Below are 56,716 nucleotides of genomic sequence, written 5' to 3'. Positions count from 1 at the left end.
CCGCGATCTGCGACGTGCTCGGTATCGACCCGTTCCACCTCGCCTGCGAAGGCACTCTCGTCGCCGTCGTCGCCCCCGACGCGGCCGACGACGTGCTCACCGCGATGCGCGCCCGGCCCGAAGGCCGAGGCGCCCATCGGATCGGCGTCGTGACGAACACGCACGTCGGCCGCGTCACCGCGCGGACCGCCCTCGGCGCCACCCGCATCGTCGACATGCCCCTGGGCGAGCAACTGCCCAGGATCTGCTGAACGGAGGCGGCACCATGCTCTTCGACCACCCGCCACCCGAGGTCATCGACCGCGCCGGCCTCGACCAGCTCGTCAAACTGCTGCGCGCCGACGGCTACACCGTCATCGGACCCACCGTGCGGGGCGACGCTATCGTCCTCGCCGAACTCGCCAATGGAGCGGACCTCCCCGACGGGATCGGCGTCGACACCGACGCCGGACGCTACCGGCTCCGCCGGCGCGGCGACCGCGCCGTCTTCAACCACTCGGCCGGACCGCAGTCGTGGAAGCAGTTCGTCCATCCGCCGCGCCAGCGCCTGGACGGCCCCGAGACCGTCCACCGCTACGCCTTCCTGGGCACGCGACCCTGCGACCTCGCCGCCCTCGCGGTTCTGGACGGCGTCCTCGGCGCCGCGCCGCACCCGGACGAGCGCTACCTCGCCCGCCGCGACGAGATCTTCGTGGTCGCCGTCAACTGCGTCGAACCCGGCTCGACCTGCTTCTGCGCGTCAATGGGCATCGGGCCGAAGGCCGACCGCGGCTACGACCTGGTCCTCACCGAGCGCACCGGCCACGAGCACCGCTTCCTCATCAGCGCCGGATCGGTCGCCGGCGAGGAGATGATGGACCGCCTCAGCCACCGCCGCGCCAGCGGCGGCGAGATCGCCGCGGGACTCCAAGCGCTCGACGACGCGGCCGACTCGATGGGGCGCACCATGCCCGAGGTCGACTTGCGCGGGCTGCTGGTCCGGGCCCGCAGGTCCGATCACTGGGAGGAGGTCGCGAACCGCTGCCTGGCGTGCGCCAACTGCACCATGGTGTGCCCCACCTGCTTCTGCACCACCGTCGAGGACACCACGGATCTCGAGGGCGACCACGCCGAGCGCTGGCAGCGGTGGGGCTCGTGCTTCGACCCCGACTTCTCGTTCGTCCACGGCGGACCGGTCCGCGAGACGGTCGGTTCGCGGTACCGGCAGTGGATGAGCCACAAACTCTCGACCTGGTACGACCAGTTCGGGACATCCGGTTGCGTCGGCTGCGGGCGCTGCATCGCGTGGTGCCCAGCCGGCATCGACCTCACCGCCGAGGCCGCCGCGCTCGCGGAGAAGGAGGAAGCGCCATGATCCCGGCGGCCCTCGACCCGAAGCGGACGGTACGGGCGACGGCCATGGCGCCGGTCCCGTACACGGTGTTCGACCACCGCCGCGAAACCCGCGACACTGTCACGTTGACCCTCCTGCCTTCGGGCCGCGAGGCCGTGCCGCCCTTCGCGCCGGGCCAGTTCACGATGCTCTCCGTCGCGGGCATCGGTGAGATCCCGGTGTCGGTCAGCGGCGACGCCGACCGGCGCGACGGCCGGATCGTCCAGACGATCCGCGCCGTCGGCGCGGTCTCGGCGGCGCTCTGCGGCGCCGAGGCCGGGCGGCGGATCGGCGTACGAGGGCCCTTCGGGAAGGGATGGTGCCTGCCCGCCGCCGGCGGCGACCTGCTCGTCGTCGCCGGCGGCATCGGGCTGGCGCCGCTGCGCCCGCTCGTCCTGGCCGCTCTGGCCCGCCGCGACCGCTTTCGCGGATTCCACCTGCTAGTGGGCGCGCGCACGCACGCGGACCTGCTGTACCCCTATCTGATCGATGCCTGGGCCCGCCGCGGCGACATGACGGTGGCGGCGACACTCGACCGTCCCGCCGACACGTGGGACGGCCGGGTCGGGCTGATCACCGGCCCGCTGGAGGAGACCGCGATCGCCCCCGAGCGGACCACCGCGTTCCTCTGCGGGCCCGAGATCATGATCCGCGTCTGCGCCGGGGCGCTGGTCGAACGCGGCGTGCCCGCCGAGTCGATCCAGGTCTCGCTGGAACGCAACATGCAGTGCGGCGTGGGCTGGTGCGGCCACTGCCAGCTCGGCCCGTACCTGCTGTGTCGCCAGGGGCCGGTGCGCCGCTGGGACCACGTGGCCGACCTGCTCGACGTCGAGGAGCTGTGATGAACCGTCCGACACTGGCCGTTTGGAAGTTCACCTCCTGCGACGGGTGCCAGTTGACGCTCCTCGACTGCGAGGACGAGCTGCTGGCCGTCGCCGAGGCCGTTGAGATCAGGCACTTCCCGGAGGCGACGCGGAAGGACCTTCCGGGTCCCTTCGACGTCTCCCTGGTCGAGGGTTCGATCTCGACCCCGCGCGAGGTCGAGCGCATCAAGCGCATCCGGGAGGAGTCCGGGCTCCTCGTGGCCATCGGCGCGTGCGCCACGAGCGGCGGCATCCAGGCCCTGCGCAACTTCGCCGACCTGCGCGAGTTCCAGCGGATCGTCTACCCCCACCCGGAGTTCCTGGCATCGCTGGAGCACGTCACCCCCATCGCCACGCACGTCGACGTGGACTACGAGCTGCGCGGCTGCCCGATCGACAAGCGGCAGCTGGTCGGCCTGCTCTCCGCGCTCCTGAAGGGACGGAGACCCGACCTGCCGAAAGGGTCGGTCTGCAACGACTGCAAGCGCCGAGGCGTGACCTGCCTGCTCGTGGAGGGGAGGGAGCCCTGCCTGGGCCCGATCACCCAGGCCGGGTGCGGTGCGATCTGCCCCTCGTACGGGCGCGGCTGCTACGGCTGCTTCGGACCGAGCGGGTCGACCCGGCCCGAGGCGCTCATCCCGGTGCTGCGCGGCGCAGGGCTGGACGACCCGGGCATCGTGCGCATGCTGCGCACCTACAATGCCGCCGCGCCGCAGACGGCGGCGGTGTCGACCGAGCTGGAAGGAGCGGGCGATGACGCATAAAGGGTCGGGCGACCGGCTGGTCGCCGTGGACGAATTGGCCCGGGTCGAGGGCGAAGGCGCGCTGCGCCTGCGCGTCTCGGACGGGGCGGTGGTCGAGGCCGAGCTGAACATCTACGAGCCGCCCCGCTACTTCGAATCATTCCTGGTGGGCCGCAACTACTCCGAGCCGCCGGACATCACCGCCCGGATTTGCGGTATCTGCCCTGTCGCCTACCAGATGAGCAGTTGCCAGGCGATCGAGGACGCCTGCGGTGTGCAGGTCCCCGAACCGATCTGGGCGCTGCGGCGCCTCCTGTACTGCGGCGAGTGGATCGAGAGCCACGCGCTGCACATCTACCTCCTCCACGCCCCGGACTTCCTGGGCCTGCCCGACGCGATCGAACTGGCCAAGATCGACCGCGCGCTGGTCGAGGCCGGCCTGGCGCTCAAGAAGGCTGGCAACGAGCTCATGGAGATCATCGGGGGCCGGGCGATCCACCCCGTCAACGTCCGCCTGGGCGGCTTCTACCGGCTGCCGACCCCGGACGAGCTCCAGCATCTGCGTCAGCTCCTGGAGCCCGCCCTCGACCAGGCGCTGCGGACCGTGGAATGGACCTCGACCCTCGAATTCCCCGACTACGAGTGCGAACACGAGCTCTTGGCCATGTCGGCGCCCGGGACCTACCCGATCGAGCGGGGGCACCTGGTCACCGGAGCCGGGAGGGAGTTCCCGCCGGCGGCCTGGAACGACTTCGTCGAGCAGGAACAGATGCCGCACTCGACGGCGCTGCACGCACGCCTCCTCGGCCTCCGGTATCTGACCGGCCCGCTGGCGCGGTACTCGCTCAACCAAGCGAAGCTCTCGCCGCTGGCCCGGGAGGCGGCCCGCGCGGGCGGGCTGGGCGAGCGGTGCGTCAACCCGTTCCAGAGCATCGTCGTCCGGGCGGTCGAGATGGTCTACGCGATCGACGAGGCGCTCAGGATCGTGAGGCGGTACGAACCTCCCGCGCGGCCCGCGGTCGAGGTCCCGCCGCGCGCCGGCGTCGGCCACGGCGTGACCGAGGCTCCGCGCGGCATCCTCTACCACCGCTACGCCATAGGGGACGACGGCCTGATCCGGCAGGCCCAGATCGTGTCCCCGACCTCGCAGATCCAGCCGGCGATCGAGGAGGACCTGCGTCTGCTCGCCGGAGGATGGCTCCACCTGGACGACGCGGCGCTGACGGCCGAATGCGAACGGGCGATCCGCAACTACGACCCGTGCATCTCCTGCTCGGCGCACTTCCTGAACCTACGACGGGAGCGTCGGTGAGGTTTCAGGAGCTGCGTCAGCGCCCGGCTCCGGGGAGGGCGGACGGGGCCCTGCCCTCTTCACTCTCGGCGATGGCGACGATCCGGCGGGCCATGCCGGAGAAGACCAGGCCGTGGAACGGCATCACCGCCAGCCAGTAGAGCCTCCCGGAGAGGCCGCGCGGGAAGAAGACCGCCCTCTGGCGGTATCGCGTCCGCGTACCCGCCTCGCACGACAGGTCCAGCCAGGCGAGACCGGGGAGCCGCATCTCGGCCCGCAACCGCAGCAGGCGCCCGGGCTCGCACACCTCCACCCGCCAGAAGTCGATCACGTCGCCGACGCGAACGGTCGAGCGGCTCCGGCGCCCGCGCTTGAGCCCCACGCCGCCGAACACGCGATCGGCCCAGCCTCGGACCGCCCACAGCAGCGGCGTCGAGTACCACCCGTTCTCACCGCCGATACCCGTGATCACCCGCCACAGGGCCTCCGGGCTCGCAGTCGTCGCGATCGTGCGCGCATCGGTGTAGACCACCCGCCCGGCCCATTCGGGGTCGCTCGGCAGCGGATCGCTCGGTGACTGCGCCACCGTGGCGTCGACCCAACTCGTCTCGACCCGATCCACTTCGATCCGGCCGAGTGCGAGCCGCAGCGCGGCGTCATACGAGAGTAGGCCGCAGGGCGGCGCTGTGATGAACTCGTCGACGCGGTGATCGCGCATCACGCAGTCGTGCTGGAGCGACTCCACGAGCGGCCGCGCGAGGTTGCGCGGCACCGGCGTCACGAGCCCGACCCAGTGCGAGGCGAGCCGGGGCGTGAGCACCGGCAGCGCCAGGATCCGGCGGCGCGGCAACCCCGCGAGCCGCGCGTAGCCGTTCATCATCTCGTCGTAGCGCAGCACGTCGGGCCCGCCGATGTCGAAAGCGCCGCTGACATCGTCGCCGAGTTTCAACGCGTAGAGCAGATAGTGCAGCACGTCGCGGATCGCGATGGGCTGGATGCGGTTGCGGACCCAGCGCGGCGCGGTCATCACCGGCAGCACCTCGGTCAGGTGCCGGATCATCTCGAACGACGCCGACCCCGACCCGATGACGACCCCCGCCTGGAACATCAGCACCGGCACCCCGGACCGCTCGAGGATCTCGCCGACCTCGCGCCGCGACGCCAGATGGGCGGAGAGCTTCCCGGTGCGCGGCGCGAGGCCCCCGAGGTACACCAGGCGCCGCACCCCCGCGGCCGCAGCCGCGTCGGCGACATTGTGCGCGATCACGCGATCGAGGCGCCGGAAGTCACGGCCGTCGGTCATCGAGTGGACCAGGTGATAGACGAACCGGACGCCGTCCATCGCCCGACGCACCGCGTCCGGGTCGGCGGCGTCGCCCCTGAAGACCTCGACCGCCTCGGACGCCGCGAAGCCGCGCGCCCGTTCCGGTCGCCTGGTGAACACCCGGACCCGGTAACCGGCGTTCAGGAGCCGCGGCAGCAGCCGCCCGCCGATGTATCCGGTGGCGCCCAGCAGCAGCACGAGCGGGGCGGCCTCCCCCTCGCACGTCGGTGACCAGCGAAACGGCGGCTCGGCGCCGCTCGGTGCCGTGATGTCGGGTCGCGACCCGTTCATCCTCGCCCTCCATCATCGGCTCATGGCGCCGGCAGAACGCTCGGGTGATGCCGAAGCGACCCTCAGGCCGGAGCCGACTGCGATTCCCGCTCTTGTACGAGCCTCGCACGAGGGTCGGGCGCGAGCACTGGAAACCTGCGAAGACGACGGGTGAACGACGCCCCGCAGCCCGGCCCTGCGAACCAGGTGCGGCCCTCGAGCCCCGCGTTCGCCTCCGCCTGCCCGCGTCGGCTCGGCGAATTCGCGCTCGTTCCGTCGGCCTCGGTGCGCGAGGATGGGCCGACGCAGGTGGAACCGCTAGCGCTTCGGACCGGAGAAGGTGCGGACCGCGGCAGCGATCGCCGCCAGTGCGGTGCGGGCGTCGGCGAAGAGCATCCCGGTCTTGGGGTCGGCGAACAGCTCGTTGTCCATCCCGGCGTAGCCGTGGCCCATGGAGCGTTTGACCACGACGATCTGCCGGGCGGCGTCCACGTCGAGGATCGGCATCCCCGACAGGGCGTTGCCGGGCCGCCTCGCCGCCGGGTTGGTCACGTCGTTGGCGCCGACGACGAGTGCGACGTCCGCCTGCTGCAACACCGCATTGGCCTCCTCGAGCTCCTTCATCCGCGGATACGGCACGTCGACCTCGGCGAGCAGCACGTTCATGTGCCCGGGCATGCGCCCGGCGACCGGGTGGATCGCGAAGTCGACCGCGACGCCCCGCTCCTCCAGGAGCCGCGTCAACTGGGCCAGCTCCTGCTGCCCGCGCGCGGCGGCGAGACCGTAGCCGGGAACGACGATCACCCGCGAGGCGTAGGCCAACTGGATCGCCACGTCCTCGGCGGTCACCGATCGCACCGGACCGGCAGGGCCGGCCAGAACCGGTTCGTCGCCGGTTCCGAAGCCCCCGAGAATGATCGACATGATCGACCGGTTCATGGCGTCGGCCATGAGCTTGGTCAGGATCGCGCCGGAGGCGCCGACGAGGGCCCCGGCGATGACGAGCGTCTGCTCGTCGAGCACGAACCCGGCCATGGCCACCGCGATCCCGGTGCAGGCGTTCAGCAGCGAGATGACCACGGGCATGTCGGCGCCGCCGATCGGCAGGACCACGGCGACGCCGAAGGCGAGTCCGGCGCCGAGGGCCAGCAGCAGCGGGGCCGGGTCGGCGGGTGCGGCCGACAGCCATAGGACGCCCGCGACGGCGGATCCGGCGCACAGCAGCGTCACCGCCCTGGCCCCCTTGAACACCAGTGGCCGCGAGGGCACGATGCCCTGGAGTTTGCCCGACGCGATGAGCGAGCCGGAGAAGGTGACCGCGCCGATGACGATGTCGAGGCCGCCTGGCAGGGCGGCGCGGACGCCGGCGTCGCCGTCGAGCAGGTGCCCGATCGCGAGGAGCACGGCCGCGCCGCCGCCGACTGCGTTGAACAGGCTCACCAGCTGCGGTACAGCGGTCATGCGGACCCGGCGGGCCAGGCGTAGTCCCGTGAACGCGCCGAGTGCGGCTCCTGTCGCGAGCACGATCCAGCCGGTCCCGGTGACGGTGCCGCGAGCGACGATGACCGTGAGCGTAGCGGCCACCGCGCCGGCCATGGCCCAGGCGGACAAGAGGTTCCCGCGCCGGGCCGTGGCGGGCGACTTCATGAGGTGAAGGCCGACGGCGAAACAGACGGCCGCCCCCAGTAGCGCGTACCTGGCGGCCTCTTCGATCACATTCACCGTTTCGCCTCTTCCTCTTCCCCGCGCGTCGGAGCGCGGAACATGTGGAGCATCCGGTCCGACACGGCGTAGCCGCCGACCACGTTGGCCGCCCCGAAGGCGACGGCCGCGAAGGCGATCGCGTACCCGAGCGCGTCGTCAGCGGACGAGGCCACGAGCATCGCGCCGATGAGGACGATGCCGTGAACGGCGTTGGTGGCCGACATCAAGGGCGTGTGGAGTGTGGCGGGGACCTTGCTGATGACCGCGAACCCGATCAGCAGGGCCAGCGCGAACACCGTTACGGCGGTGAGCATCGGCGTGTTCATGCGCCGGTCCTTTCCCTGGTGGGCGGTGCGGCGAGCCGGGCGAGGGTCCGATGGACGATCGCCCCGCCGTGGGTGATGAGGACGGCGGCTTGAATCTCGTCGTCGGGGTCGATGCGGAGCGCTCCCGCTGGCGCGAGGTGCTTGAGCAGCGCGCATACGTTGCGGGAGTATGCGGCCGACGCGGCCGGGGCCATGTCGGAGGCGAGGTTCGGGGCCCCGATGAGGGTGACGCCGCGTGCGGGTTCGACGGTGGCGTCCGGCACGGATCCGGCGATGTTGCCGCCGAGGGCGCCGGCGGCGAGGTCGACCAGGACGGCGCCGGGGCGCAGCCGGTCGATCGCAGTCTCGGTGACCAGCAGCGGCGGTTCGCCGCCGGGGACCTGGGCTGTGGCGATGACGATGTCGAAGCGGCCGATGACCGCGGCGAGCGTCTCCTGCTGGGCTCGGGTCTCGGTCTCGGTGAGGGCTCTGGCGTATCCCCCTTCGCCCGCGGCGTCGACGGCGAGGTCCAGGACGGCGGCGCCAAGCGACCGCGCCGCGGCGGCGGCCTCGGGCCGGACGTCATAGGCGGTCACGACCGCGCCGGCTCTTCGGGCGGCGCCGACCGCGGACAGTCCGGCGACACCGCAACCGAGAACGAGGACGGAGGCGGGCCTGACGGTGCCGGTCGCCGTGGTGAGCATCGGCATGAAGCCCCGGTAGGCGGCCGCCGCGACGAAGACGGCGCGGTAGCCGGCGAGATGGGTCTGGGAGGTGAGGGCGTCCATGGCCTGGGCCCGGGAGAGGGTGCGCGGCAGCATGTCGAGGCTGACGGTGGTGATGCCCTGGCGGGCCCAGGCCCGGACCCGGTGCGGCTGGTGCAGCGGTTGCAGCATGCCGATGAGGACCTGCCCGGCGTGCGGCGACAGGGGGCTCTCGACGATGGGCGGATCGACGCACAGCAGGATCGCGCAGTCACGGCGGATCGCCGCCGCCTCCTCCACCACTGCTCCGGCGTCGCGGTAGTCCTGGTCGGTGAACCAGGCGCGGTCCCCCGCGCCGTGCTCCACGCAGACGGCGAAGCCGGTCCGGGCCAGGGCGGCGACGTCGCCGGGAACGAGGGCGACGCGGCGTTCTCCTGGGGCGTGCTCCTTGAGGACGCCCACTGCGGTGTGGTTCATCAGGTCTCCTCCTCGATCATGGCGATGGCCCCGGCGGGGCATTCGGCGGCGCAGATGCCGCAGCCCTTGCAGTAGTCGAGGTCGATCGCGAACCCCTTGCCGGGGCCGAGCTTGACGATGGCGTTGTCGGGGCACATGCCGTAGCAGTTGTCGCATTCGAAGCAGTTGCCGCAGGACATGCAGCGGCGGGCCTCGAACAGGGCGGTCTCGGCGTCGAGGCCGCCGACGACCTCGTCGAAGGTGCCGATGCGCCGGGCGGTCTCGAGGCGGGGGCGCATCTGGTGCGGGGCTTCGGTGTAGTACCAGGTGTTGAGTCGTTCGATGTCGGCGATCGGCGGCTTGGGCCCGGAGGCTGGTTGGATGCCGGTGAGCCAGGCGTGGATGCGGCGTGCGGCGCGTTTGCCGTGGCCGACCGCGACGGTGCAGGTCCGTTCGGAAGGCACCATGTCGCCGCCGGCGAAGACGCCGGGGGTCGCGGTCATGAACGCCTCGTCGACGGCGACCGCCCCGTCGGTCTCCGGAAGGGCCGCGATGAGGGTGCGGTCGACGTCCTGACCGACGGCGAGGACGACGCTGTCGGCCGCGAGCGTCTCGAATTGGCCGGTCGGGCGCGGAAAGCCGGTGTCGTCGAGTTCCATGCGCTCCAGGACGATCGCCTCGCCGGCGGCGGCGCTGATCGTGGAGAGCCAGCGGATCTGGACGCCCTCGTCGAGGGCTTCCGCCACTTCGGACTCGTGTGCGGGCATGCGTTCGCGGGTGCGTCGGTACACCACGACGGCTTCGGTGGCGCCGAGGCGGCGGGCGGTGCGGGCGGCGTCCATGGCGGTGTTGCCGCCGCCGTAGACGACGACGCGGCGGCCGAGGCGGACCGGTTCGTCTTCGGCGACGGAGCGGAGCACGGCGAGCGCGTCGAGCAGCCGCGGGGACTCGCCCGCGGGGATGTAGGCGCGCTTGCCGATCTGGGCGCCGATGGCGAGGAAGACCGCGTCGTAGGCCTCGCGCTCGGCGTCGAGGTCGGTCACAGGGTGGCCGAGTTCGAAGGTGACGCCCATGCGCGCGACGCGGTCGATCTCGGCGTCGAGGACGTCGCGGGGCAGGCGGTAGGCCGGGATGCCGTAGCGCATCATGCCGCCGGGCCGTTCGGCCGCGTCGGCGACGGTGACCTCGTGTCCGAGCAGGCGCAGGTGGTAGGCGGCGGCGAGACCGGCAGGTCCGGCCCCGACGACGAGGACGCGGCGGCCGGTCGGTGCGGCTTCGACCGGCATGGTCCAGCCCTGCTTGATGGCCCGGTCGCCGAGGAAGCGCTCGACGGCGTTGATGCCGACGGCTTCATCGACCTGTCCGCGGTTGCAGGCGGTCTCGCACGGGTGGTAGCAGACTCGGCCCATGATCGCCGGGAAGGGGTTCTCGGCCATGAGGAGGCGCCAGGCGGCCTCGTATTCGCCCTCTTCGGCGCGGTAGAGCCAGCCTTGGACGTCCTCCTCCGCCGGGCAAGCGTCGCCGCACGGCGCTCGCAGGTTCCGGTAGACGGGCCGCTCGGTGCGCCAGGCGCCGGTGTGGTTGGCCAGGCTCGTGCCGGTCGCCAAGGTGACGGCGAACGGGAGCCGTCTGCGTTCGGCGGTCATGACCCCTCCTCGGGTGCCAGGCCGTATTCGGCGATGTTGGCGTCGGCGATCAGTTGGATGCGGTCGAGCGTCGCCGTGTCGATCCCGGGTTCGAACAGGTGCCGGTAGCGCTTCTGGGGCCGCAGGTACTGCTCGACGGGGACCGGTTGGCGGCGCAGGCGCGTGACGGCGGTGACCTCGCCGCCGCGGGCCTCGTAAAGCGGGAACAGGGCGGTGTCGACGGCGAGGCGCGCGAGCTTCACCGTCTCAGCGGAGGCGCTGCCCCAGCCGAGGGGGCAGGGCACGAGCACGTGGAGGTAGCGGGCGCCGTGCAGCGCCATGGCGGCGGCGACCTTGTCCTCAAGGTCGTGCAGGTCGGCGATCGTGGCCGTCGCGACGTAGGGGATGCGGTGGGCGGCGGCGATGCGGGGGGCGTCCTTACCCTGGCCGAACGGGTTACCGGGCGTGGGCCCGAGAGCGGGAGTGGTCGCGGTGCGGGCCGCGGGAGGGGTAGCTCCGGAACGCTGCACGCCGGTGTTCATGTAGCCCTGGTTGTCGTAGCAGACGAACAGGACGTCGTCGTTGCGTTCGAACATGCCTGAGAGCGAAGCGAATCCGATGTCGACGGTGCCGCCGTCGCCGCCCTGGCCGAGGACCCTGGTACGCGTGTCGCCTTTGGCGCGCAGCGCGTATGCGACTCCCGAGGCGACCGAGGGGGCGTTGCCGAACAGGGAGTGGATCCACGGGACCTGCCAGGCGGTTTCGGGGAACGGCGTGGAGAAGACCTCCAAGCAGCCGGTGGCGTTGACGCTGATGAGGCGGCCTTCGGCGGCGCGCGCGGCCGCATCCTGCACGAAGCGGGCGCCCAGGGCCTCGCCGCACCCGCGGCAGGCGCGGTGGCCGCTCGTGAGCGCGTTGGCCCGGTCGGGCCGTGCTTGGACGGTCCGCTGGTCGGGGGCGGCGAGGCGGTTGCCGACGGCGAAGCTGCCGACCTGGTAGAACTTGAGACGCTGCGTGGTCATGTCGCACTCCTTGCGGCTTCAACGAGCCCGGTGTCGAGGTCCATGAAGGACAGTTCGGGCAGTTCGCCGCGCTGCGCCGCTGTGATCACGGTCTTGAGAGAGGAGCGTGTGACGGGCCGTCCGCCGAGTCCGGCCACGACGGAGTGGACCGGCGGGCCGCCGGGGAGGGCCGATCGGACCTCGGCGCCGACCACGCCCGTACTGCCGGCGGGTTGGGCCCGCTCCAGCACGATCACGCGTGAGCGCCCGGCGGCCGCGGCCCGGATCGTCTCGAACGGAAAGGGGCGGTATGCGACCAGCCCGAGCGCGCCGACGTCGGCGCCGTCGTCGCGTAGTTCGTCCACGGCGTCCTTGAGGGTGCCGACGACCGAACCCATGGCGATCACCAGCATCTCGGCGTCCTCCGAGCGGTAGGAATCCACTATGGCCGGTACTGTGCGTCCGACGATGGCGGCGTAGTCCGCGGCGAGGACCGGCAGGCGGTCGAGGGCGCGCTTCGCGTTCTCGTGGGCCAGGAACCGGACCTCGGTGAACGCCTCCGGTCCGACCATCGCACCGATGGTGATCGGATCGTCCGGGTCGAGGACCTGGCGGGGCGCGAAAGGCGGCAGAAACGCGTCCACCTGGGCCTGCTCGGCCAGATCCACCGGCTCGACAGCGTGCGTCAGCACGAATCCGTCCACGCATACCATGACCGGCAGCGACACCTCTTCGGCCAGGCGGAAGGCGACCGGGTGGAGATCGGCGGCATGCTGGTTGTCCAAGGCGTACAGCTGGATCCAGCCCGAATCGCGCTGGGAGATCGAGTCGGAGTGGTCGTTCCAGATGTTGATCGGCGCGCCGATCGCCCGGTTCGCCACCGTCATGACGATCGGCAGGCCGAGGCCGGCCGCGTTGTAGAGGGCCTCGGCCATGTACAGCAGTCCCTGGCTGGCGGTGGCGGTGTAAGCGCGGGCGCCGGTCGCGGAGGCGCCGATGGCCACCGACAGGGCGGCCATCTCGCTCTCGACGTTGACAAACTGAGCCCGGCCGGGCCTTCCGGCGCGGACCATCGCGGCGAGGGCCTCGACGATGTGGGTCTGGGGTGAGATGGGGTAGGCGCACACCACGTCAGGACGGCAGGCCGCCACTACGCGCGCCATGGCCTGAGAACCCTCGATCTGCTCGCACATTTTCCATCGCTCCTCTGCCGGGACCGGTGTCTACGGGCGCGCTGTCTGGGCGCGCAGGACGCGGTGGCCCCGCAATTGCTCCCGCCCGTGCCGCTGGGCGGCCACCAGGCGATACGCCTCGAAGGCCGCGCGGACGTTGGCCTCAGCGACGGTGTCGTCAAACCTCTGCCGGAACGCCTCGGCAATGGAGTCGAGCGAAAGCACCCCGGAGAGTGCGGCGAAACCGCCGAGGAGTGCGGTGTTGGGCAGCGGCCGACCGAGGTGCGAGCGGGCGATCCGGCTGGCGTCCAACGAGGCGACGCGCGAGCGGCGGAGTCCTGCCAGGCGGTCGCCGATGCCGAGCTCTGCGAGCGGGCGGGCGGAGTTGACGAGGAGGTAGCCCCCCACAGGCATACCTTCGAAGACCTCGGGGAGGAACCGCAGCGTCGGGTCCTGGATGATCAGCGCGTCGGGACGGGCCACCGGTTCGCGTCCGCGCAGCATGCAGTCGGCGATGCGGCAGTAGGCGACGACGGGCGCGCCGGTCCGCTCGGAGCCGAAGCTCGGGACCGCCTGGGCGAACTTGCCTTCCAGGAACGCGGCCTGAGACAGCATCTCGGCGGCGGTGACCACTCCCTGGCCGCCTCGACCGTGGATTCTGATCGCGAACATGACGTCCCCCTTCCGATCTGGCTGATTCGAGTCAATCGCGGCAGCCCCGGCTGCGACAGGTGCCATACGGCCCCCGTCGAGAACCCGTTGGTCCCTGCGGCGCGACCGGTCCACCCGGAGCAGGACCAAGGTCGGTCCCGCTCGTGTCCTCTGGCCCGCGCGCGGCGGCGCCGTGCGCCATCCAATGGAGGGAGGTATCCGGAAGAAAGAGGGCAGTGCGATGGACAGCACGAAGCGACGGTATGTGTTCGCGTTCGCCGAAGGCGACAAGGACCACAAGGACCTGCTCGGGGGCAAGGGCGCGAACCTCGCCGAGATGACCAATCTCGGCCTCCCCGTCCCGCCCGGCTTCACCGTCTCCACCGAGGCGTGCCGCCGTTTCCTGGCCGACGGCCAGGAACCGCCGGGACTGGCCGAGGAGATCGGCGAGCACCTAGAACGCTTGGAGGCCGAGCGCGGCAAGCGGCTCGGCGCGGCCGAGGACCCCATGCTCGTCTCGGTCCGGTCGGGCGCGAAGTTCTCCATGCCGGGGATGATGGAGACCGTCCTCGACATCGGACTCAACGACATGTCGGTGCTCGGGCTCGCGGCGGCCTCGGGCAACGAGCGGTTCGCCTGGGACTCCTACCGGCGGCTCATCCAGATGTTCGGCGCGACCGTGCTCGGGATTGACGCGGCCGAGTTCGCGGCCGCGCTGGCAGAGGTCAAGCGGTTCCACGACGTCACCCGGGACGTCGACCTCGATGCGGCGGCACTGAGGGACGTCGTCGCGGTCTACAAGCGGATCGTCACCGAGGCGACCGGCCGCGACTTCCCCCAAGACCCACGCGAGCAGCTCGACATGGCCGTCCGAGCAGTGTTCTCCTCGTGGAACACCGAACGCGCCCGCGTCTACCGCGGCCGCGAGCGCATCCCCCACGACCTGGGCACCGCCGTCAACGTGATGGCGATGGTCTACGGCAACCTGGGACCGGACTCGGGCACCGGCGTCGCGTTCACCCGCGACCCCGCCACCGGGGCGCCGGGCGTCTACGGCGACTACCTCGCCGACGCCCAGGGCGAGGACGTCGTCGCCGGCATCCGGACCCCCGTGCCCCTCCAGGAACTCGAACGGATCGACCCCGTCTCCTTCGAGGAGCTCCTGGTCATCATGACGATCCTGGAGGACCACTTCCGAGACCTGTGCGACGTGGAGTTCACAATCGAGCGCGGCAAGCTGTGGATGCTCCAGACCCGGGTCGGCAAGCGCACCGCCGCGGCCGCCTTCCGGTTGGCGGTCCAGTTCCTCGACGACGAACTCATCGACGTCGGGGAGGCGCTGGGCCGGGTCACCGGCGAACAGCTCGCGCAACTGATGTTCCCCCAGTTCGATCCGGACAACGCGGCCGAGTCGATCGCCGAGGGCGTACCGGCGTCTCCCGGTGCCGCGGTCGGGACCGCGGTCTTCGACTCGGCCGCGGCCGTCCGCCATGGGGGCGCGGTGATCCTGATCCGCCGCGAGACCAGCCCCGACGACCTGCCCGGCATCATCGCGGCCAAGGGCGTCCTCACCAGCCGCGGCGGCAAGACCTCGCACGCCGCGGTCGTCGCACGGGGCATGGGCAAGACCTGCGTGGTCGGCGCCGACGCCCTCGAAGTCGACACCGAGCGGCGCCGGTTCACCGCCCCCGGCGGCGTCGTCGTCCGCGAAGGCGACCTGGTCTCGATCGACGGGACGACCGGCGCGGTCTACGCGGGCACGATCGACGTGGTGCCCTCGGCGGTCGTCGAGTACTTCGAGGGCCGGCTCACCGCAGAGGAGCGCCGCCGCGACCCTGTGGTCCAGGCGGTCGCCCGCATGATGGTCTATGCCGACCAGCACCGGCGCCTCGGCGTCCACGCCAACGCCGACACCCCCGCCGACGCGCGGCGGGCCCGCCGGTTCAGGGCCGACGGCATCGGCCTGTGCCGCACCGAGCACATGTTCCTGGGCGAGCGCCGCCACCACGTCGAGGAGCTCATCCTCGCCCAGTCGGCGGCGGAGCAGGACAAGGTGCTCGCCGAGCTGCTGCCGATGCAGCTGGGCGACTTCGTGGGCATCTTCGCCGCCATGGACGGACTGCCGGTGACCATCCGGCTCATCGACCCGCCGCTGCACGAGTTCCTTCCCGACTTCACCGAGCTGTCGGTGAAGGTCGCGTTGGCCGAAGCCCGCGGCGAGGTCGACGAGGAGGAAGTCCGCCTGCTCCAGGCGGTTCGCCGCCTCCACGAACAGAACCCCATGCTGGGGCTGCGCGGAGTGCGGCTGGGTCTGGTCGTCCCGGGCCTGGTGGCCATGCAGGTCCGCGCCATCGCCGAGGCCGCCGCGGCCCGGATCAGGGCCGGCGACGACCCGCGGCCGGAGATCATGGTGCCGCTCATCGGCGGTCCCGAGGAGTTCGAGCTGATGCGCGAGGAGATCCAGCGCGTGCTCGACGACGTCGCCGAAGCGGCCGGATTCCCGATCCGCGCCAAGATCGGCACGATGATCGAGCTGCCGCGGGCGGCGCTCACCGCTGGGCGCATCGCCGAGCACGCCGAGTTCTTCTCGTTCGGCACCAACGACCTCACCCAGACGACCTGGGGCTTCTCACGCGACGACGTCGAAGGCTCGTTCTTCCCCGTCTACCTCGACAAGGGCGTCTTCGCGGCCTCACCGTTCGAGTCCCTCGACGAGACTGGCGTCGGCCGTCTGGTGTCGATCGCGGTCGAGGAGGGCCGCGCCACTCGCGGCGACCTCGCCATCGGAGTCTGCGGTGAGCACGGCGGGGATCCCTCGTCGGTCCGCTTCTTCGACCGCATCGGCCTGGACTACGTCTCGTGCTCCCCGTTCCGGGTCCCCGTGGCCCGGCTCGAGGCCGGCAGATCGGCCGTGGCCGCCAAGACCGGCGGCACCGACACCCATTGAGCCGATCAGCGTTCCACGACCAGGGTTCCGAACTGGAACCCGAGCGGGGCCCGGCCTCCGGGCCGGGACCCGCAACCGCTCACCACCGCAGACCCGAGAGAGAGGCGATCAGAATGCGAGCCGCAGTGGTCTACGAATCGATGTTCGGCAACACACGGCAGGTGGCCAAGGCCGTCGCCGCGGAGCTTTCGCAGAGCATGGAGGTGGAAATGTTCGAAGTGGGCGAGGCTCCGAGTGTGATCGACAAGAGTATCGGCCTTGTGGTGGTCGGGGCGCCGACGCACGCGTTCTCACTCAGCCGCTCGTCCACACGCCGCGAGGCGGCGCTGACGGCCCCGCGGGGGCTGGTCTCCACACAGATCGGCGCCCGGGAATGGCTGGAGTCGGTCGAAGCCGTCCCAGGCACTCCGGCGATCGCCTTCGACACGCGCATGGATTCGCGATTCGCCGGTCACGCCGCGCGCGCCGCGACCCGGCGCCTGCGCAAGGCCGGCTTCTCCGTCCTCGCGAGCCCGGCCAGCTTCCTGGTCGAGCACTCGACCGGACCCCTGTCGACCGGCGAACTCGACCGCGCCCACGTCTGGGCGGCCGAGCTCGCCGCCGCGACCGCCGCTGTGACGAGTTGACGGCGCAAGAGGAAAGGGGCCGCGACCGAGGGTCGCGGCCTCTTTAATCGTCCGTGAACGGGTTGTTCTCCAGAGGCAGGGACGCCGCACAGACAAGCGCCAGCGCACCCGCGGCCATCCGTATCCTCTTGGCGAACCATGAGAGAGGCGACCGCCCCGACACCTGGAGGCGGTCGCCTGGAGTGACCGGCGCGACGGCCCGATGGTCACTCCCCCCATTGGATCGATGTCTTCGCCATCCCCCCTCAGGATCGGTGCCGTGGTCGCCATTGTCAGCGGCCCCGCCCTTCCATACCAGCACAGGGGCAGTGGCCCGAACAGTGACCAACCTCCCCGACTGTGGTGACGAGAGTCCCTAGATGCCGTCGCCCGCGCGGCGCGAGCTTCCGGACAAAACGAGGGGCATGGGGCCGCGTCGAAGGGGCCCGTTCCCTTCGACGCGGACGCCTATTCCTTCACGGTGGAGGCCAGGGTCTTGGACATGCCTTTCAGTCCCAGTTCCATGGTGTGCCAGGGCAGGCCGCCGTGGAAGGGCCGACCGGCCCGGAACTGCTGCGGCAGGTAGACGCCGAGCGCCTTCTTGCCCAGCCTCCACAGCGGAGAGACCCCGACCAGGTAGTCGTCGCGGGCGCCGAGGTCCACCCGCACCGGGGCGGACGGGTCGCCGGTGACCTCCAACGGCACCTGCGCGAAGGTGGCCTTGTCGAACATCTCCATGACGCACATGCTCGTCGGCGAGAAGCGGCGCGGGTGCGGGACGGCCGTCGGATCGATGCACGAAGCGATGTCGTCGGCGACCGCGTCGGCTTGGAGGAACGCCAGGAACGCCTGCTTGACAGGGAAGTCCCCGGCGTCACCGGGCGCGTAGACGTCGTCGGTGCCCTGGACGCGGCGGGTCTGCGACTCGGTCAGCAGGAACCCGCGGTCATCGGTGGGAAGGGTCGGGTAGTCGACCGCGGCGACATACGGGGGGAAGGCGATGAGCAGGTCGTAGGTGTGCGCGGTGCCGTTGGCGAAGTGGACCAGGCCGGCGTCCACGCTGGTGGCGGTGTGATGGGTGTAGCCGTTGATGCCGCGGTCGTGGAACTCCTCGGACACGACATGGTCGACCCCGGGCCCGAATGCCTGGATGAAGCTCGACTCGAAGGTCGTGAAGGTCAGGCAGACGCGGTCGCGCAGATGATGGCGGCGCAGCCAGGTCTCGAGCATGAACGCGATCTCGTAGAGCGGACCGGCGCACTTGTTCCCCGGCGGCACCAGGAACAGGACGTGCCGCGTCGCTCCGGCCTTAACCTCTGCACGCAGCCGCTCCAACGAGGTGCCGAGCTCGTGCATCCGCTCGGTGGTCCAGACCGTCTGAGCGTGCTCGGCGAGGCCCGGAATCTCCTTGGGACTCATGGCGGCGCCGGTAGCGAGAACCAGGTGGTCGTAGTGTTCGAGGGTGCCGTCGGCGAGTTCGACCTGCTTGCGGCGGGTATGGACGCGGGCGAGCGAACCGGCGAGCAGGATGATGCCGCGGCGTGAGGTCGGACGCGAGAGTGGAATGCGGAGCTTCTCCTCGTCGCCGCCGAACGGCAGGTAGATCGAGTTCGGCTTGAACAGGAAGTCGTGCTCGTCGGCGATCAGCAGCAGCTCGACCCGGTCCCCCAGATGCGAGTGGAGTGTGAAGGCCGTCTCCAGGCCGGCGAATCCGCCGCCGACGATGATGACTCTGGGTGTCGTGTGCATGGTCTCTCCCAAGGTGGTGATGGTGTACTCCCATTGCATGCCGTTTCGGCGCCGGCCGACAGTGACCAATCGCCGCGCCCGGAGGGACCTTGGCCATCCGCGCACCGGCGGCGCGAAGCCGCCGGCAGTCCTCGGCACGTTCGCCTCGGACCGCCGGCGGCTTCGCGGCTCGGCCGAACCTGCTTTCAGCGCAGTCGCCGGGCGACCGGGTCGGGTTCGTCGCCGATCCGGGCCAGCCTGAGTTTCAGATCCACCGCCTGGAGGCCGTAGCGCGCCGGCATGACCGGGTTCAGGTCGAGTTCGGCGATCTCGGGGAGGTCTTCCGCGAGGCGGCCGAGCCGGGCCAGCATGTCGGTGAGGGCGTTCAGGTCGATCGGCTCCGAACCGCGGTAGCCGGTGAGGAGCTTCGCGGTCTTGAGCGAGCGCCACATGGACTCGGTGTCGGTGTCGGTCAGCGGCAGCAGCCGGAACTGCTTGTCGCTCAACAGGTCGGTGGCGGTGCCGCCGAGGCCGAGCATGACGAGCGATCCGAACAGCGGGTCGTGGACGATCCCGGCGGCCAGTTCGAGGCCGGCCTCGACCATCGGCTGGACCACCACCGTGGCGCCCTCGTCCCCTTCGATGGCCTTCGCGACGGCCTCGAAGGCGTCCCGCACCTCATGCGGGTTGCCGAGGCCAAGGTGCACCCCGCCGGACTCGGTCTTGTGGATCAGGCGCGGGTCGTCGGCCTTGACGGTCACCGGGTAGCCCAGGGTGCGGGCGGCGGCGACCGCCTCCCGTTTGGAGGCGACGGGGACCGCGGGCGTCAGCTGGATGTCGTAGCAGCGCAGGATCGCGGCGGTGTCGGCCGCGGTCTGCCAGCCCTCACCGTTCTGGAGCAGGCGGTCGACGATCGCGCGGGCTCCGGCCCGGTCGATGCCGGGCAGGTCGGGCCGCGTGCCGAGCGGGCGGGTCCGCCAGGTGGCGTACGCGGCGGCTCTGCCGAGCGCGGCCACGGCGGATTCGGGGAACGCGAACACGGGGACGCGCCTGGCGCCCAGGGTGGACGGCGGATCGGCCAGGCCCATGACCACCGCTGCGGCGGGCAGTCCGGGCAGGGCGTCGAGCGCGTCGGCGATCGCGTCCAGGTTCCCCTCGACGTCGCTGGTACCGGTGGCGGCGAAGACGGCGACCAGGCTGTCGACCTCGCCGGAGGAGCCGAGCGTCGTGATCGCCTCGCCGAAGGCGTCGGGTCCGGCGGCGGCGCCCAGGTCCGTCGGGTTGTCGGCGCAGGCGGCCCCGGGGACCGCCTCGGCCAGTCGCACCCGGGCGTCGGAGCTGAGCGGCGGGACGTCGAATCCGGTTGCGGCTGCGGCGTCGGCCGCGAGCACTCCCACGCCGCCGGCGTTGCCGACCACGCCGAGGCGGCGGCCCTGCGGCAGCGGCTGGTCGACCAGGACGCGGGCGGTGTCGAGCATCTGCTCCAAGGTGTCGCAGCGGATGACGCCGGCTTGCGCGAAGAGGCTGTCGACGGCGGTGTCCGAGGTGGCCGCGGCGGCGGTGTGCGACAGGCCCGCCCGCCGGCCGCCTTCGCTGCGGCCGCCCTTGACGGCCAGGACCGGCTTGCGGCGGGCCACGGCGCGGGCGACGCGGGCGAACTTGCGCGGGTTTCCGAACGACTCCAGGTAGAGCGCGACGGCCTTGCACTCGGGGTCGTCGTACCAGTAGGCGAGGAGGTCGTTGCCTGACACGTCCGCTTTGTTGCCCAGCGAGACGAACGAGTGGACGCCCAGGCCGGTGCGGGTGGCCTCGGCGAGGGCGGCGATGCCGACGGCTCCCGACTGGGAGGCCATGCCGAGGCCGCCGCGAGTGGGCGGTTCGCACGCGAAGCTGGCCTGGAGGCGCACGGTCCGGTCGGTGTTGACGATGCCGAGGCAGTTGGGCCCCACCAGGCGCATGTCGTGGGCTCGGGCGATGCGCACGAGCTCCTCCTGCGCCGCCGTGTCGCCGATTTCGGCGAACCCGTCCGAGACGACCACGGCCGCGCGCACGCCCGCTTCGCCCGCCTGGCGCAGGACTCCGGCGACCGACCGGGCGGGGACCGCCACGATCACCAGGTCGACCGGCCCCGGGAGCGCGGCCAGTGAGGGTGCGGCGGCCAGCCCGGCCAGCTCTGTCGCTTCGGGGTGGACCGGGTGCACCTGTCCGGCGAAGTCGCCGTCCACGATGGATTTCAGGATCTCGGCTCCGACGCCCTTGCCCGACCTGCTGGCACCGACCACCGCCACTGAGGCGGGATCGAGCAGTGGGCGCAGCGACAGGTGCTCGGCGGCGCGCTCGCGCTTCGCCACGTCCTCGGCGAAGGAGCCGTCGATGTCGGCGGCAAGCACGACATCGAGCACGCCGTCGGCGTAGGGCATTCGGGTTCCCGGGGCCAGGCGCCTGGCGAGCCGCAGCATGCGGTGGTTGCCGCCCAGGACCTGGCCGGACAGCTCCTTCACTCCGGCGGCTGCCGCGATCAGCGCGAGGTGCTCGAGGAGCAGGGTGCCCACGCCGCGGTGCTGGTGGTCGGGGAGGACGAGGACGCCGAACTCGGCGCGGTCGGGCTGCTCGTCGTAGCGCTGGAAGGAGGCGGCACCGAGCATCGCGCCGTCGTCCTCGACGACGAGCGCGGCGCCCTTGCCGGTGCCGTTGAGGGCGGCGAGGCGGCGGGCCTCGATGGCGAGGATGCCGCGTCCGGTCCCGAAGAATCGGTAACGCAGGTCGGCGAGGGTGCAGCCTTCGTGCATGGTGATAAGCGCGTCGAGGTCGCCGTGTTCGACCGGGCGGATGCGGACGATCCTGCCGTCGATGTCGAGCGTGTCGGCGGGCGGGGGCAGGCGGAGGTTCATGTCGGCTCCTTGCGGCGGTGTCGGCGGGCGGGGCCACTCCCCGCTCACGATCCGATCGTCCGCCGCCGTGGCACCCGCCCGACAGAGCCGAACGCCCAGGGGGGCGAGGACATTGGTCCCGCGAGGGGCGTAGGGACGAAGGTCCCTTGCAAAATGGACCTCCGAGGAATGCCCTTGCGGCCGGACGCGCCCATACTCGAAGCATGGATACGGCGATGATCAAGGTGTTCCTGCTGGACGACCACGAAGTGGTCCGGCGAGGGTTGTGCGATCTGCTCGAACGCGACGGCGATGTCACAGTGGTCGGGGAGGCCTCGACGGTGGCCGAGGCGCTGCGCCGAGTGCCCGCGACGCGGCCCGATGTGGTGGTGGTCGATGCCCGGCTGCCCGACGGCGAAGGCATCGAGGTGTGCCGCAAGGTCCGGCAGGCCGACCCTTCAGTCGCGGTTCTCGTTCTCACCTCCTATGAGGACGATGAGGTGTTGTTTCAGGCGATCGAGGCCGGCGCGGCCGGGTTCTTGCTCAAGCAGGTTCGCGGCGACGAACTGGTCGACGCCGTCCGCAAGGTGGCCGCCGGCGACTCCCTGCTGGACTCGCGGGTCACCGGGGCGGTGCTGGAGCGGCTGCGAAAGGGACCGCCGAAGTCGCCCGAACTCGAAATGCTCTCCGATCAGGAGCAGCGCATCCTCGAACTCATCGGCCAGGGCCTGACGAACCGGCAGATCGGTGAGCAGATGCATTTGGCGGAGAAGACGGTCAAGAACTATGTGACCCGGGTGCTGGGCAAACTCAAGTTGGAACGACGCACGCAGGCGGCAGTGCTCGCCTCGCGCCTGTTCGGCTGAGTCGCTAGAGCGGCATCGTCCACTCCAGCCGCGTGCCCGAGGGTTCGGCCCCGCCGAAGGTGAACATCCCGCCGAGAGCCTCGGCACGCGAGGCCAGGTTCGCCAGGCCCCGGCGCGGCGCGGTGGCAGGAATCCCGCAGCCGTCGTCGGTCACCGTCATCGTCAGCACGCCCTGCTCCACTGCGACGGACACCGCCACTCGGGACGCCCCGGAATGCCGGGCGGCGTTGCTCAGCGCCTCGCGCAGCATCGCTATGACCTCGACCCGGACCGCTTCCGGCACCGCACTGTCGACCGGTCCGGTGAACGCCACTTCCGGGTCGAAGCCCAGCTGCTGCCTGACGACGCCGAGGAGACCCCGCACCGTCGCGGACAGGTGCTGTCCGGGGTCCTGGTGCATGCTGAAGATCGCCGCCCGCAAGTCCGCGATCCCGCCGTTGATCTCCTCCACGACCGAGCGGACGCGCTCGGCGGCGATCGGGGGCTCCACCAGGTGCACGACGCTCTGCAGTTGCAGGCCCGAGGCGAACAGCCGCTGGATCACCAGGTCGTGCAGGTCCCGCCCGATCCGATCACGGTCGCGGAAGATGAGCAACCGCTCCCGGTCGGCCTGGGAGGCTTCCAGCTCCCCGTAGAGCCGGGCGTTGTCGATCGCCACCCCGGCTGCGACCGCCAACGCTTTGATGAGGTCCTCGTCGTCTTGGGTGAACTGGACGCCTTCGCGCTTGTCGGTGAGGTAGAGGTTGCCCCAGGCCTTGTCCCGCACCGTGATCGGCACGCCGAGGAAGGTCCGCATCGGCGGATGGCCGGGCGGAAAGCCCACTGAGGCCGGGTGCGCGGCCAGGTCGGGCAACCGCAGCGGCTCGGGCGTGTCGATGATGTGGCCGAGAATCCCCCGCCCGGTAGGCAGGTCGCCGAGGGCGGCGATCTCGGCCTCGCTCATGCCGTGGGTGCGGAATTCGGACAGGCCCCCGGAGTCGTCCAGAACGCCGAGCGCGCCGTAGCGGGCATCGACCAGGGTGCAGGCGGCGGCGACGATGCGGTCGAGGATCGCGGCGAGCTCGAGGTCGGCGCCGATGCCGATGACCGCGTCGAGGAGGCCGCGGAGGCGCTCGCGCCCTGAGATGACCTCGCTCACCCGTGAGGCCAGCTCTTGGAGCAGCTCGTCGATGGGCAGGCTGGACACGGGGGTGAGGCCGTGACGGGGGTAAGGCGGCTTGTCGGCCATACCTTGATCGTAACGACTCCTCTCTGGAACACAAGAGGTCGGACACCGTTGGCCCCTGCGCCAAGGGACTTCGGTCCCTACCCCGAGCGGCCCGCCGACGGCGACGCTGGAATCGATCCGATGAACGACGAATTCGAGGACGCCATCATGGACAAGACCCTCCCCGCGCCGCTGACCGAAGCCCGACTGCGCCAGATCGACGCCTATTGGCGGGCCGCGAACTACCTCACGGTCGGCCAGATCTACCTGCTCGACAACCCGCTGCTGCGCGAGCCGCTGCGCCCCGAGCACGTCAAGCCGCGCCTGCTCGGCCACTGGGGCACCAGCCCGGCCCTCAACCTGGTCTACGCGCACCTCAACCGCTGCATCACCGAGCGCGGCGCCGACATGATCTACGTGACCGGCCCCGGCCACGGCGGGCCCGCACTGCTGGCCAACACCTGGCTGGAGGGCACCTACTCCGAACTCCACCCCTCGATCGGCCGTGACGAGGCCGGCATGGAGCGGCTGTTCCGCCAGTTCTCCTTCCCCGGCGGCGTCCCCAGTCACGTCGCACCCGAGGTCCCCGGTTCCATCCACGAAGGCGGAGAATTGGGCTACGCCCTCATGCACGCCTACGGGGCCGCGTTCGACAACCCCGACCTCACGGTCGCCTGCGTGATCGGCGACGGCGAGGCCGAGACCGGCCCGCTCGCGGCGTCCTGGCTCTCGAACGTGTTCCTCAACCCCGCACGCGACGGCGCGGTCCTGCCGATCCTCAACCTCAACGGCTACAAGATCGCCAACCCCACCGTGCTCGACCGCATCCCCCGCTCCGACCTCATGTCGATGATGCGCGGCTTCGGATACGAACCGCACCTGGTCGAAGGCGACGACCCCGACACCGTCCACCAGCAGCTTGCCGCCGTGCTCGACACCGCGTTCGACCGCATCGCCGCGATCCGGCACGAGGCCCGCTCCGGCGGCGCGGCCGAGCGCCCCCGCTGGCCCATGATCGTGCTGCGCACGCCCAAGGGCTGGACAGGCCCGGCCGAACTGGGCGGCAACCCGGTCGAAGGCACTTGGAGGGCGCACCAGGTGCCGCTTCCGGCCGTCCGCGAGCACCCCGAGCAGCTGCAGGCGCTCGAATCCTGGCTGCGGTCCTACCGGCCCGAGGAGCTGTTCGACGCCACCGGCGCACCGGCCGGCGAACTGCGGGCGTTTGCGCCCCGGGGCGAGCGGCGCATGAGCGCGAACCCGCACGCCAACGGCGGCCTGCTCCTGCGCGACCTCGTCCTGCCGGACTTCCGCGACTACGCCGTCAAGGCGCCCCGTCCCGGCGGTACCGACGCCGAGCCCACCCGAATGCTCGGCGAGTGGGTGCGCGACGTCATCGCGGCGAACCCGGACCGGTTCCGGCTCTTCGGCCCCGACGAGGTCGCCTCCAACCGGCTCGGCGCCGCCTTCGAGGTCACCGACCGCGCCTTCATGGCCCGGACCGAACCCGGCGACGACCACCTCGGACCCGACGGGCGCGTCATGGAGGTCCTGTCGGAGCACCTGTGCCAGGGCTGGCTGGAGGGCTACCTCCTCACCGGACGGCACGGCCTGTTCACCTCCTACGAGGCGTTCATCCACCTGGTCGACTCCATGTTCAACCAGCACGCCAAATGGCTCAAGACGACCAACGGCATCCCGTGGCGGCGCCCGATCGCCTCGCTCAACTACCTCCTGTCCAGCCACGTGTGGCGCCAGGACCACAACGGGTTCTCCCACCAGGATCCGGGCTTCATCGACCACGTCATGAACAAGAAGGCCGAAGTGGTCCGGGTGTACCTGCCGCCGGACGCCAACACACTCCTGTCCACCATGGACCATTGCCTGCGCTCGCGCCAGTACGTCAACGTGGTCGTCGCCGGGAAGCAGCCCGCGCCGAACTGGCTCACCATGGACGAGGCCGTGCGCCACTGCACGCGGGGCCTGGGCATCTGGGACTGGGCGTCCACCGACGGCGGCGCCGAACCGGACGTCGTGCTCGGCTGCGCCGGCGACGTCCCCACTTTGGAGACCGTCGCCGCGGCCGACCTGCTGCGCCGCCACCTGCCGCACCTGAAGGTCCGCGTCGTCAACGTCGTGGACCTCATGCGCCTCCAGCCCGACACCGAGCACCCGCACGGTCTGCCCGACCGCCAGTACGACGCGCTGTTCACCACCGACAAACCCGTGATCTTCGCGTACCACGGCTACCCGTGGCTCATCCACCGCCTCACCTACCGCCGGGCGGGCCACGCGAACCTCCACGTCCGCGGATATAAGGAGGAGGGCACCACGACCACCCCGTTCGACATGGTCATGCTCAACGACCTCGACCGGTTCACCCTCGTCGTCGACGTCATCGACCGGGTGCCGGGCCTCGGTCAGGCCGCCGCGGGCCTGCGCCAGGAGATGGTCGACGCCCGCCTGGCCGCCCGCGAGTACACCCGCACCCACGGCGTCGACCACCCGGCCATTGCCGACTGGCGGCCCGGGAAGCCACTGGTTCTGTAAGGAAGCGGAAGGGGCGGACCGAAAACGGGTCCGCCCCTTCGCCGTGCTCAGTTCGCTTCGACCGACACAGGATGGAGTCCCTCGCCGCCGGCGGCGAAGGCAGCCAGGTTCCCGATCGTCGTCGCCGCGATCGCCTCGATGGCCTCGGCGGTGAAGAACGCCTGATGGCCGGTGATGAGCACGTTCGGGAACGCGCTGAGCCGGTCGAACAGGTCGTCCCCGATCAGCTGGTCCGACAGGTCTTCGAAGAACAGCTCGGCCTCCTCCTCGTATACGTCCAGACCCAGGTATCCGATCCGACCCGACTTGAGCCCCTCGATCACCGCGGCCGTCTCCACCAGCGCCCCGCGGCTGGTGTTCACCAGCATCACGCCCGGCCGCATCAGAGCGATGCGCTCGCAGTCGATCAGGTGGTGCGTCTCCGGTGTGAGCGGGCAGTGCAGCGAGACGATGTCCGAGGCCGCGAGGAGCTCCTCTATCGACACGTACACTGCGCCGGCCGCGACGGCGGCCTCGCTCGGATACGGATCGTAGGCGAGGACGCGGCAGCCGAACCCGGCCATGATCCGGACGAAGCACTGCCCGATCTTTCCGGTCCCGACCACACCGACGGTCCGCCCGTGCAGGTCGAATCCGAGCAGCCCGCTCAAGGAGAAGTTGTGCTCCCGCACCCTGTTGTAGGCCCGGTGCGTCTTCCGGTTCAGCGCCAAGACCAGCGCCGCGCAGTGCTCGGCGACCGCGTACGGCGAATAATCGGGGACGCGCGCCACCGCGATCCCCAATTCAGCCGCCACGCGCAGATCGACGTGGTTGAACCCGGCCGAGCGGAGTGCGACGAACCGGACCCCGCGAGAGGCCAGCGCCGCGAGCGTCGCGGCGCCCAAATCGTCGTTGACGAACGCGCACACCGCTTCGCAGCCCTCGGCTAGTGCTGCGGTGTCGTGGTTCAGGCGCGGCTCCAAGAGCACCAGCTCGTGCGCGCCTCCGTTCGCCTTTTGCAGGGACGCCTCGTCGTAGGGCTTGGTGCTGAACACGGCCACTCGCATGATGTAACTCCATTCCAGAAGACACGAAAGCGGGGCGGCCGATGCCGCCCCGGGGTGAAGCACTGGTCATTCCGCGTTGCGGATGATCAGTACCGGGCAGGGTGCGTGGTGGACGCAGTACTGGCTCACCGAGCCGATGATCGCTCCGACGAACCCGCCGTGCCCGCGGCTGCCGACCACGAGAAGCTCGGCGTCCTTGGACTGGTCGATGAGCGCGGGCGCGGGGTGTCCTTCGGCGACATGGCGCTCCACTCGCACCCGCGGCCGCTCGGCCGCGATCTCGTCCACGGTCGTGTTCAGCTCGCGTCTCGCGCGGGCGGCGTACTGCGTCGCGGTCACCACCATCGCGCCGGATCCAGAGTCGAACGGCATCCGCCACGCTTGCACCGCGGTCACCGATGCTCCGGTCGCCTCGGCGTACCGCAACGCCCACTCCAGGGCTCGACGCGACGGCTTCGACCCGTCGACGCCCACGACGACCTTGCCGGCGTTCCATGTTTGTTCGGACATCTCGACCTCCTCTTTCGCTCTGATCTCAGTCTCGTCGGCAGAGGATTCGACGATCAGAGGCGAAAGTCCCAAAGGAATGGCCCACAAGTCCGCCTGCTTAAGCGCTGGTCCCGGCATGCTCTCGAGCAGAATGAAGCACGGCTCCTATGCGACGGTGCGAACCTGAATCCGTCTGCGAAACAGTCGCAGAGGGACCGTTGCGCGAGTACAGAGCAGTCATGGGACTTTCGCCCGGGTAGCAACTTCATGCTCGAGATACAAAAGGCATTGCAGTCGTCGGACCGGCTGATCGCAGTGCTCTCCCCCGACTACCTGGCAGCAGGTTTCCCGCAGCCGGAGTGGGCTGCGATGTTCGCTGAGGATGCGAAGGGGGAAACCAAACGGCTTGTCCCAGTTATGGTCCGGCAGTGCGAACCAGAGGGCCCGCTCGGCCCCATCGTGCAGATACGAATCCAAGGCTTGGAAAGCGCGGACGCAACGCAAAAGCTCCTCGCCGGAGTATCGGCGTACCGTGCCAGGCCGACCACGCCTCCCATGTTCCCGGGCCCTGTCTGCCTCATACCCGGTGCCACGGGCAATGAACCGACTGCTCCGGCTGAGCGACTCATCTGGCGCAGACTGCCCTTCCCACCGGAGGTGCACTGGCGCAACGAGCTGGACAACCGACTGCCGAACCAAGGCGGGCATGAATCCGTCGAACTACACCTCGTTCCCGACGGGGATGACGCCCGCTCGCAAGTGAGTGAGCTGACTGACCTCAAGACAGCACTCCCCGAGCATGTCCGCAGGCATGGCGTCTTCTCCGCGACAGGGGCCCTCGAAGTGCTAGTCGACGGCACCAAGAACTGGTTTCTAGTTGCTGGGTGATCAGACTGGTTGTGCGGTGTGAGGTTTCGGGTTTCCTCGTTGAACGGGTGTGGCGAAACCTTGAGAGACCGACGACCGTTTGTGGGCTCTGACCGAGTCGCTGCTGCCGATCCACCGGCCTGGAAAGCGCGGCCCGGTTCCGCTCGATGACCGGAAGTGCTTGCAGGGCATCCTGCTCGTGCTCTACACCGGGATCAACTGGAAGCATCTGTCGGCCGAGCTCGGATTCGGCTCTGGCATCACCTGTTGGCGACGGTTCCGCCGCCGGTGCGAGGCAGGCGTCTGGGACGGCCTCCACCGGCTCCTGCTGTCCGATTTGCACGCCCTTGGTGAGATCGACTGGTCCGCCGCCTGTCTCGACGGATCGCATGTCAGGGCCAAAAAAGGAGGGAAGGAACAGGGCTCTCGCCGGTAGACCGCGGCCGTCCCGGATCCAAACGCCACATCGCCTGCGACAGCAAGGGCCTCCCGCTCGCGATCATCACCACCGCAGGGAACACATGCCCGACATCAAGGCCGCCCAGGACCTGGTCGAAGCTATCCCACTCGTTGCGGGCCGGGTCGGACGCCCACGACGCAGACCCGGGGTGATCCTGGCCGACGGCGGCTACAACTCGCGAGCCTTCCGCGACTGGCTGCAGCACAGGCGGATCGAGCCGATCATCCCGCAGCGCGGCCGTAAGAAGATCATCGGACTCGGCAAGATCCGCTGGGTGGTCGAGCAGGCCATCGCCCACCTCCACCAGTGCAAGCGCCTCGCCGTCCGTTGGGACCGATGCCAGTCCATGCACCAGGGGTTCGTCAAGCTCGCAGCTGCCGATTCGCTGCAGAGCATGGGTGGCGCTTGTATGTGACCGATGACGTGATGTCGGATCACGCCCGCCGGGGAAGGCCGCGAGGGGTCGGTCGAGGAGAGCCGGGTGGTCGGTCGGGACCGGTCCCCCGGCTCGTTCATATCCTTCGACTAGACCATGTGCAATGAGATCGGAGGTCTCGATGATGACTCGCAGGGTAGTGATCGGACTCCTGATAGTCCTCGGGCTCGGCCTGATACAGACGCATAGCGCGTTCCCGCATGAGACCACCACGTGGACGTGGGAGGGCCAGGAGGTGCTCGCAACCGATATCTGCAGGACTGAGTACATCGTTCACTCGGAGGAAGGCATCCAGCAGGGCGGCGCGACCGAGGTGCGTTGCGAAGAAGTCGCAACTCCGCACACGGAGCAGCACGGTTGGAACATCGAAGCGCTCGCTCTCGGACTCCTCATCGCAGGTGGCGCGCTCGCTGGCCTCTTCGTCATCTGGGCAAGGTCGCGTCGCTTTTAGGGCAAATACCTCAGTGCCTGTCCCGCGGATTGAGCGATTGAGGTCAGTCCCGACGCGAGGCTGTGACGAACCCGAGTTCGGGCGGCAGATGCTTCCAGGTGACACCGGTGTAGAGCACGAACAGGACACCCTGCAAGCATCTTCGGCTGTCAGGGGAAATCGAGCCGCGCTTCCCAAACCGGCGGACCGGGAACAACGCCTCGATACGGACCCATAGTTCATCGTCAATCTCCCAGGGTTTCGTCAAGTCCGTTCAACGAACCGATCCGAAACCCTCAGTCAGACAACCAATCCGATCGTCGCAGAACTTGAAACCAGTTTTTAAGTTCCGCCTTCAAAGCCTCAAAGAACGCCATGGCTCCCTGGTGGATGCATACTGCAAGATACAATATTTTCGCAGTTCAGACGCACTATCTGCTTCCGTACAGTGTGGGTTCGAATCCCACCCGGGCTACTCAAACGGGGTTATAGCTCTACTATCAGGGCGAAATAGACATCAAAGGCGTGGCACGAACAGGTGTCACGTCTACTCACACGACCCGGTTCAGAAACGTGGGTAGGATCTCTCGCGGCAGGGGGCCCTTGTTCCGCTGGCCGCCCTGGACTTCCTCCCATGTGTGGGCGAGGATGCCGACGCTGCGGCTGAGCACGAACAGTCCTCTTGCGAGCGGCGCGGCGAAGCCGAGTTCGGCATAGACCACTGCCGTCGCGCCGTCGACGTTCATTGGAACCGGCTTCGTTCGATACCCTGCGAGCGCCGCTTCCAATGCCAGGGCCGCGCGAAGGTGGCGGCCCGGTACGGTGCCTTCGCGAACCGCTCGTTCGACAAGGGATATCAGCGGGTCCCTGCGCGGGTCGCGCTCGTGGAAACGGTGGCCGAATCCGGGCAGGTAGCTCGGCCCGGCGGCGATCGCCGCGTCGACGGCGTCGGGCAGCGACAAGCCACTGCCTTCACGTTCGAGGATGTCGTCGAGGAGTTCGACGCACTGCTCCCCGGCTCCGCCGTGGACGTCACCGAGTGTGTTGACCGCGCTGGCGACGGCATTGTTGAGGTCGATGCCGCATGTGGCGGCAATGCGGGCGACGGCGATCGAGGGCGCCTGCGGACCGTGGTCGACCGCCGCGACGAGGGCCGCCTCCAACAGCGTCGACTGCGCCGGAGAGGGGAGGTCACCGCGGACCATCAGCCAGATCATCGAGGGGAAGTTGACGGTGCCGATCAATTCCTGGATCGGATGGCCGCGCAGTTCGATGACGTCAGGTTCGATGCGAGAGATGCCGGTGGCCCACCAGTCGGCGACGGCCCCGGTGGGGTCGATGTCGTTCATGTGGCCTCCGGTCGCGCATCGCGGACGAGTGCGGCGTTCCAGTGCTCGTGGTTCTGTTCTCCCAGCAGCGGGGGCGGAGTCGCCGGACGCAGCGGCTCGCCGTCGTGCAGGACCCCCGTGCCGGTCACCCGCAACGTCCGGTCGGAGCCGTCGGGGAAGGGGAGGTCGGTGAAGAAGCCGCGGTGGCGCAGCTGGTCGAGTCCGACCATCTGGGGGACGGTCGTGATGCGGGCGGCGGGCACGCCGGCGGCGTTGAGCAGGTCCTCCCACTCTCCCGCGCTCTTGGCACCGAGGGCACGGTCGAGTTCGCGGTTGAGTTCGTCCCGGTGGGCCTTGCGCTGCTCTCGGTCGGTGAAGCGCGGGTCGGTGAGGAGATCGAGGCGTCCCACGACCGCGCAGAGCGCCTCGAACTGCTGCTGCCGGTTCGCGGCGATGTTGAGGTGGCCGTCGGCCGCGTTAAAGGTGCCCGACGGGGCGGACGTGGCGTTCTGCGTGCCCATGGGCCGCGGTTCGACCCCGCACACCAGGTAGTTCGAGACGGCCCAGCCCATCGCCGACACCGCCGACTCCAGCATGGACACATCGAGGAAGGTCCCCTCGCCCGTGCGGGAGCGCCCGGCCACGGCCGCGGCGATGTGCAAGGCGGCGACGAGGCCTCCGATGGTGTCGCAGACGGGGAAACCCACGCGAAGCGGAGCGGTCTCCGCGGTCCCGGTGACGCTCATCATGCCGGAGAGACCCTGGATGATCTGGTCGTATGCGGGAGCCCCGCTCATGGGGCCGGTCTGCCCGAAGCCGGAGATGGCGCAGTAGACGAGGCGGGGATTGGTCTCCCGCAGGCGTTCCCAGCCGTAGCCGAGGCGATCCATCACGCCGGCACGGAAGTTCTCGAGCAGCACATCGGCGTCGGCGACGAGGCCCTCGAAGCGGTCGCGGCCAGCGTCGTCCTTGAGGTTGATCTCGACGGACCGCTTACCCGCATTCTGGGCGAGGAAGGAAGCACCGAGGCCCCGGCGGTTCAGGTCGGGGTCCGGACCGAGCTGTCGGGCCAGATCACCCTGCCCGGGCACCTCCACCTTGACGACCTCCGCGCCCAGGAGCATCAACTGGTAGCTGCAATAGGGTCCGGCCAGAACGTTGGTCAGGTCCAGCACCCGTACACCGCTGAGCGGTCCCTCGGACATCCGGTCACTCCTTCCGCGGGGCGGCGGGCGCCCGCTTCATCGAACGGGGACGAGCGGGTGCTCGAAGCCCCGCTCGGAGATCTCCTTGGCGACGTGGCGCAGGTCCGCGGCGAACCGCTCCACCACGTCGTCGGGGAAGCGGACGCTCGGACCGCTCAGGGAGAGCGCGGCCACCACGCCACCGGTCCGGCCGAAGACGGGAACGGCGACCGCCGAGAGGCCCGCTTCGCGTTCGCCGTGGCTTGCCGCCCAACCCCGGTGCTCGGCTTCGCCGATCCATTGCCGGAGCTTCCCGACGTGCCCTTCCCCATAGGGGGAACTGATCGCGATCCGCCGCAGGAGCGCTTCGGGCGCGTCGCGCAGGAGGACCTTCGACGCCGCGCCGGCCCACAGCGGCAGCTCGTCCCCGACGTGTACGACGTGGCGCAGCGGCTGCGGACTCTCCTGCTGGGCCACGCAGACCCGGTAGACGTCGCGGACCATGTAGAGGTTCACGGTCTCGCGCCGACGCGCGCCCAGCTCCCGCATGTGCTGGCGCGTCTCGGGCGGCAGCTCCCAGCTGCTGCGCGCCAGATGCGCCCAGCGCCACAACCCGGGGCCGGGGAGGTAGCCGTTGGGAGCCGACCACAGGAGGCCGTTCCGTTCCAGGGTCTGGACCAGGCGGATCACCGTGGTCTTCGCGAGCCCGGTGGCCTCGACGATGTCCCTGATGGAGACGACCGGCTTCTCCTCGGTCAGCAGCGACATGATCTCGACGGCGCGCTCGACGCTGCGGACACCCTGGACGTCGGACGGGGCGTCGGCTTCCGACGAATTGGCGGACATGGGCACGCTCCGGTCTGCGATCGGTCTTCGGTCCACGGCGGACCCCGCGAAAGCGGGTGGCCGCGAGCGGCGGATGACAATCGGAACTGTACACCGAGTCCGCAGAGCGGTCCAGTAGGACTGCCAGTCGGTATTTATCGAGACCGATCGATGCAGAGTCTTGCCAAGACCGAACGTGAGCCCTAATCTGATTCTAGTCCGCAGTACGGTTCGATAAAACCGCTAGACGGTCGAGAGGCAGAATATGCTGACAGCGATGCTCGCCGCCGAATCCGAGGCCAGGGTCATTCCGGCGCCCCACTACGTCGGCGGCCGCTGGCTCGAAGACGGTCCGCACCGCGACAGGATCGGACCATTCGTGAAACAGCCCGTGAGCCGCTCCCCCGTAGCGGGACCGACCGATGTGACGGCGGTCCGGTCGCGCCTCAGCGCCTATGCCGGGGAGACGAGGCGATCGGCCCCGTCCAGTAGAGCCCAGGTGCTGGAACGGGCATCGGCACTGGCCCTGGAGCACCGGGACGCCATGGCGCGGATACTCGCGCTGGAACTGGGCAAGCCGGTCAAGGACGGACGCGGCGAGATCGAGCGCGTCGCGGACACCTTCGCCGTATGCGCGGCCGAAGCCCGGCAGATCGGCGGCGAGACGCTGCCGGTCGCCGGATGGGCCCGCGGCGTCGGGAACACCGCGTTCACCTACCGCGCTCCGGTCGGGGTCGCGCTGGCCGTCACTCCTTTCAACGCTCCGGCGAACCTCTTGGCGCACAAGCTAGGCGCCTCGTTCGCAGCGGGCAACACCACCGTCGTCAAAGCGCCGCCGCAGGCTCCCGCCTCCACTGCCGCGGTCGTGGCACTGCTACTGGAGGCCGGGATGCCGACCGAGGCCGTGCAACTGCTGCACGGCGACGGACAGGTGGGCGCCGAACTGTGCGCCGCTCCGGAGATCGGTGTCATCAGCTTCACGGGCAGCGCCGCGACCGGGGACGCCGTGGCCCGGGCGGCCGGCGCCAAACGCCTGGTCCTGGAACTGGGCGGGAACGCGGCTACCATCGTCTGCGACGACGCCGACGTGGCGGCGGCAGCCCGGGTGTGCGCCCGAACAGGGTTCAGCAACTCGGGTCAGAGCTGCATCTCGGTGCAGCGGGTGTACGTGCATCGGTCCCGCTTCGGGGAGTTCCTGGACGCGTTCACCGCTGAAGTGGCCGCGCTCTCGGTAGGGGATCCTCTCGACCCTGGCACCGACGTCGGCTCCATGGTCGATGAGGACGCCGCCGAGCGGGTGGTGCAGTGGAGCGCCGAGGCCGTCGCAGCCGGAGCCCGGCTGCTGCTCGGGGGTGAGCGCGACGGCGCCACGGCGATGCCGACGGTCCTGGCCGAACCGCCCGACTCCGCGGCGGTCGTGGTCGAAGAGGTCTTCGGCGCTCTGGTCGCGGTCATGCCGTTCGACGACTTCACTGAGGTCCTCGAGCGGTGTAACCGGAGCCGGTACGGGCTCCAGGCGGGCCTGTTCACCCGCGACGTCGACCGCGTCTTCACCGCCTGGCGCGATCTGGAGGTCGGCGGACTCGTGGTCAACGGCTCCTCGAACTTCAGGCTCGACCACGTCCCGTTCGGCGGTGTCAAGGACTCCGGGTTCGGGCGGGAGAGCCCGAGATCCATGATTGAGGACTACACGGTGATCAAAACCCTCATGATGCGCGGGACCTCCCTGTGGGGAGAACGCGCATGAGCTCGGGCGAGAAGGTCAGCGCCGCCGAAGCACTGGTGCGCCAGTTGGAGGACTACGGCGTCGAGTTCATCTTCGGCACATGCGGCCACACCAACATCGCACTGCTGGACGCGTTGGGCCGCAGCCCGATCGAGTTCGTGATCGCCCGCCACGAGCAGGCGGCGGCGCACGCCGCTGACGGTTACGCCCGCGCCTCAGGGCGACCGGGGGTCCTGCTCACCCACGTCGGACCCGGCATGATGAACGCCGTGACCGGCGTCGCGACCGCCGCGATGGACTCCGTTCCGCTGGTCGCGATCGCTGGTGACGTGCCGTCGTACTATCACGGCCGCCACCCCCACCAAGAGGTCAACCTGCACGCCGACGCCGACCAGGCGGCTGTCTTCACGCCCTTCGTCAAGCGGACGTGGCGCCTCCACCGCGCCGAGGACCTGGGCCGGTTCACCGAGCGGGCCTTCTGGACCGCGGCCTCCGGCAGGCCCGGGGCCGTTCTGGTGAACGTCCCCATGGACCTCTTCTCCCGCAAGGTCGCCCCCTGCGACCATCCGCTCCCCGCCGAGACCGCCGTCCCCGGGCTGCCGGAGGCGACGGCTCGGCGGATCGCGGCCCGGCTCACCGAAGCCGAACGGCCGCTGGTCTACCTCGGCGGCGGACTGCGCGGCGAGGCGGGCCGCCGGGCGGTGCTCTCGCTGACGGAGTATCTCGACATGCCGATGGTCCACTCGCTCATGGCGAAAGGGGCGGTCCCCGACGACCATCCGCTCCTGCTGGGCATGCCGGGGTTCTGGGGTATGGAGTCCACCAACGACTACACGCGCAGCGCGGACGTGGTCCTGGCCCTGGCCACGCGCTTCGCCGAGACCGACGCGAGCTCATGGGACCCGCGCTACACCTGGAACCTGGAGCACGAGGGCGACCTGATCCAAATCGACATCGACTCCGCAGAGATCGGCCGCAACTTCCCGGTGGCGATCGGCGCGGTCGCCGACGTCGTCCTCGCGGTCGAAGCGATCGACAAGACGGTCCGCGAAATCGCCCCCGAGCCCGTCCGGCGCCCCGGCGTTCGCGAGTCGATCAGAAAGGAACGCACGGCGCTGTTCGACGCCAGCCGGGAGCGCGGCCGCGCCGACGACTTCCCGCTCCGGCCCGAGCGCATCCTGACCGACCTCCGCGAGACCCTGCCCGCGGACGCCGTTCTGGTCACGGACGTCGGATGGAACAAGAACGGCGTCGCGCGCTGCTACGAACTTCCCGCGGAGGGCCGCTTCATCACCCCCGGCGGGGCCTCGACGATGGGGTTCGGACCCGCTGCCGCCGTAGGCGTCCAGATCGCCCGGCCGGATCGCGCGGTGGTCGCCCTCGTCGGCGACGGCGGCATGAGCTCCCAGCTGCCGGCGCTTCCCATGGCCGTCGAACGGGGCCTGCCGGTGGTCTTCGTCGTGATGAACAACCGCGCTCACGGCACCATCGCCGACTTGCAGGCGGCCAACTTCGGAGCGTCCTACGGGTGCGAGTTCCAAGACCCGGACGGCGAGCCGTACAGCCCCGACTTCGCCGCGCTCGCCGAGGCATGCGGAGCCGACGGCTACCGCATCGCCCGCGCCGGGGACCTGGTTCCGGCGATCGCCGCCGCACTGGAGCGCCGCCGTCCCGCGGTCCTGGACGTGCCCATGGTGAACGAGCCGGTGCCCACACCTGGCCATTGGAACATCACCGACATCTATCAAGGCGTCTTCCCCGAGGAGGAAGCAGCATGATCCAGATCATCGACCCCTTCGCAGCATCCCAGCCGATCTGGCTGGGCCTCGACCAGGCGGGCTTCCGCCGCAAGGTCTTCAAGGTCGCCGACGAGGCCCTCAACGGCAGCGAGTTCCTCGTCAGCGGTCTCACCATCTTCGAGCCGGGAGAGTCCAGCTCCCTTCACAACCACCCCGAATCCGAAGAGGTCGACTTCATCGTCCGCGGGCACGGCGAAGTGGTGTCGGAGGACGGCGGACGCACTCCGTTCGCGACGAACACCTTCATGTTCATCCCGAAGGGAGTCATGCACCAGCACGTCAACACCGGCCGCGAACCGCTCTGGCTGGTCTTCGTGTACGGCCCGCACGGCGAACTCCCCACCACCTGACCGATCGGCCGATCGGCCGGAACCCACCCGCTCGCTCCTCTCCCCCTGGAGGTCGCAATGACGCCACCGCCATCCGAGTCCACTGAAGACGACACGTCCGATTCCGCCCCGGCTCCGCTCGGCCGCCGCGCGTTCCTGACCGGGGTGTCCCTCGCGGGCGCCGCGGCATTGGGCCTGCCAGAGGCGGCCCAGGCCGAGATGTCCTCACTCGACGGATCGGTGCCAGGTCGGCCCTCGCATCCGCCCGCCAAGGCGCTCAGGCACTTCGACACCCCAGGCGACCGAGACTTTCCCAAGGTCGGCGGGAATCTGGGGAACCAGAACTTCTCGCGGCTCAAGCGGATCGGCAAGGGCAATGTGCGACGCCTCGGCGGCGCTTGGCGCAACCGCATCGAAGGGGGGATCGACGAGGGCACCAACCAGAGCACCGCCGTGGCGGTGGACGGGGTCCTGTTCATCGAGTCGGCGTTCGGGAACGTCATCGCGGTCGACGGCGCCACCGGCGAGACCAAGTGGCGCTATGAGCAGACGCGGGGCAGCCTCACCCGCCGCGGCGTGGCCGTCGGCGGAGGCCGCGTCTACACCCACGCCGACGGCGGCTGGGTCGTCGCACTCGACCAGGAGACCGGCGCGGTGGACTGGGAGCGGCAGATCACCGGGTACGGCGAGGTCGGGCGGGTCGCCGTCGTCTACCACGGCGGACGGCTCTTCCTCGGCACCCTCGGCAACCGCGCCGCCGCCCTGTGCGTCGACGCCGACGGCGGCGACGTTCTCTGGCACTTCTGGGGCACGCCCGGGCCGGGCGAGATCGGCCACGACACCTGGGCGGGCGACTCGTGGGAGGAGGGCGGGGCGGCCCCGTGGATCCATCCGGCCGTCGATCCCGAACTCGGCCTGGTCTTCTACACCTTCGGGAACGCGCGCGGCAGCCGTTCCTCACAGGACGGTTCGGAGCGCGAGGGCATGAACCTGTTCGCCAACTCGATCGTCGCGCTCGACCTGGAGACGGGCGCCTACCGGTGGCACTTCCAAAGCGTCCACCACGACATCTGGGACATGGACAACGTGATGGCGCCCGTGCTCGCCGACGTGCGCATCAAAGGCCGCCGCCGAAAGGTCGTGATCTACGGCAGCAAGACGGGCATGTACTACATCCTCGACCGCGAGACCGGCGAGGCGCCGCTGGGCGTCGAGGAGCGCCCGGTCCCCCAAGACGAACGCCAGAAGTCCTGGCCGACCCAGCCGTACCCCGTGCAGGGCCCCTGGACCGAGACCGAACTCGTCGAACAGCCCCTAGGGACCGAGGTCCCCGGCGAGCCTCACCGGGCCGTGCCCAACTACCGGATCGGGCCGCTGTTCAGCGCCCACTGGGACGAGCCGATCCTGACCATTCCCGGGCACGGCGGCGGCGCCGACTGGAGCCACCAGTCCTATTCGCACCGGACCGGCCTGGTCTACACCGGCTACGGCTATGTGGCCGCGGCCCACTCGCTGACCGAGCGCTCCAACGGGCTCCGCCCGCCGGGCGAGTACATGACCGGCGGCGTCGTGGCCGTCGACACTCGGACCAACAAGGTCAAGTGGCGCAAGCGGACACCGTACTCGCTCGCCCACGGCAACGGCATCCTCACCACCGAGTCGGGCCTGCTGTTCATCGGCTGGCCGGACGGGAACCTGCTCTGCCTCGACGCCGAGGACGGCGACGAGCTGTGGCGGTTCCAGTGCGGGGCCGCGATCAGCGCGAGCCCGATCATGTACGAGGCGGGCGGCGAGGAATATCTCGCGGTGTACGCCGGCGGCACCGGAATCCCCTACGGCGACTCCGCCCCGCGCGGGGATCACCTGTGGGCGTTCAGGATCGGCGGGCGACTGGACGAGGCGGAGACGCCACCGCCGCCCGTTGTCCGGCGCGCGGTGAGCGGCGGCCCCGTCGAGGGCACAGCCGTCGGGTACACCGTGGTGCTCGCCCGCACCTACGACGAGGAGACCGGCGAGATCGGCGGCACTGAGTCCACACAGGTCGATGCGATGGCGCCCACGCACCTTCGGGTCCCCGCCGGCACCGCGGTCACGTTCCTCAACCCGGGCGACAACGTGCACGAGCACGGGGCGACCCAGTTCTTCGAGGGGCTGTTCGACGTGCGCCTCGCACCCGGGGAGTCGTTCGAGTACACGTTCGAGGAACGCGGCGAGTACTTCTTCAACGACCCGCACAGCGCCCGCCCCACCGGCAAGGTCGAGGTCTACTGACACGGAAGGAGCCGGCCATGTCGGCGACATCGTCCACGACGGATCGCGTCGGGACCCGCCTCGGCGTCGGAGCGTTCACCGCCCTGATCGCGGTGCTGGTCCTGTCGCTCACCTCCAGCGCCGCGGTGAGCCGTGGCAACGAGCCGCCGGAGCAGTACTCCGATGCGCTCGCCGACTACGGAGTCTGCATCGGACTTGACGCGGCCGCCTGCTACAACGACGACTGGACGCCCGCGTTCAAGGAGAATGAGGTCCCCCGGGTACTGATCGTCAGCCGCACCGGCGGACCGCGGCACGCCCACCTCGGACCGCAGCTCGGCACCGGCCTGAACCCGGCGCTGACGGAGGCGAACGCGGCCCAGTCGGCCATCGTCGCCTGGGGCGCCGAGGTCGGATTCGCCGTCGACTGGACCGAAGACCTTGCGATATTGGGGAACCCGAGCCGGCTCAGGGAGTACAACACCCTCGTCTTCCTGAGCAACAGCCGTGACTTCCTCGACGACGCGTCCCAGACCGCACTGCGCCAGTACATGCGCTCAGGTGGCGGGTTCGTCGCGATCCACAACGCGCTCGGCGCCGAGTACAACTGGGACTACTTCCAGGGCCTGCTCGGCGGCGCCAACTTCTACGACCACGGCCCCGTCCGTGACGGCGACGTGCATACGGTCTCTCGGCGCGACACGTCCACAAGCGACCTGCCGCGGAGCTGGGCGTTCCACGACGAGTGGTACAACCTCGAACCGATGCCCTCGCCACTCGTGCGCATCCTGGCCGAGGTCGACACCGACACCCTCGACCCGGTCGGCGGCGGCGTCCATCCCGGGCACGAGGGCGACCATCCGGTCTCCTGGTGCCACTACTTCGACGGCGGCCGCTCCTGGGTGACCTCGCTGGGCCACGACGCGACGGCCTGGCAGGGCACCGCCGAAGGCGCCGAGCACTTCAAGGAGCACGTACTCGGCGGCATCCTCAGCACCGCCGGTGCGGAGCGCTTCTGCCGCTGACGGTGAGGACCACTCAAACCCTGTGACCGCCGGACCCCTCACCCACTGAACCTCGGCGGTCACGATACGGAGGAAGACATGCCCCTCAACAGATCATCCCGCCGGCGCTCCGTGCTCGCCGTCGCCGCCGCAAGCGCCCTCGCCCTGGCCGCGTGCGGCGGTGAGGGCGGCGGCTCGGAGGACTCGGTCGAACTGTCGTTCGCCCACAGCTACGCCACCACGCATCCGCAGCACGAGTGCGGGGCGGAGGCGGTCGCCGACGAACTGGCCGGCAACGGCAGCGGCATCGCGATGGAGATCTTCCCGAGCAGCCAACTCGGCCCGGACGGACCCGACCGCGTCAGGTCGGTGCAAGAGGGCGACATCGGCATCGACATCCAGGGCAGCTCCGCCATCTCGTCGCTGTACGAACCCATCGGCGCGCTCGATGCGGCCTACGCGTTCGAAGGCGCCGACCACCTCGCCGCGTTCGCCGAGAGCCCCGCCTGGGAGGCGCTGCGCGACGACATGGTCGAGCAGGTCCAGATCCGGCCCCTCGCCTTCTGGTACTTCGGCGACCGCCACTTCACCGCCAACGACCCCATCCGCAGCCCCGAAGACCTCGAAGGCCTGCGGATGCGCTTCCCCGACAGCCCGCAGTTCCTCCAGAACGCCGAGGCCATGGGCGCAGCAGCGACCACCGTCGCGTTCGAGGAGGTCTACCTCTCCCTCCAGCAGGGCGTCATCGACGGTCAGGAGAACCCGATCCCGACCATCGCCGAGCTCAGCCTGCCGGAAGTGCAGGACTACGTGAGCCTGTCGGGCCATCAGACCGGTTTCACCGTGGCGATCGTCGGCGAGCAGACCTGGCAGTCCCTGTCGGCCGAGCAGCAGGAGGCGCTGGAGTCGGCGGTCAGCGGCGCGAGCACCGGGGTCCGCGAGTGCCTGGAGACCGCTGAAGAGGAGGTCCTCGCCCAGTGGGCGGACGGCGACGAGATCACGGTCGTGGACGACGTCGACCGGGACGCGTTCATCGCGCAGTGCGAGGCGTACTTCCAGGCGGAACTCGAAGGCGAGAAGCTCGAGCTGTACCAGGCGGTCCGGGAACTCGCCCCTTAATACCCGACGCGTTCCTCCCCAGGCCGCGGCGGCGTCGTTGACGCCGCCGCGGTTTTCCGTTCAGCCGCCGAGCGGCACCTTGTCGTCGCGGTGGAATCCCGACGCGCTGTAGTAGCGCGAGACCGTGCCGTCCGCGGCCGTCTCGAGGCTGTAGTGCTCAAGGAAGTCCCACATCAGCGGCGACTCTTCGGGGATGTTGTTGTGCGAGCGGAAGCGGTTCAGCGTCAGTTTGAGCACCGGGTGCGGGCCGCCGTGCCAGGTCCAGGTCCGGTACCGGTCGTGCCGTCCGCTGAGCACGCCGTCGCGCTCGTCGACGTCGGCCAGCGCCAGCCCGTTGACGCCGAGGTGGTGCAGCGCCCAGTCGTCGAGCCGGTTCGGGGTGTCGTCCCAGAGGTCTCCGGCCATGAACCGCAGGTCCCCGTAGCCGTAGACCTGGTAGTTCGGGATCATCTGCCCGCTGGCGGGATAGGCGGTCCCGTCGATCGTCACGTTGCCCGAGTCGTCCGGGGCGGTGGTGAACGAGGTGGAGGCGACCGCCGCGAAGTACTCCGGGAAGGCCATCGCGAAGTTCTGCGTGACCGCGCTGCCCGCGGACTGGCCCGTGGAGTACAGGCGCGTCGGATCGGCCGGGTACTCCTCGATCACCATGTCGCGCAACTGCTGGTAGAAGGCCAGAGAGTCCCGGTGGCTGACCGAGATCGGCGAGGCGCTGTACTGCTCGCACACGACCACGAGAATGCAGCCCTCGCGCTCGGCGACCTTCCACCACTGGGCCGCTTCGAAGAAGACCTTGTCGGTCTGGGTGTTCCCCGGCCAGACGAACACGACCGGCGCGCGGCCGCTCCAACGCTCGGCCGTTTCGGGGACGTGGACGAGGTATTCGCGCACGAACCCCTCGACCTCCATCGTCCGGACCTCGACATCGAGTCGGTCGTAGTCGGCGCGTTCGATGAGGCTGTTGCCGTAAGCGAAGGAGTTCTCGTAGCGGGTGTAGCGGGTCAGGAAACCGGCGATCCGCGTGGTCGTGCGCCGGCTCCAGTAGTGGGCCCGCCGGTCGTCGACGGCGACCATGCTGATCGGCCCGGCGTAGGCGGTCATCCAGCGGTCGGACCGGCGCCGCTGCCGGTACACCGTGCCGAGGTCGCGGTCGGAGACGCCGCGGTCCTTGGTGTCGTTCGCCCGGTTCCAGTAGGACCGGCTCTCCTGCGAGGTCCGCCCGGGATGGAGGTACCAGGTGGGCAGGACCGTCTCGTCGTATCGGATGCGGTCGAGGTCTTCGGGGAGCACCACATCCGTGTAGTCGGGAGCGGTGGTGCCGTCGAACTCAAGGGCCGCATGGGCGTCGAGGTACTCGGCGTCCAGTCCGGGCGAGTCGAGGTAGACCTGCGCGATGACGCGCAGCGGGTGGGCGACGGCCCACGCCTCAAGGGGAGGCGCGCCGGCGCCGTAGCCCACCAGATAGTGGAGGCCGAAGATCGAGAAGTAGTCGTTCGCCTGGTAGAAGTCCATCGCGGCGGCGACGTACTCGGCTTCGCCACCGCGGTCGCCCCATCCGTTCTCACCGGGTTCGAGGAGGACCAGTCCCTCCTCCCGGCGGTCGGCGACGTCCTTCCAGCCGGTCCGGTGCAGGAAGTCGGCGGCGTCCGCGCCCTCGGGGAGCGCGATCACCGTGTAATAGGAGCGGATCGGGGTCTCCGCCGAGAGGTAGACCTTCGCAGCGCGTTCGGTGCCGCCGACGTCGAATGTCTTCTCCCAGAAGCCGGTCATCTCCGCGGGCAGTCGGTTCGCCCGCGTGTAGTCGAACTCCGGGGGTGGGCGCACGTCGAGCGGGCGGGCGTCGCTGAGGTCGTGCCGAGTCGGGTGCCGGTCGTCTCGGTGCGGTGCGGCGGACGCCGGTTGCGGCAGCGCCGCCGCTCCCACCGCGGCGGCGGTTCCCCATAGGAGCCGGCGCCGGTCGAACTGGTGCATGGCAGTGTCCTCCTCGCGGTGCGACGGGCGCTGGCCCGCCGAGCGTTCTGGTCGCTCCGGCACACGGTGTCGTACGGGACGGCCGGGGGCTCCTGCCGTCCCGTACGGCTACGGCGCCGAGCTGCGGATGCTCTCGTACAGTTCGAGCTGGTCGCCTTCCAGGTTCTCCAGGAAGTACGCCTCGGTCGCGGCCTGGAACGCGGCCAGATCGACGTCCTCGACGATCGTGGGGGCGCCGGCCGACCGCCATTCGTCGAGGATCGCCTCGGTGTCGTCCTCGATGCACTGCCTGTTCTCGGCGCGGGTCTCGTGCACCGCTTCGGTGAGCGCCTCCTGCTGCTCGGACGAGAGCGACTGCCAAGCCGCGTCGGAGACGACGATCATCTGGGACCCTGTCTGGTGGCCGGTGAGACTGACGTGGCTCTGGACCTCGTTGAAACTCATCGACTGGATGGTGTCGATGGGGTTCTCCTGGCCGTCCACGACGCCCTGCTGGAGTGACAGGTACACCTCTTCGAAGGCGACCGCGGTGGCCTCGGCGCCCATCGCCTCGGCGTTGGCCAGGTAGATGGGCGAGTCGGGGAAGCGCATTCGCAGGCCCTGGAGGTCTGCGGGCGTGCGGATGGGGTCGTTGGCCGAGAAGTGGCGCATGCCGAAGTACCAGACGTCGAGGATGTGCGCGCCGGTCTCGGCGGCGAAGTCCTCCTTCAGCTGGTCGGCGTCGCCGCCGTCGAACCATTCGAAGAGGTGGTCGGGGCCGTCGAAGGCGTAGGCCATGTCGAAGACGCCGATCGGCTCGTGGGAGGAGGCCAGGGCGGAGGAGCCCTGGATGTCCATGGAGATGTCGCCGGCCATCACGGAGGTGAACCGGTCGGCGTCGCCGCCGAGCTGGCTGTCGGAGAAGATCTCCACTTCGATGCCGACGTCGGCGGCCTCGAGCTTCTCCTTGACGAGTTCGGTGCCGCATCGGTTGTGCGCGTGGGAGGTCGGATAGGAATTGGCGAAGCTCAAGGTCACTGCGTCGTCGGCGCCGTCCTCGCCGCAGGCGGCGAACGCGGTCGCGGCGACCGCCAGGGCCGCGACTCCGGCGAGACGGCGCGCCGTCGGTGTAAGGGACATGTCTGTACTCCTTGCTTCTGGGGAGGTTCGGGCGGAGTTGTCGGATGATCGGAGAGCCTCAGAGCCCCAGCAGGTTCGGCAGCCACATCACCAACCCGGGGAAGACGATGACGATCACGACCACTGCGACGAGGGGGATGAAGAACGGGCGCGTGCCGCGGAACACCTCGCCGATCTTCGCGCCGGTCGCCGAGCTCAATACATAGAGGACGGTGCCGACGGGTGGGGTGAGGAGGCCGATCATCAGGGACACGATCAGCACGACGCCGAGGACGATCGGGTCGACGCCGATCTGGAGTCCGATCGGCAGCAGGATCGGCACGGTGATGACCAGCGCGGCCACCGCGTCGAGGACGGTGCCGAGTACGAGCATCAGCAGCGCGGTGAGCGCCAGGAACATCGTCGGGTTGTCGGCGACGGAGAGCATCGCGGCGGCGACCTGCTGCGGTACCCGCTCGATGGCCAGGATCCAGCCGACAAGGGAGGCGGAGGCGATGATGATCAGGATCGCGGCGGTCGTCACCACGGTCTCGCGGAAGATGGAGGGGAGGTCCTTGACCTTGAGGGTGCGGTAGGCGAATCCGAGGATGAACATGTAGGCGGCGCCGACGGCGGCGGCCTCGGTCGGGGTGAAGAAGCCGCCGAGGATGCCGCCGAGGATGAGGATCGGCGCGGCCATGGCGCCGATCGCCCGCTGCGCGGCCCGGCCGAGCCGCTTCCAGTTGAAGGGCTCGCCGTCGAGTTCGGGCTTGGAGCGGCAGAGTATGTAGACGACGATGCACAGGCCGAGCGACATGAGCAGGGCCGGCACCACGGAGGCGGCGAACAGGGCCCCGGTGGAGACGGTGGCGATGCCGGCGTAGATGACGGCGGGAATGCTGGGCGGCATGACCGGTGAGATGAGGGACGAGGCCCCGGTGACGCCGAGCGAGAACGGCCGGGAGTAGCCCTTGGACAGCATGACGGGGATCTGGACCTTCGCCTCGTACGCGGCGTCGGCGACGGCGGTGCCGCTGATCCACGAGAAGCCGAGGCTGAGCCCCACGTTGACGTAGCCGAGGCTGCCTCTGACGCGTCCGAGGAGTGCCAGGGCGAGGTCGAAGATCCGGTCGGCGATGCCGGCGCGGCTCGCCGTGGTGCCCACGAGGACGAACAGCGGCACCGCGAGCAGCGGGAAGCTGGAGACGCCGTTGACGATGGTGCGCATGGAGAGCCCCAGGGACTGTCCATCGATCACCAGATAGGCCAGGCACGGGCCCAGGAACGCGAACGCGACCGGCACTCGGAGCATGAGGAGCGCGGCGATGGCCAGCACCAGGAGCAGCATGGTCATCGGGGCACCTCGGGGTCGTTCGGTTCGGTCGGTGTCTCGTCGCGTTCGGCGGGTTCGGGCAGGAAGATCAGCGCGATCGATTTCATTGCGGTGAAGGCGAATCCGACCAGTGGGATGACGTAGAGCCAGACCATCGGCATCTCCAGCGCGGGCGAGACCTGCCCGGTGTCGTTGGCGACCAGATCGAAACAGGCGGCGGCGAAGCCGAGGGCGATCGCGGCGACTACGACGTGCGCGAAGATCCGCACCGCGCGGACGACGCCTTTCCATCTGAGCGTGTCGATGGCTTCGACCGCGATGTGCTGCCCCTGGCCGGCGAGGTAGCCGAGCATGATGAAGGTGAGCCAGGCGAGGCTGTATCTGGCGAGTTCGCCGGTCCAGGGCCAGCCGCCGACCGGGAGGTAGCGCTGGGCCGCCTGTACCAGCACGAGTACGAAGATGACGGCGAGGGCCAGGCATCCGATGGCGAGTTCGAGGGCGGATATCCAGCGGAGGATGCGGGGTTCGCGCCGGGGCGCGAGCCGGGTGGCTTCGTCCATGTCAGGTCCTTCGCACCGGTGACACGTCGGTGCCCGCCTCGCGTTGGGCCGGCGTCGGACCGGGGTGTTCGGCCGATGTGGGCGGACCTGCCGCCGTGGTGCGTCTGGGGGGTGAGAGGGCCACGTCTTCTCCTCTGTCGGTGCGCCGTTGCGTGGGGAGTGGGGGTGATCGAGCCTGGCCGTCAGACGTTATACGTACCGGATAGTTATGTACTGCATGGTTAATTGTTGATCATGCGCCAGCCCGAAGGCCCGTGTCAAGTGGTGAAGCGGCCGGTCCGTGAGAAATCTCAATGACGGTCCTCGATGTCCCCGGGCACGGCTCCGCCCTCCGAACCCCATCATCGATCGGGCCGGAAGGCGTTGCGGCGGAGGAAGGGCGCTAGCGCGCGGTCAGGTATTCGACGACCATGTCGCCGAGCATGGCGCGGTGGTGCGCGCGGCGGTCCGGGGAGAGCAGGTCGCGACCGAAGACGGTGTTGAAGGTGTGCCGGTTGGCGATGCGGAAGACACAGTAAGAGCTGATCATCATGTGGACGTCGAGGGCGTCCACGTCGTCTCGGAAGATCCCCGCGGCCTGGCCGCGGTCGAGGATGCGTCCGACAACGGCCACCGCGGGCTCGGCGAGGCCGGGAAGCGATTCGGACTTGGCCAGGTGCCGGGCTTCGTGGATGTTCTCGATCGCGACCAGGCGGATGAAGTCCGAATGCGACTCGTGGTGGTCGAACGTCAGACCGGCCAGCCGCCTGATCGCCGCGACCGGATCGAGGTGCTCGACGTCCACCTGCCGCTCCAGAAACCTGATGTTCGCGTACGCCTGCTCCAGTACCTCCAGGTACAGGCGCTCCTTGCTGCCGAAGTAGTAGTAGATCATCCGCTTCGTGGTGCGGGTCTTCGCGGCGATCTCGTCGACTCGCGCACCGGCGAGCCCGTGGGCGGAGAACTCCCGCGTAGCGACCTCGAGGATTTCCGAGCGCGTCCGGTGGCCGTCACGGGGAGGCCGGACCTCGGCAGGGCCGCCGTCGGCATCAGCCCCAGATTGCAGTGCGGTCACGAGTCTCCTTCGGCCCGAACGGTTTCACCCTTGCGGGTCCCCCGCCGAAACTCGGGGCGGACGTTCGGGGCCGCGACGGGCCGGTTCAGGTCCCAAAACCTTAACGCCTCCGGGACGGCGTTGACGGCCCACGGCTGTGCCGAGCCCAAATTGGTCGAGGGGGCCGAGGCACCGTTCTGTATCGCCATATATGCGGCATAGTTGGTGCAGTGGTGACCGGGGTACATGGTCCAGTAGCTGCTGGCGTTGTTGGCTCCGTAGTCGTGGTCTCCGTAACCGCTATAGACGCAGCCGACATATCCGTTACAAAGACTCGTATCAGCCGAAGCCGGTGAAGACACTCCCAATACTCCGGCGAGAACAGATACCAGAATGGTAAGAAAAGCACGAACCCGCAGGTTCGTCCTCCGCATATTTGGTGACTGCCGCACAGCACTCACCCTTTCCTGGACCCGAGGGGCAAGAGGTTCAGGTGCGTCTAGATGGTTCATTGAGTGGATTGTTGAAGCGAATGCTCTAACGGAGTATACGCCGCTGCGAGAAATTGCCGTTCACTCAGTGAATAGCTCATGGGTTCCGCCGGAGTGGGGTCTATTTCGGCAAGGTTTGCCTCTATTGGTGCGCATTTATTGTGATCCCGACGGGAAGTCCGGGTGTTTTACACTGAGAGGACGATCGCCAACACCTCCTGGGTCTGGTCGCAACAGCAAAGGTATTCGAGGAACTGCGGCAGACCGCCGTCTACGGTGACGAGGTGCGGGCCCTGATCCTCCAGGCCATCGCGGCCCTCGGCTGATGGAGAGGGCGCCGCGTCCGTCGCCCATTCGAATCCAGCCGATAGGCAACCTGCGGGAATGGAGGCGGTACAGGCGGCGACAGGTGCCGGCAAGCTCCCCCACTGCAATTCCGAGGAGTGCTATCGTTTATTCTCAGCCGCTCGAACATGCACACGACGTGCGATTCGAGCCTCCCCTCGACTTCAGAACAATGAGGACATTCTGGTGCTTAAGAAAACGCTTATAGCCATCTGCCTTGCCATCGCCACCCTCGCTGCCACCGCAACCCCAGCCTCCGCTACGGAGTACCAGTCGGCCCTCAAGATCCGCGGAATCCAGTACAACGCGCCCGGCACCGACGACAACCGCTGCAAGGGAGGGAACACCTCCCAGGAGTACCTGACCATCAAGAACTACTCCAAGACTGCGACGGTCAACCTCCGGGGCTACCTGGTGAAGGACGCTGTCGGCAACAGCTTCAAGTTCACCGCCGACCACTACCTCCAGCCCGGCGACTACGTCCGGCTCCGCGGCGGCAACGGCAACGATTCGGACGCGAACAACGTCGTCTACCGGGACAACTGCAACTTCATCTGGAACAACACCGGCGACTCCATCTATCTCTACAAGCCGTCGGGCGCGGGCGCGGACTCCCACTCCTACAAACCATCGCGCGATGACGCCGACGGCAACGGCTACGTCACCTACCACTGAGATCCGGAGCCCGCAGCGCTCAGGCGCACTGCATGACCGGGTGGCTGCGGGAGTGGCCCGGTAACGCGCGACCTCGGCGATGCGGACGCCGCTCCCATGGCATTCATTGACCCTTCTCGACTTAGGTGAGTTCCGTTGCGTGGCAAGGAAGAAGCTCCTGATCGAACAGCAGGCGCCAGCATTCGACCGCGAGATCTATAAGCATCGCAGCACCGTCGAGCGAGCCGCCGGCCGTCTCAAGCGCTACCGCCCCACCTCGACCACTTCGACAAACTCGCCGTCCCCTACAAGGCACCATCCAGGTCGCGCTCATCCTGGACTGGGAACTAAGTTCGCAAACACGACTTAGTGGCTTGCGAGGCCGGTGAGTTCGGCGAGGCGGCGGTGGGAGTCGAACAGGGCCTTGCGGTCGTAGGTGGTGGTGCCGACGAGGAGCTCGTCCGCACCGGTCGCTTCGACCAGGCCCGCCAGGCGAGGGGCGACCTCGTCGGCGGTGCCGTAGACCGCGCCCGCGAGCGCCTGTTCGAGATACATGGACTCGCGGCGGGTCTTCGCGGCCGCCCGGATCTCGGCCGAGGGCCGCAGCGGCGGGAACTCGCCTTTGGTGCGGGACAGCGCAGTGGACCAGTACTCGGGAAGCAGCAGGTCCTCGGCCGCTTCGCGGGTCGCGGCGACGGCGACCGTCTGCGCCACGACGACATACGGCTCAGATCGCCACGCGGAGGGCCGGAAATCGAGCCGGTAGTCGTCGATCTTGGCGCGTGTGGCCACAGGCTCTTTCGAAGAGGCGATGACCAGGCCTACGCCGTGCTTGGCGGCGTACTCGCCGCCTGATCCCACCGCCAAGACAAAGGGTTCCGGGCGCAGCCCTTCGCCGGGCCGCGCGTGCACGCCCGGGTGGAATCGCTGTTCGCCGGTGAAATAACCGAGGAGTTCGGTCAGGAGGTCGTCGAAGTCGTCGCCTTCGTCCAAGTCGTGGCCCAGTGCCGCGCGGACGGCCGGGACAAACCCGAGGGTGCGGCCCAAGCCCATGTCAATGCGACCCTCGAACAGGGACTCCAGGACCCCGAACTGCTCGGCGACTACCAGCGGCCGGTGGTTGGGCAGCATCACGCCGCCGGTGCCGACCCGAATGCGGCCAGTCGCTGCCGCGACTGCGGCTGCGAGCACGGTGGGAGCCGAACCGGCAATGCCAGGAACACTGTGGTGCTCGGCCACCCAATATCGGTGGAAGCCCAGTTCCTCGGCTTGCTTAGCTCTGCTCACAACCTCCCGCAGGGTCTCAGCGGCCGTCTCACCCTCGGCAATGACGGCGCGATCGAGCAGTGAGAGCCGAATAGGTTGCGGAGTCCTCATATGCCGCGCAACACCCGCGGGGCCGCGAATGTTTCTCTCTCGACTCTGATCGTGCCCGGTCTCACCGGGCTGTCACACCGTCGCTGCCGGGTTGTTCGCGGGTGAGCTGACGGCGGGCGTCTTCGAGACCTATCTGTTTTGCCGCGTGGTCGGCGGTGCCGGCGAGGTCGTGATCTGCGATGTGGCGGGCCAGGTAGTCGGCTTGGCCGGCCCAAAGGAAGCACAGGAAGGTGGGCAGGCCGCAGTCGGCTTCAGCGTGCGTGAGAGCGCCTTGGGCGAGGTAGGCCACGATCAGCGGACCAGCGTCGTCGGGGCCTACAACGCACACCCATCACCCAGGCATGTTCCCATGTGCCACAGGGCATCTGAACTAGCCATCAAGCACGAGCAGACCGAAGCACGGGTCTGATCTGTGCGACCGAGCTTGTCACACCAGTCAGTCCCATACAACCGAAGAACAAGGGAACTGCGATCCCTGGGCCTGCCGAGAACCAGCACCAGGCCAGTACCCCTACGTGGAAGACGCCGGTAAACGCCAGCATGAAGCCGACTGGCGCCCACTTGAAGATCATGAACACCAGGTAGATGAGGAGCAGCCAATACAGACAGATCACAGCCGCACCGCAGATACCCACAACGGCTGGCGCAGGGGTGGGGAAGCCATCATTGACCACCAGCATGGCGATCACTCCACCGACCAGGTACATGATCGCTCTGCAGAGCCGCCAGGTCAGGCTCGTCAGTTCCTCAAGTTCCCACGACTTCGACTCGACCATCAGATGATCTCCTCCTCGATGCCTGCGTGGGCGCCTTGAAGACCGCAGGCTCACGCCAAGAACAGGTCTATCATTCTCGACGCGGGAGGGGTCCCCCAAGCGACCGCACCGCTTGCGGGACAACGCTTAGGTAGTTGCAGTCGCAGCTGAGTGCTTGTCCGCTACATCTCGGGCAAGCTTCCATGTCGCAGCCGGGAGGCCGCGTATGGCGTGGGCGACGACGGTGACTGGTCGGACTTCGGCCCGCATTCGGCGCGGGACCCAAGCCTGGCCGAAATGAAAGGCGCATGTCGATCGGCGAATGCCCGCTGACCCGAGGTTCGACGTCGTGTGCGTGATCGATTCACCGGCATCGAGACGGGGGTGCTGGCGATGCTCTGGGTCAGGCCCGTGGTTTCGGGCCCCTGGCGAGCACGTAGAGCAACAGGACGGCCATGACGGCGACGCCTGCCCACATGGCGTGCCGCCATCCGGCCACGAAGGCCTCCTGGGCGGCCCGGACCAGTGCTTCGGCCTGGGGGCCTTCGGTGGTGAGGGCGGTGGCGATACCCGCGCGGGCAGCGTCGCCGGCGGGCCCTTCGAGGTCCCCGATGCGGTCGTCGATCGCGTTTCGGTACCCGGCGGACAGGACCGCGCCGAGGAGTGCGATGCCGAGCGCGGTGCCGAACTCCCGTGTCACGTCGTTCAAAGCGGAGGCGACGCCTTGCCGTTCCGCGGGCAAGGCGAGCGTGATGGCTTCGGTGGACGGTGTCATCGAGAGTCCCATGCCCAGTCCCATCACCAGCATGCCCGGCAACACCGACAAGTAGCCGCCGTCGACCGACACGAACACCGCCATCGTCGCCAGGCCCCCGGCGCAGAACGCGACCCCGGCGGCCATCGTCGAACGCGCGCCGGCACGGGCGGCCACGCGCGGCGCGAGTGCGGAGGCCGCCATCATCAGCACCATCATCGGCAAGAGCGCCAAGGTGGAACGAAGCCCGGACCAGCCGAGAACCGACTGGAAGAAGGGGAACATGACCACGAAGATCCCCGCTTGCACCCCGAACACCGCCAAGAGCGTGACCGAACCGCTCGCGAGGCCGCGAACGCGGAACTGCCGCACATCCAGCAGAGGCGCGCGGTGCCGACGCTCCCAGACGACGAACGCGATCGCGCCCGCGACACCCACCGCAAGGCTCAGCAGCGTCGGCGTCGCGGTCCAACCACTCACCGGCCCCTCATGCAGCATGAGGATGAGCCCGACCACGGCGACCACTGACGCGAGCGAACCGACCACGTCGAACCGGTGCGGCGAGCGTTCCCGCGAATTCGGCACGAACCGCAATGACAAGACGAAAGCGACCGCGACGAGCGCGACCGGGAGCGCGAACAGCCACCGCCAATCCGCCACGTCGACGAGCAGCGCCGAAAGGTACATGCCCAGGATGCCGCCGCCCCCGGCGACGGCAGTCCAGACACCGATCGCGCGGGAGCGTTCCTGCTGCGGGAACGTCGAAGTGATGACGGCGAGGGTCACCGGCATGATCATCGCCGCGCCGACGCCACTGGCGAGCCGGGCGGCGATCATCGCCTCCGAGGAGGTCGCGAGCCCGCCGGCCACATTGGCCGCGCCGAAGACGAGCAGGCCCGCGAGTAGGACCGGGCGGCGCCCGAGACGGTCGCCGAGCGCGCCGAGCGGCAGGAGCAGGGCCGCCAGCGCGATCGTGTAGGTGTTGATGATCCACAGGACGGTGGACTGGGAGGCGCCGAACTGGACGGCGAGGTCCGGCTGGGCGACGTTCAACCCGGTGACCGAGGCGATCACGGCCATGAGCGCGATGCATACGGTGATGAGGACCGCGCGGCGGCGGCGCGGGTCGTCGATGGTGGATTCGGCTGGTGAGACTGCGGTGGAGAGGACCACGGGCGGATTCCTTTCATGCTGTGGTCGGGTGGTGCGGTTCGGGCATGGGACTGAAGCGGGCACCGGAATTCGAGGGCTCGGGGGCCGGCGGGTCACTTGCGGACGGCGCGGACGACGACGTCGCGCAGCGGGTGGCTCCGGCCGTGTGGGTCGATGACGGTGCTTTGCCGTTCCTCGGCGGTGACGACCGTCCAGGCCTCGGTGTCGAGTCGGGCGGTGATGCCGGGCGCGGTTGCCGTGGCCTCGGCAGGGTGGTGTCCGTGGGCGCTGCCCCGATCGTGGTGGTGGCCGTCCGCGGCGGCGTGGCCGACGATGAGCAGCGTCCCTCCGGGCGCGACCCAGGCCGCGATGCGTGCGTAGAAGTCGAGTTGCGCCATGGCCGGGTGGGCGTAGTGGGTTGTGACCAGGTCGAACGGGCTGCTCGGTTCCCAGCCGACGAGGTCGGCGGCGACCCAGTCGATGCGGTCGCCAAGGCCGGCTCGGGCAGCTCGCTTCGCGGCTTGTTCGAGGGGTGCGGCGGTGATGTCGACGGCCGTCACCTGCCATCCTCGGGCGGCGAGCCAGATCGCCTCCGTCCCGGTGCCGCAGCCCGCGTCCAGGGCGCTGCCCGGCGTCGCGTCGGCGGTCTCGGCTACGAGGTGGGGGTTCGGGTCCTCGGTCATCGGGCGGGCGTCGCCCCAATGCCGTTCCCAGTAGTCCCGGTCGAATTCGTGGTGCTCTGCATTGTCGTGTGTCATCGCGGTGGTCTGCCTTTCCATCGTGTTCGGTGGCATGGCCAAGGATGGACCCGCTTTGACGAGCTGGCAAGCAATCTTGCCGATCGGCAAATTATCGAGGATCATGGACGAATGAACGACGGACTTGAACGCACGCTCGACGCGGTCGGGCCGCGTCTGAAGCGCCTCCGGCAGGCCCGCGAGGTCACGCTCACCGACCTCGCCGCCGAGACCGGCATTTCGGCGAGCACGCTCTCGCGACTCGAAGCCGGGCTGCGCCGACCCACGCTCGAGCAGCTGCTGCCGCTGGCCCGCGCGCACGGCGTCACGCTCGACGAGCTCGTCGACGCGCCGCCCACCGGGGATCCGCGGGTCAACCTGCGGCCCCTTGTCTGCAAAGACGGGTCGACCGTGCTGCCGCTGACACGCAGGCCCGGCGGCATCCAGGCGTACAAGTTCATCCTGCCGACCGGCTCCGACGACCGCGAGCCGGAAGTGCGCAGCCACGAGGGCTTCGACTGGGCGTACGTCCTCAACGGCACGCTGCGCTTGGTCCTGGGGGAGCACGACCTCCGCCTCAAGCCCGGCGAGGCGGCGGAGTTCGACACGCGCACGCCGCACTGGTTCGGGGCGACGAGCGCCGGACCTGTCGAGTTCCTCAGCTTGATCGGCAAGCAGGGCGAGCGGGCCCATGTGCGGGTGGCCCCGAAACGGCCGCAGACCGAATAGACCACCGGGCGCGAAAGCTCCCCGTGGGCGTCGCCGGTGGCCGGATCGCTTTACACCGACTGCCCACGAATGGAGCGATGCTTCATTGCCTGAACGCCCACGTCATCATCAGCGGGAGCTCTTCTTGCCAGAACGCGCCCCCGTGCGACCCGAGCCGCTCATTCATGACAACGTCCGCACCCGCATCCCGCAACCCCTGCGCCCACCGAGCCGCGTTCTCGAGAAAGAACGGCTCCAGCGTGCCGGCAACGAGGTACGTGCGCGGCATCAAGCTCGGCATTACACCGGGCCGTCGGTAACCCCCGCCCGGTGAGGCGCAAAAGATCGCACCGTAGACCTCCGGATGCCGGAGCCCGAGGGCGAGCGCGAGTTCCCCGCTCGCTGATACACCGAACACCGCGGTACGACCCGCGGGCAGCGCGACTGCGAAACGTGCCCGCACCCACCGGCGTACGTCCTCGACGAAGAACCTCTCGTGCGCAGCGAACCGTTCGGGGTCAAAGCCCGGTGAGTACTCATGGAGCCGCAGCGTCTCATCGGCCGGCCGGTGAGCACCGACGACCATCGTGGATGGTACGTCGGCCGCTTCAAGCATGCCGCCCCACTGCGAGATCAGCTGGCCGTCACCGGCGTACACGACCGCCTCAGGCTCTTTCGGCGGGACATACACCGTGACCTGGCGGCCACCGTCGTAGTCGAACGTCTCGGTGATGAGCTCGCCTGTGGCCATTGCCGATGTCTCCCTCGATTGATCCGAACTAGATGGTTGAGCTTGCGTACTTCGTGTGCGGCGCTTGGAGGTAGCCGAGCACGTGGGCGGGGAGTTTCTGGACGCGGTGGAAGAACCTGCGGACTGCACGCTCCATCTGGACCCGGTCAGTGATGACCTGGTCGGCAAGCGTGCGTTTCAGATCGGCGTTCACCAGCTCGTCGGGGTTGCGGTGTGCGGAGCATAAACCGGCGGGAAATGCAGCTCGATCCGGTCGGGCCGCTCGGCGATCCAGTCGCGGACTTTCTTGGCGCGGTGGGCGGAGCGCCCGTCGACAACCAGGTGGATCTTCTCCTCGAACCGCCCCAGCAGCCGGTCGAGGAAGGCGATGAAGACCTCGGCGTTGAACTTGTCCCGCAACACGGTGGAATGCATCTCGCCCCGGGGCGAGATGGCCGACATGGCGCTGATTCCGAAGCGGTTCCCGGTCCGCGCGAGGGTCGGGGTCTGCCCCTTGCGACCCCAGGTGCGCCCCGCGAGCTGGTCGGAGCGGACCCCGACCTGGTCGCAGAACAAGATCACCGCGCCCTCGGAGCGGGCCCGCTCCCGCAGCGTTCTGCAAGGAGGTCGACCAGCTCGTCATCGGCTGGCGCTTCGCCCTCCGTTGAGGCTGCGGAGATCCTCAACGCCGGCGAGAAGATCGCGATCCACGCCGACTGGATCGCCCGCCGCAAATCCGACGGCCAGATCTACCTCTACGAGGGCGACTGCAACGGGGGCTTCGGTACACGAGCCGTAGTCGTCACCGGCTGGACCCGGGCGAACGCCAGCGCCTAGGCGGGTCGGCAGTCAGGGCCACGCCGTTATGGTGTGGCCCTGACCGGACTTGCCTGCCAGCCGCTTACCAGCCTTGAGCAGTGTGAACCGCTGTCGGCTCCGGATCCTGAACCACGGGGCCGTGGCGAAAGGCCCGGAGCTCATCGGCTATCTGGCTGCCAGGTAGCACGCGATCTCGGCGTGATATTGCGGGACGCCTCCATCGAGGACAAGTACGACGAGGCAGCCCAGGTAATACGTCTCACCTATGGTGCATCCCCTGGCCACAAAGTAACCAAAATAGCCCGCACGAGACAGGTAAATGACGCAATCGTCGTATGTTTGCGGCTCGAACTGCTCGTCGGCTTGGATCGCCGCCTGCTGAGTCGACGGTGGTTGTGCTGATGCCGTGGCGCTCGCCCCGGACACCGCGACTGCCGCGAAGATTGCCGCAAACAGCGCGATCAGTGCGGTACGCATTCGAAGGGACATTTGACCTCCAGGTTTTCCGGCCACGGTCCGGTGCGACACCAGATCGTGAGGTGCGGTCGTCGAGCCAACGCTGTCACCGGTTGCTGGCGTGGTGCTGGCGCCGATCTGGCGCGGCTCACTCGATCTTGGCGCGGACCGCAGTGGCCGAGCGGGATCCGAGCATGTCGAAC

General features: G+C 69.3%; 48 protein-coding genes and 2 pseudogenes (2 of these 50 cut by a window edge). 20 read left to right on the top strand and 30 right to left on the bottom strand.

Annotated features, from left to right (window positions below; genetic code table 11):
- The 5 genes in view from hypE to BLQ63_RS14060 are tightly spaced (at most 14 nt apart) and all read left to right on the top strand, a layout consistent with a single transcriptional unit that may run on beyond the window.
- Positions 1-251: the end of a hydrogenase expression/formation protein HypE gene (gene hypE / locus BLQ63_RS14080; RefSeq protein ID WP_091035757.1), read on the top strand. The gene continues 793 nt to the left of window position 1, outside the view; the window shows 251 of its 1,044 coding nt (coding positions 794-1,044); its start codon lies off the left edge, out of view; it ends in the stop codon at positions 249-251.
- 14 nt (positions 252-265) lie between these two features.
- Entirely contained in the window at positions 266-1,354 is a 1,089-nt protein-coding gene (locus BLQ63_RS14075; RefSeq protein ID WP_091035752.1) for a 4Fe-4S dicluster domain-containing protein, read from the top strand.
- Positions 1,351-2,214 carry an FAD/NAD(P)-binding protein gene (locus tag BLQ63_RS14070; protein WP_245680968.1) on the top strand — a complete coding sequence of 288 codons (864 nt, stop codon included), beginning with the start codon at positions 1,351-1,353 and terminating at the stop codon, positions 2,212-2,214. The genes BLQ63_RS14075 and BLQ63_RS14070 overlap by 4 nt, the downstream gene beginning before the upstream one ends.
- On the top strand, positions 2,214-2,999 hold the full coding sequence (locus tag BLQ63_RS14065; RefSeq protein ID WP_091035747.1) for an NADH-quinone oxidoreductase subunit B family protein: 786 nt from the start codon (positions 2,214-2,216) through the stop codon (positions 2,997-2,999). Before BLQ63_RS14070 ends, BLQ63_RS14065 begins: the two co-directional genes overlap by 1 nt.
- Complete coding sequence (locus tag BLQ63_RS14060; protein ID WP_091035742.1) at positions 2,989-4,290, top strand: Ni/Fe hydrogenase subunit alpha; 1,302 nt, start codon at positions 2,989-2,991, stop codon at positions 4,288-4,290. Before BLQ63_RS14065 ends, BLQ63_RS14060 begins: the two co-directional genes overlap by 11 nt.
- 16 nt (positions 4,291-4,306) lie before the next feature.
- Here the strand turns inward: BLQ63_RS14060 and BLQ63_RS14055 are convergent, their stop codons facing one another.
- The 8 genes from BLQ63_RS14055 to BLQ63_RS14020 all read right to left on the bottom strand — a co-directional run bounded on the left by BLQ63_RS14055 (position 4,307) and on the right by BLQ63_RS14020 (position 13,502).
- Positions 4,307-5,884 carry an SDR family oxidoreductase gene (locus tag BLQ63_RS14055; RefSeq protein WP_091035738.1) on the bottom strand — a complete coding sequence of 526 codons (1,578 nt, stop codon included), beginning with the start codon at positions 5,882-5,884 and terminating at the stop codon, positions 4,307-4,309.
- A gap of 297 nt (positions 5,885-6,181) precedes the next feature.
- On the bottom strand, positions 6,182-7,585 hold the full coding sequence (locus BLQ63_RS14050; RefSeq protein ID WP_091035734.1) for an NAD(P)(+) transhydrogenase (Re/Si-specific) subunit beta: 1,404 nt from the start codon (positions 7,583-7,585) through the stop codon (positions 6,182-6,184).
- Entirely contained in the window at positions 7,582-7,893 is a 312-nt protein-coding gene (locus tag BLQ63_RS14045; RefSeq protein WP_091035730.1) for an NAD(P) transhydrogenase subunit alpha part 2, read from the bottom strand. Before BLQ63_RS14045 ends, BLQ63_RS14050 begins: the two co-directional genes overlap by 4 nt.
- Positions 7,890-9,053, bottom strand: a complete 1,164-nt coding sequence (locus BLQ63_RS14040) for a Rossmann-fold NAD(P)-binding domain-containing protein (protein WP_091035727.1) — start codon at positions 9,051-9,053, stop codon at positions 7,890-7,892. Before BLQ63_RS14040 ends, BLQ63_RS14045 begins: the two co-directional genes overlap by 4 nt.
- The gene (locus BLQ63_RS14035; RefSeq protein WP_091035724.1) at positions 9,053-10,678 is read right to left on the bottom strand and encodes an NAD(P)-binding protein; all 1,626 of its coding nucleotides are present in this window, start codon (positions 10,676-10,678) and stop codon (positions 9,053-9,055) included. The genes BLQ63_RS14040 and BLQ63_RS14035 overlap by 1 nt, the downstream gene beginning before the upstream one ends.
- Positions 10,675-11,679, bottom strand: a complete 1,005-nt coding sequence (locus BLQ63_RS14030; protein ID WP_091035722.1) for a thiamine pyrophosphate-dependent enzyme — start codon at positions 11,677-11,679, stop codon at positions 10,675-10,677. Before BLQ63_RS14030 ends, BLQ63_RS14035 begins: the two co-directional genes overlap by 4 nt.
- Positions 11,676-12,851: a transketolase C-terminal domain-containing protein gene (locus tag BLQ63_RS14025; RefSeq protein ID WP_091035718.1), complete on the bottom strand. Its 1,176-nt coding sequence runs from the start codon at positions 12,849-12,851 to the stop codon at positions 11,676-11,678. Before BLQ63_RS14025 ends, BLQ63_RS14030 begins: the two co-directional genes overlap by 4 nt.
- Positions 12,852-12,881: 30 nt before the next feature.
- Positions 12,882-13,502, bottom strand: coding sequence for a 2-oxoacid:acceptor oxidoreductase family protein (locus BLQ63_RS14020; RefSeq protein ID WP_091035713.1), 621 nt, complete (start codon positions 13,500-13,502; stop codon positions 12,882-12,884).
- Positions 13,503-13,722: 220 nt separating this feature from the next.
- On the opposite strand from BLQ63_RS14020, the gene ppdK reads away from it, so the two are divergent.
- Complete coding sequence (gene ppdK / locus BLQ63_RS14015) at positions 13,723-16,428, top strand: pyruvate, phosphate dikinase (RefSeq protein WP_091035709.1); 2,706 nt, start codon at positions 13,723-13,725, stop codon at positions 16,426-16,428.
- Between the two features lie 113 nt (positions 16,429-16,541).
- On the top strand, positions 16,542-17,054 hold the full coding sequence (locus BLQ63_RS14010; protein ID WP_091035704.1) for a flavodoxin family protein: 513 nt from the start codon (positions 16,542-16,544) through the stop codon (positions 17,052-17,054).
- Positions 17,055-17,501: 447 nt separating this feature from the next.
- On the opposite strand, the gene BLQ63_RS14005 is transcribed toward BLQ63_RS14010, so the two are convergent.
- Positions 17,502-18,782: an NAD(P)/FAD-dependent oxidoreductase gene (locus BLQ63_RS14005; RefSeq protein ID WP_177154937.1), complete on the bottom strand. Its 1,281-nt coding sequence runs from the start codon at positions 18,780-18,782 to the stop codon at positions 17,502-17,504.
- 185 nt (positions 18,783-18,967) lie between these two features.
- Entirely contained in the window at positions 18,968-21,652 is a 2,685-nt protein-coding gene (locus BLQ63_RS14000) for a bifunctional acetate--CoA ligase family protein/GNAT family N-acetyltransferase (RefSeq protein ID WP_091035699.1), read from the bottom strand.
- A gap of 215 nt (positions 21,653-21,867) precedes the next feature.
- Between BLQ63_RS14000 and BLQ63_RS13995 the strand changes: the two genes are divergently transcribed.
- Entirely contained in the window at positions 21,868-22,497 is a 630-nt protein-coding gene (locus BLQ63_RS13995; RefSeq protein WP_091035695.1) for a response regulator transcription factor, read from the top strand.
- A 4-nt stretch (positions 22,498-22,501) separates the two neighbouring features.
- Here the strand turns inward: BLQ63_RS13995 and BLQ63_RS13990 are convergent, their stop codons facing one another.
- On the bottom strand, positions 22,502-23,725 hold the full coding sequence (locus BLQ63_RS13990) for a GAF domain-containing sensor histidine kinase (RefSeq protein WP_091035690.1): 1,224 nt from the start codon (positions 23,723-23,725) through the stop codon (positions 22,502-22,504).
- Positions 23,726-23,872: 147 nt separating this feature from the next.
- Between BLQ63_RS13990 and BLQ63_RS13985 the strand changes: the two genes are divergently transcribed.
- Positions 23,873-26,251: a phosphoketolase gene (locus BLQ63_RS13985; protein WP_091036003.1), complete on the top strand. Its 2,379-nt coding sequence runs from the start codon at positions 23,873-23,875 to the stop codon at positions 26,249-26,251.
- Positions 26,252-26,298: 47 nt separating this feature from the next.
- Here the strand turns inward: BLQ63_RS13985 and BLQ63_RS13980 are convergent, their stop codons facing one another.
- Both BLQ63_RS13980 and BLQ63_RS13975 read right to left on the bottom strand, forming a co-directional pair.
- Positions 26,299-27,297 (bottom strand): 2-hydroxyacid dehydrogenase, encoded by a 999-nt coding sequence (locus BLQ63_RS13980; RefSeq protein WP_091035685.1) that lies wholly within the window; start codon positions 27,295-27,297, stop codon positions 26,299-26,301.
- Between the two features lie 66 nt (positions 27,298-27,363).
- Positions 27,364-27,807 carry a universal stress protein gene (locus tag BLQ63_RS13975; protein ID WP_091035680.1) on the bottom strand — a complete coding sequence of 148 codons (444 nt, stop codon included), beginning with the start codon at positions 27,805-27,807 and terminating at the stop codon, positions 27,364-27,366.
- Here BLQ63_RS13975 and BLQ63_RS13970 point away from each other — a divergent pair.
- The 3 genes and pseudogenes from BLQ63_RS13970 (at position 27,796) to BLQ63_RS13960 (ending at position 30,000) form a co-directional block, all read left to right on the top strand.
- Entirely contained in the window at positions 27,796-28,674 is an 879-nt protein-coding gene (locus BLQ63_RS13970) for a toll/interleukin-1 receptor domain-containing protein (protein ID WP_091035677.1), read from the top strand. The two genes, BLQ63_RS13975 and BLQ63_RS13970, sit on opposite strands and share 12 nt — an antisense overlap.
- Before the next feature lie 79 nt (positions 28,675-28,753).
- Positions 28,754-29,528 (top strand): annotated as a pseudogene (locus tag BLQ63_RS29840) (IS5 family transposase).
- A gap of 124 nt (positions 29,529-29,652) precedes the next feature.
- Positions 29,653-30,000 carry a hypothetical protein gene (locus BLQ63_RS13960; RefSeq protein WP_143014893.1) on the top strand — a complete coding sequence of 116 codons (348 nt, stop codon included), beginning with the start codon at positions 29,653-29,655 and terminating at the stop codon, positions 29,998-30,000.
- Positions 30,001-30,067: 67 nt separating this feature from the next.
- Here BLQ63_RS13960 and BLQ63_RS29835 read toward each other — a convergent pair.
- The 4 genes and pseudogenes from BLQ63_RS29835 to BLQ63_RS13940 all read right to left on the bottom strand — a co-directional run.
- A pseudogene (locus tag BLQ63_RS29835) lies at positions 30,068-30,247 on the bottom strand (transposase); the annotation flags it as partial.
- Between the two features lie 283 nt (positions 30,248-30,530).
- On the bottom strand, positions 30,531-31,328 hold the full coding sequence (locus BLQ63_RS13950; RefSeq protein WP_091035664.1) for a citryl-CoA lyase: 798 nt from the start codon (positions 31,326-31,328) through the stop codon (positions 30,531-30,533).
- Complete coding sequence (locus BLQ63_RS13945; protein ID WP_091035660.1) at positions 31,325-32,512, bottom strand: CaiB/BaiF CoA transferase family protein; 1,188 nt, start codon at positions 32,510-32,512, stop codon at positions 31,325-31,327. Before BLQ63_RS13945 ends, BLQ63_RS13950 begins: the two co-directional genes overlap by 4 nt.
- Before the next feature lie 36 nt (positions 32,513-32,548).
- On the bottom strand, positions 32,549-33,337 hold the full coding sequence (locus BLQ63_RS13940; RefSeq protein ID WP_091035653.1) for an IclR family transcriptional regulator: 789 nt from the start codon (positions 33,335-33,337) through the stop codon (positions 32,549-32,551).
- A 256-nt stretch (positions 33,338-33,593) separates the two neighbouring features.
- Between BLQ63_RS13940 and BLQ63_RS13935 the strand changes: the two genes are divergently transcribed.
- From BLQ63_RS13935 to dctP, 6 genes are all read left to right on the top strand, one after another.
- A complete protein-coding gene (locus BLQ63_RS13935; protein ID WP_177154935.1) occupies positions 33,594-35,063 on the top strand; it encodes an aldehyde dehydrogenase family protein in 1,470 nt (489 codons plus the stop codon).
- A complete protein-coding gene (locus tag BLQ63_RS13930; RefSeq protein ID WP_091035644.1) occupies positions 35,060-36,820 on the top strand; it encodes a thiamine pyrophosphate-binding protein in 1,761 nt (586 codons plus the stop codon). Before BLQ63_RS13935 ends, BLQ63_RS13930 begins: the two co-directional genes overlap by 4 nt.
- Positions 36,817-37,191, top strand: a complete 375-nt coding sequence (locus BLQ63_RS13925) for a cupin domain-containing protein (RefSeq protein WP_091035640.1) — start codon at positions 36,817-36,819, stop codon at positions 37,189-37,191. Before BLQ63_RS13930 ends, BLQ63_RS13925 begins: the two co-directional genes overlap by 4 nt.
- A gap of 57 nt (positions 37,192-37,248) precedes the next feature.
- Positions 37,249-39,441 carry an outer membrane protein assembly factor BamB family protein gene (locus tag BLQ63_RS13920; RefSeq protein WP_091035637.1) on the top strand — a complete coding sequence of 731 codons (2,193 nt, stop codon included), beginning with the start codon at positions 37,249-37,251 and terminating at the stop codon, positions 39,439-39,441.
- 17 nt (positions 39,442-39,458) lie between these two features.
- Entirely contained in the window at positions 39,459-40,445 is a 987-nt protein-coding gene (locus BLQ63_RS13915; RefSeq protein ID WP_091035632.1) for a ThuA domain-containing protein, read from the top strand.
- A 78-nt stretch (positions 40,446-40,523) separates the two neighbouring features.
- Positions 40,524-41,543 carry a TRAP transporter substrate-binding protein DctP gene (dctP, locus tag BLQ63_RS13910; RefSeq protein ID WP_091035627.1) on the top strand — a complete coding sequence of 340 codons (1,020 nt, stop codon included), beginning with the start codon at positions 40,524-40,526 and terminating at the stop codon, positions 41,541-41,543.
- Between the two features lie 60 nt (positions 41,544-41,603).
- Here the strand turns inward: dctP and BLQ63_RS13905 are convergent, their stop codons facing one another.
- The 5 genes from BLQ63_RS13905 to BLQ63_RS13885 all read right to left on the bottom strand — a co-directional run bounded on the left by BLQ63_RS13905 (position 41,604) and on the right by BLQ63_RS13885 (position 47,556).
- On the bottom strand, positions 41,604-43,511 hold the full coding sequence (locus BLQ63_RS13905) for an alpha/beta hydrolase family protein (protein ID WP_091035623.1): 1,908 nt from the start codon (positions 43,509-43,511) through the stop codon (positions 41,604-41,606).
- Positions 43,512-43,619: 108 nt separating this feature from the next.
- Positions 43,620-44,630, bottom strand: a complete 1,011-nt coding sequence (locus tag BLQ63_RS13900; RefSeq protein ID WP_091035618.1) for a DctP family TRAP transporter solute-binding subunit — start codon at positions 44,628-44,630, stop codon at positions 43,620-43,622.
- A gap of 58 nt (positions 44,631-44,688) precedes the next feature.
- Complete coding sequence (locus BLQ63_RS13895) at positions 44,689-45,963, bottom strand: TRAP transporter large permease (protein WP_091035615.1); 1,275 nt, start codon at positions 45,961-45,963, stop codon at positions 44,689-44,691.
- A complete protein-coding gene (locus BLQ63_RS13890) occupies positions 45,960-46,502 on the bottom strand; it encodes a TRAP transporter small permease (protein WP_091035610.1) in 543 nt (180 codons plus the stop codon). The genes BLQ63_RS13895 and BLQ63_RS13890 overlap by 4 nt, the downstream gene beginning before the upstream one ends.
- Positions 46,503-46,884: 382 nt before the next feature.
- Positions 46,885-47,556, bottom strand: coding sequence for a TetR/AcrR family transcriptional regulator (locus BLQ63_RS13885; protein WP_245680966.1), 672 nt, complete (start codon positions 47,554-47,556; stop codon positions 46,885-46,887).
- A 1,001-nt stretch (positions 47,557-48,557) separates the two neighbouring features.
- Between BLQ63_RS13885 and BLQ63_RS13880 the strand changes: the two genes are divergently transcribed.
- A complete protein-coding gene (locus BLQ63_RS13880) occupies positions 48,558-49,046 on the top strand; it encodes a lamin tail domain-containing protein (RefSeq protein WP_218125253.1) in 489 nt (162 codons plus the stop codon).
- A gap of 345 nt (positions 49,047-49,391) precedes the next feature.
- On the opposite strand, the gene BLQ63_RS13875 is transcribed toward BLQ63_RS13880, so the two are convergent.
- The 5 genes from BLQ63_RS13875 to BLQ63_RS13855 all read right to left on the bottom strand — a co-directional run bounded on the left by BLQ63_RS13875 (position 49,392) and on the right by BLQ63_RS13855 (position 53,821).
- Positions 49,392-50,402, bottom strand: a complete 1,011-nt coding sequence (locus BLQ63_RS13875) for an MsnO8 family LLM class oxidoreductase (protein ID WP_091035602.1) — start codon at positions 50,400-50,402, stop codon at positions 49,392-49,394.
- Positions 50,403-50,463: 61 nt separating this feature from the next.
- Positions 50,464-50,691: a hypothetical protein gene (locus tag BLQ63_RS13870; RefSeq protein WP_143014892.1), complete on the bottom strand. Its 228-nt coding sequence runs from the start codon at positions 50,689-50,691 to the stop codon at positions 50,464-50,466.
- An 88-nt stretch (positions 50,692-50,779) separates the two neighbouring features.
- Positions 50,780-51,178, bottom strand: a complete 399-nt coding sequence (locus tag BLQ63_RS13865) for a hypothetical protein (protein WP_091035597.1) — start codon at positions 51,176-51,178, stop codon at positions 50,780-50,782.
- A gap of 382 nt (positions 51,179-51,560) precedes the next feature.
- Positions 51,561-52,991, bottom strand: a complete 1,431-nt coding sequence (locus BLQ63_RS13860) for an MFS transporter (RefSeq protein ID WP_091035994.1) — start codon at positions 52,989-52,991, stop codon at positions 51,561-51,563.
- Between the two features lie 185 nt (positions 52,992-53,176).
- Positions 53,177-53,821, bottom strand: a complete 645-nt coding sequence (locus tag BLQ63_RS13855) for an SAM-dependent methyltransferase (RefSeq protein ID WP_091035594.1) — start codon at positions 53,819-53,821, stop codon at positions 53,177-53,179.
- Between the two features lie 111 nt (positions 53,822-53,932).
- On the opposite strand from BLQ63_RS13855, the gene BLQ63_RS13850 reads away from it, so the two are divergent.
- Positions 53,933-54,529, top strand: coding sequence for a helix-turn-helix domain-containing protein (locus BLQ63_RS13850; protein WP_091035592.1), 597 nt, complete (start codon positions 53,933-53,935; stop codon positions 54,527-54,529).
- A gap of 82 nt (positions 54,530-54,611) precedes the next feature.
- Here the strand turns inward: BLQ63_RS13850 and BLQ63_RS13845 are convergent, their stop codons facing one another.
- The 3 genes from BLQ63_RS13845 to BLQ63_RS27835 form a co-directional block, all read right to left on the bottom strand.
- Positions 54,612-55,259 (bottom strand): alpha/beta hydrolase, encoded by a 648-nt coding sequence (locus tag BLQ63_RS13845; RefSeq protein WP_091035589.1) that lies wholly within the window; start codon positions 55,257-55,259, stop codon positions 54,612-54,614.
- Positions 55,260-55,448: 189 nt separating this feature from the next.
- Positions 55,449-55,820 carry a transposase gene (locus tag BLQ63_RS13840; protein ID WP_177154934.1) on the bottom strand — a complete coding sequence of 124 codons (372 nt, stop codon included), beginning with the start codon at positions 55,818-55,820 and terminating at the stop codon, positions 55,449-55,451.
- A gap of 402 nt (positions 55,821-56,222) precedes the next feature.
- Positions 56,223-56,716, bottom strand: partial view of a tetratricopeptide repeat protein gene (locus BLQ63_RS27835; RefSeq protein ID WP_143014891.1) — the 3' portion only. The gene runs 232 nt beyond the window's last position; 494 of the gene's 726 nt are visible here — the last part of the coding sequence; its start codon lies beyond the right edge, outside the window — the gene reads right to left on this strand; its stop codon occupies positions 56,223-56,225.

This window comes from Glycomyces harbinensis, from assembly GCF_900101745.1.
In the GTDB taxonomy this organism is placed as follows: domain Bacteria; phylum Actinomycetota; class Actinomycetes; order Mycobacteriales; family Micromonosporaceae; genus Glycomyces; species Glycomyces harbinensis.
The sequence above is the reverse complement of the archived record's forward strand: the minus strand, read 5'-3'. Positions and strand labels throughout refer to the sequence as shown.

Excerpts from the sequence above, each read along its gene's own strand:
- BLQ63_RS14075 (WP_091035752.1), top strand. The coding sequence starts at position 266 with ATGCTCTTCGACCACCCGCCACCCGAGGTCATCGACCGCGCCGGCCTC.
- BLQ63_RS14070 (WP_245680968.1), top strand. The coding sequence starts at position 1,351 with ATGATCCCGGCGGCCCTCGACCCGAAGCGGACGGTACGGGCGACGGCC.
- BLQ63_RS14065 (WP_091035747.1), top strand. The coding sequence starts at position 2,214 with ATGAACCGTCCGACACTGGCCGTTTGGAAGTTCACCTCCTGCGACGGG.
- BLQ63_RS14060 (WP_091035742.1), top strand. The coding sequence starts at position 2,989 with ATGACGCATAAAGGGTCGGGCGACCGGCTGGTCGCCGTGGACGAATTG.
- BLQ63_RS14055 (WP_091035738.1), bottom strand. The coding sequence starts at position 5,884 with ATGAACGGGTCGCGACCCGACATCACGGCACCGAGCGGCGCCGAGCCG.
- BLQ63_RS14045 (WP_091035730.1), bottom strand. The coding sequence starts at position 7,893 with ATGAACACGCCGATGCTCACCGCCGTAACGGTGTTCGCGCTGGCCCTG.
- BLQ63_RS14040 (WP_091035727.1), bottom strand. The coding sequence starts at position 9,053 with ATGAACCACACCGCAGTGGGCGTCCTCAAGGAGCACGCCCCAGGAGAA.
- BLQ63_RS14035 (WP_091035724.1), bottom strand. The coding sequence starts at position 10,678 with ATGACCGCCGAACGCAGACGGCTCCCGTTCGCCGTCACCTTGGCGACC.
- BLQ63_RS14030 (WP_091035722.1), bottom strand. The coding sequence starts at position 11,679 with ATGACCACGCAGCGTCTCAAGTTCTACCAGGTCGGCAGCTTCGCCGTC.
- BLQ63_RS14025 (WP_091035718.1), bottom strand. The coding sequence starts at position 12,851 with ATGTGCGAGCAGATCGAGGGTTCTCAGGCCATGGCGCGCGTAGTGGCG.
- BLQ63_RS14020 (WP_091035713.1), bottom strand. The coding sequence starts at position 13,502 with ATGTTCGCGATCAGAATCCACGGTCGAGGCGGCCAGGGAGTGGTCACC.
- ppdK (WP_091035709.1), top strand. The coding sequence starts at position 13,723 with ATGGACAGCACGAAGCGACGGTATGTGTTCGCGTTCGCCGAAGGCGAC.
- BLQ63_RS14010 (WP_091035704.1), top strand. The coding sequence starts at position 16,542 with ATGCGAGCCGCAGTGGTCTACGAATCGATGTTCGGCAACACACGGCAG.
- BLQ63_RS14005 (WP_177154937.1), bottom strand. The coding sequence starts at position 18,782 with ATGCACACGACACCCAGAGTCATCATCGTCGGCGGCGGATTCGCCGGC.
- BLQ63_RS14000 (WP_091035699.1), bottom strand. The coding sequence starts at position 21,652 with ATGAACCTCCGCCTGCCCCCGCCCGCCGACACGCTCGACATCGACGGC.
- BLQ63_RS13995 (WP_091035695.1), top strand. The coding sequence starts at position 21,868 with ATGATCAAGGTGTTCCTGCTGGACGACCACGAAGTGGTCCGGCGAGGG.
- BLQ63_RS13990 (WP_091035690.1), bottom strand. The coding sequence starts at position 23,725 with ATGGCCGACAAGCCGCCTTACCCCCGTCACGGCCTCACCCCCGTGTCC.
- BLQ63_RS13985 (WP_091036003.1), top strand. The coding sequence starts at position 23,873 with ATGGACAAGACCCTCCCCGCGCCGCTGACCGAAGCCCGACTGCGCCAG.
- BLQ63_RS13980 (WP_091035685.1), bottom strand. The coding sequence starts at position 27,297 with ATGCGAGTGGCCGTGTTCAGCACCAAGCCCTACGACGAGGCGTCCCTG.
- BLQ63_RS13975 (WP_091035680.1), bottom strand. The coding sequence starts at position 27,807 with ATGTCCGAACAAACATGGAACGCCGGCAAGGTCGTCGTGGGCGTCGAC.
- BLQ63_RS13960 (WP_143014893.1), top strand. The coding sequence starts at position 29,653 with ATGAGATCGGAGGTCTCGATGATGACTCGCAGGGTAGTGATCGGACTC.
- BLQ63_RS13950 (WP_091035664.1), bottom strand. The coding sequence starts at position 31,328 with ATGAACGACATCGACCCCACCGGGGCCGTCGCCGACTGGTGGGCCACC.
- BLQ63_RS13945 (WP_091035660.1), bottom strand. The coding sequence starts at position 32,512 with ATGTCCGAGGGACCGCTCAGCGGTGTACGGGTGCTGGACCTGACCAAC.
- BLQ63_RS13940 (WP_091035653.1), bottom strand. The coding sequence starts at position 33,337 with ATGTCCGCCAATTCGTCGGAAGCCGACGCCCCGTCCGACGTCCAGGGT.
- BLQ63_RS13935 (WP_177154935.1), top strand. The coding sequence starts at position 33,594 with ATGCTCGCCGCCGAATCCGAGGCCAGGGTCATTCCGGCGCCCCACTAC.
- BLQ63_RS13930 (WP_091035644.1), top strand. The coding sequence starts at position 35,060 with ATGAGCTCGGGCGAGAAGGTCAGCGCCGCCGAAGCACTGGTGCGCCAG.
- BLQ63_RS13925 (WP_091035640.1), top strand. The coding sequence starts at position 36,817 with ATGATCCAGATCATCGACCCCTTCGCAGCATCCCAGCCGATCTGGCTG.
- BLQ63_RS13920 (WP_091035637.1), top strand. The coding sequence starts at position 37,249 with ATGACGCCACCGCCATCCGAGTCCACTGAAGACGACACGTCCGATTCC.
- BLQ63_RS13915 (WP_091035632.1), top strand. The coding sequence starts at position 39,459 with ATGTCGGCGACATCGTCCACGACGGATCGCGTCGGGACCCGCCTCGGC.
- dctP (WP_091035627.1), top strand. The coding sequence starts at position 40,524 with ATGCCCCTCAACAGATCATCCCGCCGGCGCTCCGTGCTCGCCGTCGCC.
- BLQ63_RS13905 (WP_091035623.1), bottom strand. The coding sequence starts at position 43,511 with ATGCACCAGTTCGACCGGCGCCGGCTCCTATGGGGAACCGCCGCCGCG.
- BLQ63_RS13900 (WP_091035618.1), bottom strand. The coding sequence starts at position 44,630 with ATGTCCCTTACACCGACGGCGCGCCGTCTCGCCGGAGTCGCGGCCCTG.
- BLQ63_RS13895 (WP_091035615.1), bottom strand. The coding sequence starts at position 45,963 with ATGACCATGCTGCTCCTGGTGCTGGCCATCGCCGCGCTCCTCATGCTC.
- BLQ63_RS13890 (WP_091035610.1), bottom strand. The coding sequence starts at position 46,502 with ATGGACGAAGCCACCCGGCTCGCGCCCCGGCGCGAACCCCGCATCCTC.
- BLQ63_RS13875 (WP_091035602.1), bottom strand. The coding sequence starts at position 50,402 with ATGAGGACTCCGCAACCTATTCGGCTCTCACTGCTCGATCGCGCCGTC.
- BLQ63_RS13865 (WP_091035597.1), bottom strand. The coding sequence starts at position 51,178 with ATGGTCGAGTCGAAGTCGTGGGAACTTGAGGAACTGACGAGCCTGACC.
- BLQ63_RS13860 (WP_091035994.1), bottom strand. The coding sequence starts at position 52,991 with ATGGCCGTGATCGCCTCGGTCACCGGGTTGAACGTCGCCCAGCCGGAC.
- BLQ63_RS13855 (WP_091035594.1), bottom strand. The coding sequence starts at position 53,821 with ATGACACACGACAATGCAGAGCACCACGAATTCGACCGGGACTACTGG.
- BLQ63_RS13850 (WP_091035592.1), top strand. The coding sequence starts at position 53,933 with ATGAACGACGGACTTGAACGCACGCTCGACGCGGTCGGGCCGCGTCTG.
- BLQ63_RS13845 (WP_091035589.1), bottom strand. The coding sequence starts at position 55,259 with ATGGCCACAGGCGAGCTCATCACCGAGACGTTCGACTACGACGGTGGC.